This is a genomic window from Cryobacterium sp. Hh11, assembly GCF_004404045.1.
Taxonomy (GTDB): Bacteria; Actinomycetota; Actinomycetes; order Actinomycetales; family Microbacteriaceae; genus Cryobacterium; species Cryobacterium levicorallinum.
Genome location: NZ_SOHF01000011.1, coordinates 114,061 through 171,731 on the forward strand (window position 1 = coordinate 114,061; position 57,671 = coordinate 171,731).

45 protein-coding genes and 1 tRNA gene (2 of these 46 only partly in view) are annotated in these 57,671 nt (G+C 66.2%); 23 read left to right on the forward strand and 23 right to left on the reverse strand.

Annotated features, from left to right (window positions below; genetic code table 11):
• Positions 1–1,006: the 5' portion of a DEAD/DEAH box helicase gene (locus tag E3T46_RS04190; protein ID WP_134577571.1), read on the reverse strand. Its footprint begins 572 nt before the window's first position; the window shows 1,006 of its 1,578 coding nt (coding positions 1–1,006); it begins with the start codon at positions 1,004–1,006; its stop codon lies off the left edge, out of view.
• A 145-nt stretch (positions 1,007–1,151) separates the two neighbouring features.
• Between E3T46_RS04190 and E3T46_RS04195 the strand changes: the two genes are divergently transcribed.
• Positions 1,152–1,880, forward strand: a complete 729-nt coding sequence (locus E3T46_RS04195) for a ferritin-like fold-containing protein (RefSeq protein WP_134577572.1) — start codon at positions 1,152–1,154, stop codon at positions 1,878–1,880.
• 10 nt (positions 1,881–1,890) lie between these two features.
• Here the strand turns inward: E3T46_RS04195 and E3T46_RS04200 are convergent, their stop codons facing one another.
• Positions 1,891–2,190, reverse strand: a complete 300-nt coding sequence (locus E3T46_RS04200; protein WP_134577573.1) for a hypothetical protein — start codon at positions 2,188–2,190, stop codon at positions 1,891–1,893.
• A gap of 6 nt (positions 2,191–2,196) precedes the next feature.
• Positions 2,197–2,421: a DUF3107 domain-containing protein gene (locus E3T46_RS04205; protein WP_092108379.1), complete on the reverse strand. Its 225-nt coding sequence runs from the start codon at positions 2,419–2,421 to the stop codon at positions 2,197–2,199.
• A 95-nt stretch (positions 2,422–2,516) separates the two neighbouring features.
• Between E3T46_RS04205 and E3T46_RS04210 the strand changes: the two genes are divergently transcribed.
• Both E3T46_RS04210 and E3T46_RS04215 read left to right on the forward strand, forming a co-directional pair.
• The gene (locus tag E3T46_RS04210; RefSeq protein WP_134577574.1) at positions 2,517–5,825 is read left to right on the forward strand and encodes an ATP-dependent DNA helicase; all 3,309 of its coding nucleotides are present in this window, start codon (positions 2,517–2,519) and stop codon (positions 5,823–5,825) included.
• Positions 5,822–9,175 carry an ATP-dependent DNA helicase gene (locus E3T46_RS04215; RefSeq protein WP_134577575.1) on the forward strand — a complete coding sequence of 1,118 codons (3,354 nt, stop codon included), beginning with the start codon at positions 5,822–5,824 and terminating at the stop codon, positions 9,173–9,175. Before E3T46_RS04210 ends, E3T46_RS04215 begins: the two co-directional genes overlap by 4 nt.
• On the opposite strand, the gene E3T46_RS04220 is transcribed toward E3T46_RS04215, so the two are convergent.
• On the reverse strand, positions 9,070–10,206 hold the full coding sequence (locus tag E3T46_RS04220) for a phosphotransferase (protein ID WP_134441312.1): 1,137 nt from the start codon (positions 10,204–10,206) through the stop codon (positions 9,070–9,072). The two genes, E3T46_RS04215 and E3T46_RS04220, sit on opposite strands and share 106 nt — an antisense overlap.
• 83 nt (positions 10,207–10,289) lie before the next feature.
• On the opposite strand from E3T46_RS04220, the gene nudC reads away from it, so the two are divergent.
• Both nudC and E3T46_RS04230 read left to right on the forward strand, forming a co-directional pair.
• Positions 10,290–11,294 carry an NAD(+) diphosphatase gene (gene nudC, locus E3T46_RS04225; RefSeq protein ID WP_134577576.1) on the forward strand — a complete coding sequence of 335 codons (1,005 nt, stop codon included), beginning with the start codon at positions 10,290–10,292 and terminating at the stop codon, positions 11,292–11,294.
• Entirely contained in the window at positions 11,291–13,006 is a 1,716-nt protein-coding gene (locus E3T46_RS04230) for an ATP-dependent helicase (RefSeq protein ID WP_134577577.1), read from the forward strand. The genes nudC and E3T46_RS04230 overlap by 4 nt, the downstream gene beginning before the upstream one ends.
• Positions 13,007–13,859: 853 nt before the next feature.
• Here the strand turns inward: E3T46_RS04230 and adhP are convergent.
• Together adhP and E3T46_RS04240 are read right to left on the reverse strand one after the other, a co-directional pair.
• Positions 13,860–14,870, reverse strand: a complete 1,011-nt coding sequence (gene adhP, locus E3T46_RS04235) for an alcohol dehydrogenase AdhP (RefSeq protein WP_134577686.1) — start codon at positions 14,868–14,870, stop codon at positions 13,860–13,862.
• Positions 14,871–15,027: 157 nt separating this feature from the next.
• The gene (locus E3T46_RS04240) at positions 15,028–16,329 is read right to left on the reverse strand and encodes a zinc-dependent metalloprotease (RefSeq protein WP_134577687.1); all 1,302 of its coding nucleotides are present in this window, start codon (positions 16,327–16,329) and stop codon (positions 15,028–15,030) included.
• A 226-nt stretch (positions 16,330–16,555) separates the two neighbouring features.
• Between E3T46_RS04240 and E3T46_RS04245 the strand changes: the two genes are divergently transcribed.
• Both E3T46_RS04245 and E3T46_RS04250 read left to right on the forward strand, forming a co-directional pair.
• Entirely contained in the window at positions 16,556–17,656 is a 1,101-nt protein-coding gene (locus E3T46_RS04245; protein WP_134577578.1) for a S16 family serine protease, read from the forward strand.
• A 122-nt stretch (positions 17,657–17,778) separates the two neighbouring features.
• The gene (locus E3T46_RS04250) at positions 17,779–20,712 is read left to right on the forward strand and encodes a UPF0182 family protein (RefSeq protein ID WP_174845373.1); all 2,934 of its coding nucleotides are present in this window, start codon (positions 17,779–17,781) and stop codon (positions 20,710–20,712) included.
• Positions 20,713–21,034: 322 nt separating this feature from the next.
• Here the strand turns inward: E3T46_RS04250 and E3T46_RS04255 are convergent, their stop codons facing one another.
• Positions 21,035–22,885 carry an HNH endonuclease signature motif containing protein gene (locus E3T46_RS04255; protein WP_134577579.1) on the reverse strand — a complete coding sequence of 617 codons (1,851 nt, stop codon included), beginning with the start codon at positions 22,883–22,885 and terminating at the stop codon, positions 21,035–21,037.
• Between the two features lie 642 nt (positions 22,886–23,527).
• Here E3T46_RS04255 and E3T46_RS04260 point away from each other — a divergent pair.
• From E3T46_RS04260 to E3T46_RS04275, 4 genes are all read left to right on the forward strand, one after another.
• A tRNA-Met gene (locus E3T46_RS04260) sits at positions 23,528–23,601 on the forward strand.
• A gap of 229 nt (positions 23,602–23,830) precedes the next feature.
• Positions 23,831–24,790, forward strand: coding sequence for a sugar ABC transporter substrate-binding protein (locus tag E3T46_RS04265; protein ID WP_134577580.1), 960 nt, complete (start codon positions 23,831–23,833; stop codon positions 24,788–24,790).
• Positions 24,787–25,842: an ABC transporter permease gene (locus tag E3T46_RS04270; protein ID WP_198419101.1), complete on the forward strand. Its 1,056-nt coding sequence runs from the start codon at positions 24,787–24,789 to the stop codon at positions 25,840–25,842. The genes E3T46_RS04265 and E3T46_RS04270 overlap by 4 nt, the downstream gene beginning before the upstream one ends.
• Positions 25,839–26,636: an ATP-binding cassette domain-containing protein gene (locus tag E3T46_RS04275; RefSeq protein WP_134577581.1), complete on the forward strand. Its 798-nt coding sequence runs from the start codon at positions 25,839–25,841 to the stop codon at positions 26,634–26,636. Before E3T46_RS04270 ends, E3T46_RS04275 begins: the two co-directional genes overlap by 4 nt.
• 83 nt (positions 26,637–26,719) lie before the next feature.
• Here E3T46_RS04275 and E3T46_RS04280 read toward each other — a convergent pair whose 3' ends face one another.
• From E3T46_RS04280 to E3T46_RS04320, 9 genes are all read right to left on the reverse strand, one after another.
• The gene (locus E3T46_RS04280) at positions 26,720–27,484 is read right to left on the reverse strand and encodes a GntR family transcriptional regulator (RefSeq protein WP_134467458.1); all 765 of its coding nucleotides are present in this window, start codon (positions 27,482–27,484) and stop codon (positions 26,720–26,722) included.
• A gap of 70 nt (positions 27,485–27,554) precedes the next feature.
• Positions 27,555–28,619, reverse strand: coding sequence for a right-handed parallel beta-helix repeat-containing protein (locus tag E3T46_RS04285; protein WP_134577582.1), 1,065 nt, complete (start codon positions 28,617–28,619; stop codon positions 27,555–27,557).
• A gap of 45 nt (positions 28,620–28,664) precedes the next feature.
• The gene (locus E3T46_RS04290; protein ID WP_134577583.1) at positions 28,665–29,801 is read right to left on the reverse strand and encodes a cysteine desulfurase family protein; all 1,137 of its coding nucleotides are present in this window, start codon (positions 29,799–29,801) and stop codon (positions 28,665–28,667) included.
• Between the two features lie 4 nt (positions 29,802–29,805).
• Positions 29,806–30,684, reverse strand: coding sequence for a carboxylating nicotinate-nucleotide diphosphorylase (gene nadC / locus E3T46_RS04295; RefSeq protein WP_134577584.1), 879 nt, complete (start codon positions 30,682–30,684; stop codon positions 29,806–29,808).
• Positions 30,678–32,348 carry an L-aspartate oxidase gene (nadB, locus tag E3T46_RS04300; protein ID WP_134577585.1) on the reverse strand — a complete coding sequence of 557 codons (1,671 nt, stop codon included), beginning with the start codon at positions 32,346–32,348 and terminating at the stop codon, positions 30,678–30,680. Before nadB ends, nadC begins: the two co-directional genes overlap by 7 nt.
• 1 nt (position 32,349) lies before the next feature.
• Positions 32,350–33,693 (reverse strand): quinolinate synthase NadA, encoded by a 1,344-nt coding sequence (gene nadA, locus E3T46_RS04305; protein WP_134577586.1) that lies wholly within the window; start codon positions 33,691–33,693, stop codon positions 32,350–32,352.
• A gap of 40 nt (positions 33,694–33,733) precedes the next feature.
• Positions 33,734–34,393: an NUDIX domain-containing protein gene (locus E3T46_RS04310; RefSeq protein WP_241980462.1), complete on the reverse strand. Its 660-nt coding sequence runs from the start codon at positions 34,391–34,393 to the stop codon at positions 33,734–33,736.
• Positions 34,394–34,721: 328 nt separating this feature from the next.
• Entirely contained in the window at positions 34,722–35,489 is a 768-nt protein-coding gene (locus tag E3T46_RS04315) for a polyprenol monophosphomannose synthase (RefSeq protein WP_134442663.1), read from the reverse strand.
• Positions 35,490–35,493: 4 nt separating this feature from the next.
• Positions 35,494–37,062: a glycosyltransferase family 39 protein gene (locus E3T46_RS04320; protein WP_134577587.1), complete on the reverse strand. Its 1,569-nt coding sequence runs from the start codon at positions 37,060–37,062 to the stop codon at positions 35,494–35,496.
• A 116-nt stretch (positions 37,063–37,178) separates the two neighbouring features.
• On the opposite strand from E3T46_RS04320, the gene E3T46_RS04325 reads away from it, so the two are divergent.
• The gene (locus tag E3T46_RS04325) at positions 37,179–38,009 is read left to right on the forward strand and encodes a carbon-nitrogen hydrolase family protein (protein WP_134577588.1); all 831 of its coding nucleotides are present in this window, start codon (positions 37,179–37,181) and stop codon (positions 38,007–38,009) included.
• Positions 38,010–38,029: 20 nt separating this feature from the next.
• Here the strand turns inward: E3T46_RS04325 and E3T46_RS04330 are convergent, their stop codons facing one another.
• Together E3T46_RS04330 and E3T46_RS04335 are read right to left on the reverse strand one after the other, a co-directional pair.
• Complete coding sequence (locus tag E3T46_RS04330) at positions 38,030–38,422, reverse strand: ATP-dependent DNA ligase (RefSeq protein ID WP_241980446.1); 393 nt, start codon at positions 38,420–38,422, stop codon at positions 38,030–38,032.
• Between the two features lie 176 nt (positions 38,423–38,598).
• The gene (locus E3T46_RS04335) at positions 38,599–39,708 is read right to left on the reverse strand and encodes an alpha/beta hydrolase (RefSeq protein WP_166790168.1); all 1,110 of its coding nucleotides are present in this window, start codon (positions 39,706–39,708) and stop codon (positions 38,599–38,601) included.
• Positions 39,709–39,941: 233 nt separating this feature from the next.
• On the opposite strand from E3T46_RS04335, the gene E3T46_RS04340 reads away from it, so the two are divergent.
• Positions 39,942–41,033, forward strand: coding sequence for an alkene reductase (locus E3T46_RS04340; protein WP_134577590.1), 1,092 nt, complete (start codon positions 39,942–39,944; stop codon positions 41,031–41,033).
• 71 nt (positions 41,034–41,104) lie between these two features.
• Here E3T46_RS04340 and E3T46_RS04345 read toward each other — a convergent pair whose 3' ends face one another.
• Positions 41,105–42,334, reverse strand: coding sequence for an aminotransferase class I/II-fold pyridoxal phosphate-dependent enzyme (locus tag E3T46_RS04345; RefSeq protein ID WP_134577591.1), 1,230 nt, complete (start codon positions 42,332–42,334; stop codon positions 41,105–41,107).
• 117 nt (positions 42,335–42,451) lie between these two features.
• Here E3T46_RS04345 and E3T46_RS04350 point away from each other — a divergent pair, with 117 nt between their 5' ends.
• The 5 genes from E3T46_RS04350 (at position 42,452) to E3T46_RS04370 (ending at position 48,261) form a co-directional block, all read left to right on the forward strand.
• On the forward strand, positions 42,452–44,056 hold the full coding sequence (locus tag E3T46_RS04350; protein WP_134577592.1) for a trypsin-like peptidase domain-containing protein: 1,605 nt from the start codon (positions 42,452–42,454) through the stop codon (positions 44,054–44,056).
• 155 nt (positions 44,057–44,211) lie between these two features.
• The gene (locus tag E3T46_RS04355) at positions 44,212–45,255 is read left to right on the forward strand and encodes a glycosyltransferase family 2 protein (RefSeq protein ID WP_277870917.1); all 1,044 of its coding nucleotides are present in this window, start codon (positions 44,212–44,214) and stop codon (positions 45,253–45,255) included.
• A 4-nt stretch (positions 45,256–45,259) separates the two neighbouring features.
• Complete coding sequence (locus E3T46_RS04360; protein WP_134577593.1) at positions 45,260–46,084, forward strand: CDP-alcohol phosphatidyltransferase family protein; 825 nt, start codon at positions 45,260–45,262, stop codon at positions 46,082–46,084.
• The gene (locus E3T46_RS04365; protein ID WP_134577594.1) at positions 46,071–46,964 is read left to right on the forward strand and encodes a glycosyltransferase; all 894 of its coding nucleotides are present in this window, start codon (positions 46,071–46,073) and stop codon (positions 46,962–46,964) included. Before E3T46_RS04360 ends, E3T46_RS04365 begins: the two co-directional genes overlap by 14 nt.
• Before the next feature lie 19 nt (positions 46,965–46,983).
• Positions 46,984–48,261: a CDP-glycerol glycerophosphotransferase family protein gene (locus E3T46_RS04370; RefSeq protein WP_134577595.1), complete on the forward strand. Its 1,278-nt coding sequence runs from the start codon at positions 46,984–46,986 to the stop codon at positions 48,259–48,261.
• A gap of 147 nt (positions 48,262–48,408) precedes the next feature.
• On the opposite strand, the gene E3T46_RS04375 is transcribed toward E3T46_RS04370, so the two are convergent.
• Positions 48,409–49,263 (reverse strand): low temperature viability 1 family protein, encoded by an 855-nt coding sequence (locus E3T46_RS04375; protein WP_241980464.1) that lies wholly within the window; start codon positions 49,261–49,263, stop codon positions 48,409–48,411.
• A 174-nt stretch (positions 49,264–49,437) separates the two neighbouring features.
• Between E3T46_RS04375 and E3T46_RS04380 the strand changes: the two genes are divergently transcribed.
• The gene (locus tag E3T46_RS04380) at positions 49,438–49,716 is read left to right on the forward strand and encodes a helix-turn-helix transcriptional regulator (RefSeq protein WP_092450179.1); all 279 of its coding nucleotides are present in this window, start codon (positions 49,438–49,440) and stop codon (positions 49,714–49,716) included.
• Between the two features lie 12 nt (positions 49,717–49,728).
• Here the strand turns inward: E3T46_RS04380 and E3T46_RS04385 are convergent, their stop codons facing one another.
• Both E3T46_RS04385 and E3T46_RS04390 read right to left on the reverse strand, forming a co-directional pair.
• Positions 49,729–50,475, reverse strand: coding sequence for an ABC transporter ATP-binding protein (locus E3T46_RS04385; RefSeq protein WP_134442722.1), 747 nt, complete (start codon positions 50,473–50,475; stop codon positions 49,729–49,731).
• A 20-nt stretch (positions 50,476–50,495) separates the two neighbouring features.
• Positions 50,496–51,296 carry an ABC transporter permease gene (locus E3T46_RS04390; protein WP_241980447.1) on the reverse strand — a complete coding sequence of 267 codons (801 nt, stop codon included), beginning with the start codon at positions 51,294–51,296 and terminating at the stop codon, positions 50,496–50,498.
• A gap of 178 nt (positions 51,297–51,474) precedes the next feature.
• Between E3T46_RS04390 and E3T46_RS04395 the strand changes: the two genes are divergently transcribed.
• Complete coding sequence (locus E3T46_RS04395; protein ID WP_134577596.1) at positions 51,475–53,463, forward strand: aconitate hydratase; 1,989 nt, start codon at positions 51,475–51,477, stop codon at positions 53,461–53,463.
• Positions 53,464–53,505: 42 nt separating this feature from the next.
• Here E3T46_RS04395 and E3T46_RS04400 read toward each other — a convergent pair whose 3' ends face one another.
• Positions 53,506–54,978, reverse strand: a complete 1,473-nt coding sequence (locus E3T46_RS04400) for a hydroxymethylglutaryl-CoA synthase family protein (RefSeq protein WP_134577597.1) — start codon at positions 54,976–54,978, stop codon at positions 53,506–53,508.
• Between the two features lie 150 nt (positions 54,979–55,128).
• Here E3T46_RS04400 and mvaD point away from each other — a divergent pair, with 150 nt between their 5' ends.
• The 3 genes in view from mvaD to E3T46_RS18240 are tightly spaced (at most 7 nt apart) and all read left to right on the forward strand, a layout consistent with a single transcriptional unit that may run on beyond the window.
• Entirely contained in the window at positions 55,129–56,121 is a 993-nt protein-coding gene (mvaD, locus tag E3T46_RS04405; RefSeq protein ID WP_134577598.1) for a diphosphomevalonate decarboxylase, read from the forward strand.
• A gap of 7 nt (positions 56,122–56,128) precedes the next feature.
• Complete coding sequence (locus E3T46_RS04410; protein WP_166790169.1) at positions 56,129–57,118, forward strand: hypothetical protein; 990 nt, start codon at positions 56,129–56,131, stop codon at positions 57,116–57,118.
• On the forward strand, positions 57,115–57,671 hold the 5' portion of the coding sequence (locus E3T46_RS18240) for a hydroxymethylglutaryl-CoA reductase, degradative (RefSeq protein ID WP_198419103.1). It continues 1,822 nt past the right edge of the window; the window shows 557 of its 2,379 coding nt (coding positions 1–557); it begins with the start codon at positions 57,115–57,117; its stop codon lies beyond the right edge, outside the window. The genes E3T46_RS04410 and E3T46_RS18240 overlap by 4 nt, the downstream gene beginning before the upstream one ends.

Genomic DNA, 57,671 nt, shown 5'->3' on the forward strand with positions numbered 1-57,671 from the left:
CGCGACCCGTGCGGCCGACGCGGTGCAGGTACGCCTTCTCGTCTTCGGGGATGGTGTGGTTGATCACGTGGGTGACGTCTTCCACGTCGATGCCGCGAGCGGCGACATCCGTTGCGATCAGAATCTCTTTCTTGCCGCTCTTGAAGCTGGCCATGGCGCGTTCGCGCTGTTCCTGGTTCAGGTCGCCGTGCACGGCGGTGGCGTTGAAGCCACGGTCGCCGAGTTCTTCGACGAGCTTCGCGGCGGCACGCTTGGTGCGGGTGAAGATGATGGTCTTGCCACGGCCCTCAGCCATGAGGATGCGGCCGATGACCTCATCCTTGTCCATATTGTGCGCGCGGTAGACCAGGTGTTCGATGTTGGCCTGCATGAGGCCTTCGTCGGGGTCGGTCGCGCGAATATGAATCGGGCGGTTCATGAAGCGGCGGGCCAGGGCAACGATCGGTCCGGGCATCGTCGCCGAGAACAGCATGGTGTGGCGGGTCGCCGGGGTCTGCGCGAACAGCTTCTCGATGTCGGAGAGAAAACCGAGGTCGAGCATCTTGTCTGCTTCGTCGAGCACCATTTCGCGCACGTTGGCGAGAGTGAGCAGGCGCTGGCCGGCAAGGTCGAGCAGACGGCCGGGAGTTCCGACGACAATCTGAGCGCCGGCCTTGAGTTGTTCGATCTGGCCCTCGTAGGCCTTGCCACCGTAAATGGAGACGATCTTGGTGTTGCGGCCCGTCGCGGCGAGCTCGAGGTCTTCGGAGACCTGCACGCACAGTTCGCGCGTCGGAACGACGATGAGCGCCTGCACGCCGGGCTCCGGGTCGAGTCCGAGGCGCTGAATCACCGGAAGCCCGAAGCCGAAGGTCTTTCCGGTGCCGGTCTTGGCCTGGCCGATGATGTCCTGGCCGGCGAGAGCGAGCGGGATGGTCTGGGTTTGAATGGGGAACGGTTCGAGGATGCCCTTGGCAGCAAGGGAGTCGACCATGTCCTGGTCAATATTAAGTTCGGAGAAAGTCACGAATGTATGCCTGTCATTAACTGGAAGCGAAGTGCGCCCGTTTTTGCGTCTCGGGCAGCGGTCGCCGATCCTTGTCGGCGACGTAATTCCACCTTACTGCCCCGTCTGGACAGCGGCCACAGGCGCGCTGTTCTAAGCTAAGCCCGTGGTCACGTGGTTCGGTCGGCGCCCGCAGCGCAATGAAGCTCCGAGGCTTTCGGCCCGCGGGGCACCCCGGCCAACCGAAAAAGTAGACATCAGTTCGCTCGCGCCGGGCGTGCAGCATTTTCTTGGTCAGGCCGCGTATCGCGAGCTCGGCGAATTCGAAAGCCTGGCCCGTGCGGTGGCGACCGCACCGAACCTCGCCGTGAAAGAAGGCCTTAGCGCCGCTGCCGGTCGGGCGCTTAGCAAGCACCACGGACTGATCACCGAGATTCGTCGCCGCGGCCACGAGCCGGCCGTTGAGATGGCCCCGTTCGTCGTGAGCCTCGATGCGTTCCGCGCGAAGACCGCCGGTGTCAACTGGCACGAATTACTGCTGAGCTGCTACCTCGTCGGTGGCTTGCTCGATGACTTCTTCATTCGGCTGTCCGACGGCCTGCCGCGGGATATCGGGCCTCGCGTCGCGCAATTGCTCGGCGAGGATTCCGGTACCGACGTGCTCGTTCACGAGCTCCAGACCGCGATCGAAAACGACCAGGCGCTCGGCTCACAGCTGGCGATGTGGGGCCGTCGGCTCGTCGGTGACACCCTGCTCGTGGCACGGTCGGCCATGCCGGCGACGGATCCCACTAGCGATCGCGCGGGCAGCAATGAGTCACGCATCGAACCGGTCTTCACCGAACTCATCGCGGCGCACACCCGCCGCATGGACGGCCTCGGCCTCACGGCTTAAGAATGTGAGACTAGGCCGTGCCGGTTTTGGCCAGGGCCTGCAGCATCCGCTGATCGGCATGAATGCGTCGCCGGCTGATCATAAGATTCAGCACAACGGATGCAGCGACGGCGGCACCGAGAGACACCCACCAGATCCACCCCCCGGCCCAATTCCAGCCGAGCCAGGTCAGCCCGACCCAGACCAAGGATGCCGCGGCCGCTCCGATCGCGGGGACCAGCACCGAGCCCTGGGTTGAGCGTCCGGGCAGGAAGTACCGTGCGCCGAGGCCGATGAGCGTGCCGAACAGCGCGACGAACAACAGCTCCATGGCGTTTTAGGCGACGAAGCCGACGCGGCGCGATTCTTCGCTGCCGAGTTCGACGTAGGCGAGCCCCACGGTCGGAACGATGTAGACGCGACCCTTGCTGTCGCTGAGCTTCAGATAGCCGGTCTGACCGGAGAGGGCCGCCGCAACGGTCTCCTCAATCTCGGTCGCTGGCTGCGAAGTCTCAAAACCGATCTCACGGGGAGAGTTGAAAATACCAATGCGAATATCCACCGAACTGCCTTTCGTAGCCTTGCGCCCAGATTACGACAGAACGCGCCCTCGCCCTGACCGATTTCACTGTCGGCGCAACCCGTTACCGTTGAAATGTGACCAACCACGACCTCGACGCCGACCAGCAGGCTGTTCTCGATCTCCCCGACGCGGTGAGCGCCGCCGTTATCGGCGCGCCCGGCTCCGGCAAGACCAGCACGCTCGTTGAACTCGTCGCCGACCGGGTGTTGAACCGGGGGTATTCGCCGAGCGCGGTGCTGGTGTTGGTGCCGACGCGCGCCGGTGCCACCGCGCTGCGCGACCGGATCGCGCTGCGCCTGGCCGTGCCGACCAACGGGCCACTCGCTCGCAGCGCCAACTCCGTGGCCTTTCAGATCGTGCGCTCCGCGGTCGCCCAGGCCGGTGGGCCCACTCCGACCCTGCTCACCGGCGGCGAGCAGGACCAGATTATCGCCGAACTGCTGCAGGGCCACCTGGACGACGAGACGGCCGGAGCGCCGAGCGGCCCGGTCTGGCCAGACACCCTGGGCGCCGACGTACGCCAGTTGCGGGGATTTCGTACCGAACTGCGCGATCTCATGATGCGCGCCGTGGAATATGGCGTCACTCCGGACCAGCTGGAGCGTTTCGGCCTCGGGCGGCCGGAGTGGGTGGCCGCTGCCGAGTTCATTCGCGGTTACGAAGAGGCCAAGGACCAGGCCCGCCCCGGGCAGTATGACTCCACAGAGCTGGCCCGCTATGCCGCGGCGATCGTGGCCGGAGCCGAGGTGGGCCCGGCCGGGGCGGCGACGCTCGGTACCCTGGCCGGACTGCGCCTGATCGTGCTCGACGATGCCCAGGAAGTCACCCAGGCCACGCTCACCCTGCTGGCCCAGTTTCAGGCGCGCGGGGTCGCGATCATCGCCGTCGGCGACCCGGATATCAGCACCGGATCATTCCACGGTGCGCATCCGGATGCCCTCGGTCGCCTCGGTCAGTACCTCGGCTTGGGCCCGGTCGGGGCGCCGGTGGGGTCATCGGCCGGCCACGCGGCGGCTTCGCCGTCCGGCGGGATCGCACCGCCGATCGTACTCGGCACCGTCTACCGACACGGCGCGGGCATCCGTCAGGTGATTCAGCAGATCACGAGTCGCATCGGCGCGGCTGCGGCCGGCACCCAGCGTGCGGCGGGCAGCGTGCAGGCCGAACCCGACGCGGTGAGCGAGATTGCTGTCGACGGCTCCGATGATCCTGCGCTCTCGGCTCCGAGTGCCGTGACTGCGCCCGAGACGCTGACCACGCCGGACGCCGTCCCCGAACCGTCCGTGCACACCGTCATCGCGACCAGCCCGGCCGACCAGCTCGCGGTGATCGCTCGGCTGCTGCGCGAACGCCACGTGATCGACGAAACTCCGTGGTCGCGCATGGCCGTGATCGTGCGCACCGGTTCACTCGTTCCCTCGATCTCCAAGGGGCTCGCCGCGCTCGAAGTGCCGACCCAGGTGTCCACGGCGAGCACGGCCCTCCGCGACGAGTACGCGGTGAAAGCCTTCATTCTCGCCCTGGAGGTCACCCTCGGCCGCAAACCGCTCGACCCCGAGGCCGCAATCGAGTTGCTGCGCGGTCCGCTCGGCGGCCTCGACCCGATTACCCTGCGTCGGCTGCGCGCCGCGTTGCGTCAACAGGAGCTGGCCACCGACACCCCCACCCCGCGCAGCGCCGATGAACTCCTTGTCGCCGCCCTGCACGACCCTGAGCTGCTCGCCACCATCGACAACCGCACCGCCCGCCGTGCGGCCGGTTGCGGAGCGAGCCTGCGCCAGGCCGCCATCGAGTACGCGGCCGGCGCGACCATCGAAGAGCTGCTCTGGGGCCTCTGGCAGCGCAGCGGTCTCGACCGTGATTGGAAGGAGCAATCCACCGGCACCGGAATCGTCGCCGACGAGGCCAACCACAACCTCGATGCTGTCGTCGCTCTGTTCTCCGCGGCCCAGCGTTACGTCGAACGAACCCCGTCGGCCCCGCCGGTTTTGTTCCTCGAACACCTCGTCGACACCGACGTGCCCGAAGACACCCTGGCGCCGCGCGCCGTCGGCGCGGCCGTCACCGTGTCCACGCCGAGCGGCACCATCGGGCGCGACTTCGACATCGTCGTGCTGGCCGGTGTGCAGGCCAACGTCTGGCCCGACCTGCGCATTCGCGGCTCCCTGCTCGGCGCCGGCGACCTCGCCCTCATCGCCTCCGGGCAAGACGCATCCGGTACCGACGCCCGCACCGCGGTGCTGCACGACGAACTGCGCATGTTCGCTCAGGCGGCCAGCCGGGCCACGACCGAACTACTCGTCACCGCCGTCAATAACGAAGAGAACGAACCATCGGTGTTCTTTCGCCTGTTGCCGCAGCCTGCTCCCGCTCTGGGCGCCGACGACCCCGCCCACTACCCCGTGTCGCTTCGCGGTCTGACCGGAAGGCTGAGGCGCGACCTGACCCGCGCCATCCACTCGCCGGGTCGGGTCGACTCCGCCACCCGGGCAGCGGATGCCGCAGCCACGCTCGCCCGGCTCGCCGACGAAAACGTGCCAGGTGCCTCGCCCGACGAATGGTACGGCCTGGCCGACCCGAGCACCGTGCGCCCACTCAACGACCCGGAGGCCGGCGACCAACCGGTGCGGGTATCGCCGTCGCGCATGGCAGCCTTTGAAACCTGCCCGCTGCACTGGCTGATCGGTCAGGTCGGTGGCGGCGATTCCAACACCGCAGCCAACCTCGGCACGATCATCCACAAGGTCATGGAAGACGCCACCGATCGGCGCCCAGAAGCCCTGTGGCAGGGGGTGGAGGCCCGCTGGAACGAGCTCGACTTCGACGCCGACTGGCAGTCCCGGGTGCAGAAAGTTGCAGCCAGGGAGCTCACCGATCGGCTCGCCTCCTATCTGCTGGATTTCGAGAACGGCGGCGGAGAGCTGTTGAGCGCGGAGGGCACCTTTCAGCTCGAAGTGAGCGGTGCCGTGCTGTCGGGCACCATCGACCGGGTCGAACGCCAGGCCGACGGCCGGGCCGTGATCGTCGACCTCAAAACGGGCAAGGGCGATGCGACGAGCGATACCGGAGTCGCGGAGCATCCGCAGCTCGGCGCCTACCAGCTGGCCTTTCAAGAAGGCGCCATCGACGGTGTGTCCTCGGATATGGCCCTGGCCGGTGCACGATTGGTCATCGTCTCCTCGGGCACCGTCAAGCAGAACTATCGCAATCCCACCCAGCCCGCTTTCACTCCGGAGCAGCTCGAGGCCTTTCGCACCCGCGTCGGTGACGACGCTGCCGGCATGGGCGGCGCCACCTTCATCGCCGAAATCACCTCGCACTGTCTCGACCCCAGATCCCACGGGTCCTGCCGCATCCACGTCATCAAGCAGGTCAGCTCATGAGTCTTCTCAGCACCGCCACCACGGTCTCCGCCCTCGATATCGCGGCGGCGCTCAACATGTTTGCGCCGACGATCGAGCAGCAGGCGGTCATCGAAGCGCCGCTCACGCCGACCCTCGTCGTCGCCGGAGCCGGCAGCGGCAAGACCGAGACCATGGCCAACCGGGTGCTTTGGCTGCTCGCCAACGGCCACGCCCGCCCCGACCAGATTCTCGGACTCACCTTCACCCGCAAAGCCGCCGGCGAGCTCAGTGAGCGCATCAACAAACGCATCAGCGATCTCGAAACGGCCGGCCTCATGCCGATCGCCGCCGCCCCCGACTCCGCCCATGGCACGGTCGCCGAGTCGTCCGACCTGTTCAACACCCCGAGCGTGTCCACCTACAACTCCTTCGCCAGCCGCCTGTTCACCGACAACGCCCTGTTGCTCGGCCGCGAACCCGAGTCGGTGCTGCTGAGCGAAACCAGCGCCTGGCTCCTGGCCCGTCGCGTCGTCATCGACTTCGGCGACGGGCGGCTCGTGCCCTTCGGCAAAAGCCTCGACCTCGTCACCGATGCCGTGCTGCAGCTCAGCCGTGCCCTGGCCGAGAATCCGCCGGCCGTTCACCTTGGTCAGCCCGGAGCTCCCCACGACCTCAGGGCACTGGTCGACAGTTTCGGCTACCTGACCGATTTGCCCTACGGTAATCCGCGCAAGAAGACACCGTACGGGTCGGTCACTGATTCCCTGGCCGCGGTCGCCCCGCTTCCGGTGCTGGCAGAGTTGGCCGCCCGCTACAGCAGCGAGAAGCGTCGCCTAGGACTCATCGAGTTCTCCGATCAAGTAGCCCTGGCACTGCAGGTCTGCCAAAAGGTCGACGCCGTCGTCGACCGCTACCGTGACCAGTACCGCGTGGTGCTCCTCGACGAATACCAGGACACCTCGGTCCTGCAAACCGAGCTGTTGCACACCCTGTTTCGCAACCACCCGGTGATGGCCGTCGGTGATCCCCACCAATCCATCTACGGATGGCGCGGCGCCAGCAGTGCAAACCTGCTCGGCTTCGGCCGAGACTTCAACACCGGAGACTTCAGCCCAGCAGCAGCAGCCCCGACCATGTCGCTGTCCTTCACCTGGCGCAACCCGGCGCTCGTCCTCGACGCTGCCAACGCCCTCGTTGCCCCGCTGAGCGCCGCGCTTCGCGCAAAACCGGGCGGAATCCAGGTCGAAACGCTCAAGGTTCCCGCCGGCACCCGGCCCGGCGCGGTCGACGCGCTCATGGCTGAAACCATCGCTGAGGAGGCCGGAGCCATCGCCGACTGGTTCGCCACCCGTCTGGTCGGCGAACACAGCGGCGCGATGCTGTTTCGGGCCCGCCGCGAGATGGAATACTTCGCCGAGGTACTGCGGGCGCATGGCGTGCGTGCCCACGTGCTCGGACTCGGTGGGTTGCTCTCCACCCCCGAGGTCGCCGACGTTGTGAGCGTGCTGCGCGTGGTGCACGACCCCGCCGCCGGCAGCGAACTCGTGCGTCTGCTCAGCGGTGCCCGCTACCGGGTTGGTGCGCGCGACCTGCAAGCGCTCGCCGACGTGGCGCGCTGGCTGGCCGGGCATGACTGGGCCCAGAAAGCGATCTCGGCCGATCTGCGCGGCAAGCTGCGGGCATCCGTCGCCGGCGATGAGGGCAGTTCACTCGTGGATGCACTCGACTTTCTCGGGTCAGCGCCCGACTCGCACGGCCAGCTCGCCGGGTTCAGCGACCTCGGCCGGGCCCGGGTGCAGTCGGCCGGCCGTCAGCTGGCCTGGCTGCGCTCCCGCGCAGGCCTGCCTCTGCTCGACTTTGTACGCCTGATCGAGCAGGAATTTCGGCTCGACGTCGAGCTGATCGCGAACGAGGCCAACGACCTCGGCCTGGCCAACCTGTATTCCTTCCACGACACTGTCTCGGCCTTTCTCGACAGCGACGAGCAGGGCACACTGGCGAGCTTTCTGCGCTGGCTCAAACGGGCCGAACTACAGGACGATCTCGGCCCGCGCGCTGAACTGTCGGAGCAGGGCACCGTGCAGCTGCTGACCGTTCACGGCGCCAAGGGCCTCGAATGGGATTTCGTCGCCATTCCCAACCTGACCGAGAAGAGCCTGCCCGCCGCCTCTCGCGATACGAGCGGATGGCTGCGGTTCGGCGAACTGCCCTATGCGTTCCGCGGCGACCGGTCCGAGCTGCCCGATCTCGATATCGTCGGCCACGACACCCAGTTCGACTTCGACCTGGCGTTCCAGGCCTATAAGGCCGAGCTGGCCGACCGGCACGACGACGAGGAGCGCCGCCTCATCTACGTCGCGACCACCCGCGCCAAGCGCGAACTGCTGTTGACCGGCTCATTCTGGGGCCCCGGAGTCACCGCTCGCAAGCCCAGCCGTTACCTCACGGAACTCGCCCTGGCCGGGCTGATCGCTAAGATCCCCGACGCGCCCGCCGAGTCTGAGAAACCCGCCTCGGCGTCCAGTGGCACCGAACTGTGGCCGTTCGACCCACTCGGCGGCCGACGGGCGCTGGTCGAGGCTGCCGCAGCGAGGGTGAGCGCGAGCGAAGCGGATGTCCCCACTCGCTGGTCGCACGCCGTCACCCTGCTGCTTACGGAGCGAGCCCTGCGCCTGACCGGCGGCGAGGGTGCCCCGGTTCCCACCCGCATCCCGGCCTCCCGGTTCAAGGACTACGTCGACGATCCAGCCGGTGTCGCGGCGGAGCTGCGCCGCCCGATGCCGCAGCGTCCGTACCGGGCCACTCGGCTCGGCACGCTGTTCCATTCCTGGGTCGAGCGTCGGGCGGGAGGAGCCACCGGCACCGACCGCGTCGATGCCAGCCTGTTTGACCTCGATCTGGCAGACGAAGACCAGGGCACCGGCACACTCGAGCAGCTTGACGTGCCGGAGCAAGAGCAGTTCGCGGTTCTCCAGGCCACCTTCGAACGCTCCGAATGGGCCGAGCGCAAACCCGTCGACGTGGAGATTGAAATTCACCATGTGCTCGCCGGGCAGGTTTTCGTCTGCAAGCTCGACGCCGTCTACCGCACCGAAACCGGCTACCAGGTCGTCGACTGGAAAACCGGGCGGGCACCCAAGAGCGCTGCAGACCTGGAACTCAAGCAGACTCAGCTTGCGCTGTACCGGCTCGCCTACGCCCGCTGGAAGGGAATCGATCCGAGCATCGTCGACGCCGTCTTCTACTTCGTCGCCGACGACACCGTCGTCGCCCCCGAGCGGCTCTACTCGGAGGCTGACCTTTTGGCGGCCTGGTCCGGGGCGATAGCCCCGGTGCTGGAATCGTCAGAATCAGAATCAGAATCGACGGTCAGTCCCGAAAAGTTGTAGCTGTCGGTGTGCATCGCCGCGTGCTGGTCGTAATCGCGGGCGGCGCGCGGCATGTGGTCGAGCATATTCTCCACGTCGCCGACGCTCATGATCGGGCCGGTTTCGGGGGAGAGCGGCTGCTGGGTGTGGCTGTGCACCGTGTCGACCAGGCCGTCGAGCATGGCGACGGCGTCATCGACGATGGACTGGTCGTGGCTGCTGGAGCCGTGCAGCAGCCAGCGGGCCAGTTCCAGCTCGGCATAGAGCATGGCGCGCTGGGTGATGTGCGTGTCGCTGCCCTGGCGGGCGCTGGAATAGGCGTCGATGGCCAGTTCGGCGGCGTCACCGCGCGCGGCGAGTAGCCAGTGCAGGTCGCGCGCCGGGTCGCCGACGGCCAGCCCGGACCAGCCGAGAATCCCCGACACGGCGTCGTCGGTGATCAGAATGGAATCGGCCGACATCGACCCGTGCACCACGGCCGGCGCGAACTGCCACAGGGCCTCGTCGTCGGTGGCCTGCTCCCAGCGGCGCAGCAACGCGGCGGGCAGGTAGCCGGTGCCCGCGGCTCGATCGATCAGGTCGATGGCGTCCTTGCGGCACTGTTCGGCGCTCTGCTGCGGCAGCCCGGCGGTGCCGATGAAGGCGCTCGGCAACGAGTGGATGGCGGCGATCGCGCGCCCGATCGACCCGGCGACGCCCTCATGCCCGGTGAGGGCATCCGCATCAAAACTGTCACCAGCCAGCAGCTCATAGACCACAGCACGGGTGCCCTGAATCGGCGTCTGGCCGACATACTCGGGCACGTCGAACGGCAGCCGGCTGCGATTGCCAGTGGTGAGCGCGCGCAGCGCCACGAGGTCCGCGGACTGCTCGGTTTCGGCCGACTGACTGGTGGGAACGCGAATAATGAGCGCCCGACCGGCCTTGTCGATGACGAGCGCCGAGTCGAAGAGTCCGTGCGCGCCGGCACTGTGCTTGCGGGCGTAGGCCACGTCGAGCCCCGGAACAGCGGAGGTGGCTAACGCGGCTAGAGTGAGTTGAGTTCTGGCCATGCCTACTAGGTTAGATCGACTTGCGGTCTGGCGGTTATTCGCCACGCCTCCACCCACGTTCTTGCAGAGCTCGGAGATATACCATGTCGTTCACTTTCACGACGCGGTTGCCGCTGTCTCGCCAGGCGGTCGACCGTGACCACCTCACCCGCGGCCTGCCGGACCTGTTCGACCAGCTCTGGGCGGATGCCGCCACCCGCGTTCTGCCCGTCTGGCACGGCAAAATTCTGCTCGCGCCGCACGATGCGGCCAGCACCGACCCGGCCAGCATCGACCCGGCCAGCACCGGTGTGCACCTCGCCCTGCTGCCGCCCACGAGTCTGCACAATGCCGGCCTGCGGGTCTACCTCGGCCGGTCTCTGCCCGCCGACCTGCCCGAGACGGCCGGTACCCGCATCGTTGCCGTGCAGCTCGATGATGACGCTGCAGCCCGGCTGGAGCCCGACGAGAGTCGCTGGGTGGGCCTGCGCACCGTTGCGACCGTGCTCGATGACCGTGACGCCGGCCTGTTCACCGAGGCCCTCGGCGTGCTCAACTGGCACGCTTCGCACGGCCACTGCCCGCGCTGCGGCGCCGCCACCCTGGTCGAGGAAGGTGGCTGGGTACGCCGCTGCCCGGTCGACAACAGCCAGGTCTTTCCGCGCACAGACCCGGCCGTCATCGTGCTCATCACCGACTCCGACGACCGCATTCTGCTCGGCTCCAACGCCATGTGGGAGAACAATCGGTACTCGCTCCTGGCCGGATTCGTCGAGCCCGGCGAGGCCCTCGAAACGGCCGTGATCCGCGAAATGTTCGAAGAATCCGGCCTGCGCGTGACCGATCCGGCCTACGTCGGCTCCCAGCCGTGGCCGTTCCCGGCCTCGGTCATGTGTGGCTTCACCGCGCGCCTCGCCGACGACCAGGCGGCCCATGAGCTGCTGCCCGACGGCGCCGAGATTCTCGCGCTGCGCTGGTTCAGCCGAAAAGACCTGCTCGATGCCGGTGAGTGGATGCTGCTGCCCGGCCCGTCCTCCATCGCGCACGCCATGATCGAGCGTTGGCTTGGCGCGCCGTTGCCCGCCGCGACGGAATTGATTCGTCCGTGACGGCCACCGCCGACTCGCTGCTCCACGGCCTCGATGAACAGCAGCGCATTGCCGCCGAAGCGCTGATCGGCCCGGTCTGCATGCTTGCCGGCGCCGGAACCGGCAAGACGCGCGCCATTACCCACCGCATCGCGCTCGGCGTGCTGACCGGCGCCTACGCCCCCAACCGGGTCATGGCGCTGACCTTCACGAGCCGTTCGGCCGCGGAACTGCGCGGGCGCCTGCGTCAGCTCGGCGCCGGGGGAGTGGCTGCGCGCACCTTTCACGCCGCAGCGCTGTCCCAGCTGAACTACTTCTGGCCGCACGTCGTCGGCGGGCAGGCGCCGCGCATCCTCGACGGCAAGGGCCGCATTCTCGGGCACGCCGCCGAGGCTCTGCACCTCAAACTCGACACCGCCACACTGCGCGACCTCGCCGCCGAGGTGGAATGGCGCAAAACCAGCGGCCTGAGCATCGAGCAGTACGCGGCCGGCATAGCCCGCCGCAGCCTGCCGGGCCGACTCGACGTCGATCAGGTCGTCGCCCTGCAGCAGACCTACGAGAAGCTCAAAGACGATCGCAAGCAGATCGACTTCGAAGACGTCCTGCTCGCCATGGCCGGCATGATCGAGACCGAACCCTCCGTGGCCCTGCAGGTGCGCGAGCAGTACCGGTTCTTCGTCGTCGACGAATACCAGGACGTCTCGCCGCTGCAACACGACCTGCTCGCCCTCTGGCTTGGCGACCGCCGCGATCTCTGCGTCGTCGGCGACGCGAGCCAGACCATTTACTCCTTCGCCGGTGCTCGCAGCGACTACCTGCTGGACTTTCCGAAGCACTACGAAGACGCCACCGTGGTGCGGCTCGAACAGAACTATCGCTCGACCGCGCCGATCGTCGCCACCGCGAACCAGCTGATGCGTGGCCGGTCCGGCGCCCTGACCCTGCAGGCTGCCCAGACCGATAGCGGCCCCGACCCAACGGTGCGCGGCTACGCCTCCGACATGGCCGAGGCCCGCGGCGTGGCCGAGCAGATTCTGCAGCTCATCTCGGCTGGCACCAAACCCGAAGACGTGGCCATCTTGTTCCGAGTCAACGTGCAGGCCGCGCTGCTCGAAACGGCTCTGACCGAGGTGGGGGTGAGCTACCAGATTCGCGGTGCCAAACGGTTCTTCGACCTCCCAGAGGTGAAGCAGGCGGTGATGAGCCTGCGGGCGGCATCCGTTTCAATCATTGGGGAACCACTGTTCAAATCGGTCAGTGACGTGCTGCGGTCGCTGGGCTGGAGCCAGACCGCCCCGGAGACCCGCGGCGCCGTGCAGGCGCGGTGGGAATCGCTCAACGCACTGATGGGCCTGGTCGACCAGGCCGCTGCCGGAACCACGTTCCGACAGTTCACCGACGAGCTGATGGAACGTCAGGCCGGCCAGCACGAACCGACGGTGTCGGCCGTGACGCTCGCCACGATGCACTCCGCCAAGGGCCTTGAGTGGGACGCGGTGTACGTGGTCGGCCTGAGCGAGGGCCTGGTGCCGATCAGCTATGCGAGCACGTTCGAGCAGATCGACGAGGAACGCCGGCTGCTCTACGTCGGCATCACCCGCGCCCGGAAGCGACTCGCGCTGAGCTGGTCATCCTCTGGGGCACAGGCGCGGGCAGCTCGCGAACGCTCGCGTTTTCTGGAAGAGCTTGGCAGCCGCACCGCTCGTGCAGCCGGTGTACGGAGCCCGTGACCGCACCGCCCCGCGCGTCCAGGCGCAGTGACCGGGTGAACAACACCGATCGGCCTGTTTCCAGGCGATCCTGAACGAGTCCGGCCACCCGGGCGGCGAGCTCGAAGCTCAGCCGTGGAGTTTCGCTTGGGGCCTCGCGCAGCACGAGCTGACAGGCCATGGCGGGCCAGGACGGATCCGTGTCGACGTGGGCGAGCTCCAGACAGGTCAGGCAGGGTCCGCGGCCGGGTTCGACGAGCGGACCCACCCGCGCGGCGCTGTCGCTGAAGACCACCGGCAGGTGCGGAATGTCGCGGCGCAGCCAATGCCCGTGCCGTTCAGGCGCGAAGACGTACTGGCCGATCAACACGGCCAGCTCGGGGTCGTCTCCCGGAGCAGGCTCCTCGATTCCGAGGTTGGCCAGCAGCGCGCGCAGCCGGGTCGCGGTCGGTCCGTGGCCGTCAACCAGCACGGTGCGGGGCAGCGGGGTTACCGGTGCCGGCGCATCGTCTGGCACGTACAACAGTGCCGGTTCGAGCAGGTCGAGCAGATGCGTCACTTCGACAGCGGATGCCCCGGCGGCCGTTCCGAGCAGCATCGCGCCCGATCGATGCACCCCCGCAGAAAGCGCGGACAGCACAGCCTCATGAGCGGGCGTCAACCCGCCGATCGTGACAATGGCTTGGTCGATGCCGAGCTGCACGCAATTCGGTGTGCGCCACACGAGCGGATACCGCGGATTCAGTCTGAGGGCCATGCCGACATGATGACGCGTCTGGCGGTCGCGCGTAAAAGTTATCCACAGACGGGTGCGGGCCCGCTTGCACCGAATATTGGGATTCGGTGGTCACGCGGCCCGCACCGTCAGATTTCTTCAGTAGCGGATGACGACGCGACCGTCGATCTTGCCGTGCTTCATCTCGTCGAGCACCTCGTTGACCTCGTCGATGCGGCGCTCAGAGACCGTGGGGTGGATCTGGCCGCGCGCGTAGAACTGCAGGGCTTCCTCCATGTCCTGGCGGGTGCCCACGATGGAGCCGCGAATGGTGAGGCCCTTGAGCACGATGTCGAAGATCGGGGCGGGGAAGTCTCCCGGCGGCAGACCGTTGAAGACGATGGTGCCGCCACGGCGGGTCATGCCGATAGCCTGGCCGAATGCGGCCGGGTGTACAGCGGTCACGAGCACGCCGTGCACACCACCGGTGGCTTTTTGAATGGCGGCGACCGGGTCTTCGTCCAGCGCATTGATTACGAGCTCGGCGCCGTGTTTGCGGGCCAGGGCGAGCTTGTCGTCGGCGATATCGACGGCCGCGATGCGCAGCCCCATCGCCTTGGCGTATTGCACGGCGATGTGGCCGAGGCCGCCGATGCCGGAGATGACGACCCACTGGCCCGGGCGGGCCTCGGTCATTTTGAGGCCCTTGTAGACGGTGACGCCGGCGCACAGCACCGGGGCGATCTCGATCGGGTCGGCGCCGTGGGGAATGCGCACGGCGAAGCGGGCGTCGACGAGCATGTACTGCCCGAACGAACCGTCCACGCTGTAGCCGCCGTTCTGCTGCGCTTCGCACAGGGTTTCCCAGCCGGTGCGGCAATACTGGCAGCTGCCGCAGGCGCTCCAGAGCCAGGCGTTACCGACCAGGTCGCCGATTTCGAGGTCCTTGACGCCGTCACCGAGGGCGACGACTTTGCCGACCCCTTCGTGGCCCGGAATGAACGGTGGGCTCGGCTTAACCGGCCAGTCGCCTTCCACAGCGTGCAGATCGGTGTGGCAAACTCCGCTGCTGATCAGTTTGACCAGGGCCTGGCCGGGGCCGGGGGTCGGAACGGGCACTTCGTCAATGGTGAGGCCCTGGCCGAACTCGTGCACGACGGCCGCGTGCATGGTCGTTGGCAGCCGGGTGGATTCGTAGCGCGCCTTGGACTCGTCCGTCGCGCCGGTGGTGGTCTCGGTTATCGTCATTGCCAAACTCCTTCGTTTGGGACATTTCGTCCGTTGAACGACGGTAGATCGGCACAGGTTGCGGCAACGTTGCGCGCCGCTACTCCTCGTGCGGGCGCTCGGCTCCGTCGTCCCGCAGCAGGTCTTCGAGAGCCTGGTCGACGTCGTCGAGCACCGCGGGCCCCCCGCGGGCTGCGCTGGTCAGCCGAATGATCAGCGGCTGGGGATCGTCGATGTCTTCCGAAGTGGGCAACAGGTCGGGGTGCGACCAGAGCGCGTCGCGCGCCTCATTGCCAACGGCATCCGTCACGGCCTGCCACATCGCTGCGGCCTCCCGCAGCCGGCGGGGACGCAATTCGAGACCGACCAGGGTCGCGAAAGCGGACTCCGCCGGACCGCCTGAGGCCCGGCGGCGTTTGACCGTCTCGGCGATGGCATCCGCTTTGGGAAGTCGAATCGTGGCACGAGCGGTGACGACGTCGACCCAGCCCTCGACCAGGGCGAGCATCGTTTCTAGGCGGGACAGAGCAGCAAGCTGCGACTCGGACTTCTGCTGAATGAGCGAACCGTCGACCATCGCCTGGCGCAGGTCTTCGGGGTTGGATGGGTCGAAACTTCCGGCCAGGTCTTCGAGCCGGCTGGAGTCGATGCTGATGCCGCGTGCATAGGCGGTGACCGCGCTGGTCAGGTGCAGGCGCAGCCAGCGGGCGTGGCGGAACAGTCGCGCGTGGGCGATCTCGCGCACGGCGAGGTAGATCTGCACCTGGTCGGCCGGAACGTCGATGCCGGCTCCGAAGTCGGCAACGTTCTGGGGGAGCAGGGCGGCCTGCTGCTCACCGAGCAGCGGAATGCCGACATCGCCGCCGCTGACGACCTCGCTCGCCAGCTGGCCGACGACCTGGCCGAGTTGCATGGCGAACAGGGTGCCGCCGATGCTGCGCACGAGCTGGCTCGCGTTGGCGACCATGCCCTGCATCTCTTCGGGAACCTGTTCGGCGAAGACCCGGGTGAGGGAGTCGGAGATGCTCGTGGCGACGGGTTCGGCGAGCTGGGTCCAGAGCGGCATGGTCACGGTGACCCATTCGCGGCGGGTCATCAGGCGCGGTTCGACGGTGAGTTCGGCCACGGTAATGACGTCATCGAGCCAGAGGGCCGCAATGTGAAAGGCCTGGCGCAGCTGGGTCTGCTGTTCATCGGTCGCGCTGAGCTGACCGGTGGCTGCTCGCTGTTCACCCTGGGTGAGGGCGATCTTCCAGTCGACGCCGGTGCCCTGGGAGTTCATGGCGCCCTGCAGCTGCTGCATGAGCGCGGCGACGCTGGCCGGGTCGTTGGGCAGACCGGCAGCGCCGGCGAGCTGGCTCGGGTCGATGCCGCTCTTGCCGCTCAGAATGTCGCGCAGCATGTCACGAAACTCGTCGCTGGGTTCGCCGGGATTCTGATTGTTCGGGTTCTGATCGTTCGGGGGTAGGGAGTCGTCGGCCACTTCAGGCCCCTCTCAGTCGCATACTTCTACGCTAGTGCGAGTAGCCCGCTCGGGGCTGGGAAATATCCTAGGCTGAATGGCTTGCTGTGCGCCCGCCGCGAACACGACCCGCAACCTGGCACGAATCAACACTCAAAGGACCACGATGGCGCTCTTCACCAATGCACCGGCACCTCGACGTGCCGGACGCTCTGGCCCGTCCCTCGGTTGGACGGCACTGCTGATCGCCCTCGTCGCCGGAGTGATTCTCGGCATCATGCCGGCGCCCTACGTCATCGAGAAGCCGGGTCCGGTTTTCAACACCCTCGGCACCGCCACCTACGACGACGTCGAAACCGCTCTCATCACCATCCCCGACGAGACCGTCTACCCGACCGGCGGCACCCTCGATCTGCTCACCGTGTCGCTCTTCGGTAACCGGGAAGACCGGCCGAGCTGGCTCGCCGTGGCCGGCGCCTGGCTCGACCCGAGCGAGGCCGTCCTCCCCATTGACCAGGTTTTTCCCGACAATGTCAGCACCGAGCAGCGCGACGCTCGCAGCAGCGCCGACATGATTAATTCCCAACAGGATGCCATCGCCGCCGCACTCACCCACCTCGGCTACGACTACCCCACGACGGTGTCGGTGGTGAGCCTGCCCGACGGTTCTCCGGCCGCGGGCGTGATCGAACCCGACGATGAAGTGACCGCCGTCAATGGGACCCCGGTGGCCAATGTCGCCGAACTGCGCGCGGCCTTGCAGGTCAACGGTGCCGAGACCGCGGCGAGCGTCGACATTGTGCGGGGCGGCCTCGCCCGGATCGTCGAGGTCACCCCGATCGACAACAACGGCACGATCGTGGCCGGCGTCAACGTATCGGTCGCCTACGAATTTCCGTTCGAGGTGCAGATCCAGCTCGACAAGGTCGGCGGCCCGAGCGCCGGCATGATGTTCGCCCTCGGAATCATCGACAAGCTCACTCCCGGCGAGCTGCAGGGCGGCGAGAACGTGGCCGGCACCGGAACCATCGACCAATCCGGCGCGATCGGCCCGATCGGCGGCATCCAGCAGAAGCTCTATGGCGCGCTCGAGAGCGGCGCGACCTGGTTTCTCGCCCCCGCCGAGAATTGCGGCGAGGTAACCGGAAATATCCCCGACGGCCTGACCGTGTTCTCAGTCGCCACCCTCGACGAAGCGCTCGACGCGCTCGACGCGATCAAGACCGGTGCCGACACGAGCGACCTGCCGAGCTGCCCGGCCAGTTGATCCGTGGCGAACGAGCAGTAGTGATGACTCTCTCAGGGCCGCCAAAGTATGATGGTTACAGACCCTGATCCTGCAGCAAATGATCACCCTGTATCTAATAACTGAGCGCAAGAGGCCAATTCGTGACTTCATCATCAGCCGACAACGCCCCACGGCGTAGCCGAGCCCCGCTAGCAATTACCGCAGCCATTATCGCAGGGTTGGTGATCCTGTTCTTTATCTTCGCCGGACTGTATACCGATGTGCTGTGGTTCGACCAGCTGGGGTTCGTCAACGTTCTGACCACCCAGTGGATCGCCGGCACCGTGTTGTTTTTGATCGGCTTCGTCACGATGGCCGTTCCGGTCTGGGTGAGTATTCAGCTGGCCTACCGTCTGCGCCCGGTCTACGCGAAGCTCAACTCACAGCTTGATCGCTACCAGCAGGTCATCGAGCCGCTGCGTCGCCTCGCGATGTATGGCATCCCGGCCCTCCTCGGGCTGTTTGCCGGTGTGGCCGCTGCCACCCGCTGGCAGACCGTGCTCATGTGGCTCAACCGCACCGAAACCGGGCGGGTTGACCCGCAGTTCAACTTCGACATCTCCTTCTATCTGATGGACCTGCCGTTCTATCAGGCCGTGCTCGCCTTCGCATCCGCTGTTGTGCTGATTTCGGCGCTCGTCTCGGTCGCGACCAGCTACCTGTACGGATCCATTCGGGTGTCCGGGCGTGAAGTGCTCATCTCCAAGGCCGCGCGCGTGCAGATCGCCATCACCGCAGCCCTCTATCTGCTGCTGCAGGCCGTGAGTATCTGGTTCGACCAGTACTCCACCCTGACCAACAACAACGCCCTGATCACCGGTGCCGGCTACACCGACGTCAACGCGACCATTCCTGGCCGCGCGATCCTTGCCGGCATTGCCGCCGTCGTCGCCCTGCTCTTCATCCTGACGGCCATCATCGGCCGCTGGCGTCTGCCGGTCATCGGCACCGCGCTGCTTATCGTGTCGAGCCTGCTCATCGGTTCGCTGTACCCGTGGGTCGTGGAGCGCTTCCAGGTGGAGCCGAGCGCGAAGGCACTCGAGGCCGAATATATCGAACGCAATATCGACCTCACCCGGGATGCCTACGGCGTCGCGGACATCGAGGAAATTGCGTACGACGCGAAGACCACCGCCGAGCCGGGCGCGCTGCGCGCCGACGCCGCGACCACTGCCAACATTCGTATTCTTGACCCGGCCCTGGTCAGTGACTCCTTCGGCCAGCTCGAGCAGTTCCGCCAGTACTACCAGTTCCCGGACAACCTCGACGTTGACCGCTACGTGATCGACGGTACTTCGCAGGACACCGTCGTCGCCGTGCGTGACCTGAATATCGACGGCTTGAACACCGGTAACACCTGGGTCAACTCGAAGACCGTTTATACCCACGGCTATGGCATGGTCGCCGCATACGGCAACCAGCGCTCGGTCGACGGCCAGCCGGTGTTCCTGGAATCCGGCATTCCCACCAGTGGTGCGCTCGGCAAGTTCGAACCGCGCATCTACTTTGGTGAGACCTCGCCCGAATACTCCATCGTCGGTGACGAAGAGGGCGCCAACCCGATCGAGCTCGACTATCCGTCGGGTGAAGAGGGCGCTGGCCAGACCTACACGACGTTCTCCGGAGACGGCGGACCGAAACTGGACAATGCGTTCAAAAAGCTGATCTACGCGCTGAAGTTCCAGTCGGAGCAGATCTTCCTCGCCGCCTCGGTCAACGACAAGTCGGAGATTCTCTACGACCGTGACCCGGTCACCCGCGTGCAGAAGGTCGCGCCGTACCTGACGCTCGACTCCGACGCCTACCCCTCGGTCGTTGACGGTCGAGTTATGTGGATTGTTGACGGCTACACCACCTCGGCGGATTACCCCTATTCCACCCCGGTGAGCCTCAGTGAGGCCATCGCCGACACGCAGACACCGGCCCAGCCGTATGCGCTGGACAGCATCAACTACATGCGCAACTCGGTCAAGGCCACCGTCGACGCCTACAGCGGCGAGGTCACCCTCTACGCCTGGGACGACGAAGAGCCGCTGCTGCAGACCTGGCAGAAGATCTTCCCGTCGTCGCTCAAGCCGATGAGTGAGATGAGTGGCGACCTGATGAGCCACGTGCGCTACCCGGCTGATCTGTTCAAGGTGCAGCGTTCCATTCTTGGTCAGTACCACGTGACCGACCCCGGTTCGTTCTACTCGAAGGACGACGCCTGGATCTCGCCCAACGACCCTGACTCGCCGGCGACCAACCCGACGCTGCAGCCGCCGTACTACCTCACCATGCAGGTACCCGGCTCGGACCAGCCGTCGTTCTCGCTGTACTCCACTTTCCAGCCGGAAGCGACGGGTGAATCCAGCCGTAACGTGCTCTACGGTTACCTCGCTGTAGACGCAGACGCCGGATCGGTAGACGGCGTCAGAGCGGATGGCTATGGCCAGCTGAGGCTGCTCAACCTGCCCAAGGACGGCACGGTACCTGGACCCGGTCAGGTGCAGAACGTGTTCAACGCCGACCCGACAGTGTCGACCGAGCTCAACCTGCTGCGTCAGGGCTCGTCGACCGTGCTGAACGGTAACCTGCTGACCCTTCCGGTTGGTGGCGGACTGCTCTACGTGCAGCCGGTTTACGTGCAGTCCACGGGCGAGACCAGCTATCCGCTGCTGCAGAAGGTGCTTGTGGCTTTCGGTGACCAGATCGCGTTCGAGGACACCCTCGACGGCGCCCTCGATGTGCTGTTCGGCGGTGACTCTGGTGCCACCGCTGGTGATACCGACGTGCCCGAAGATGCGACCACGAATAACGGTGCCTCCACCGACCCGAGCACCGGCGGTTCGACCGGCGGCAGCACCGACGTACCGACCGGGTCGACCGGCGATGCCACAACGGATGCCGAGCTCAAGTCGCTGCTCGCCGTCGCCAAGACGGCGCTGGCAGAAAAGGCGGCCGCACTCGCCGCCGGTAACTTCGCCGACTATGGCACCGCCGACGCGAAGCTCGAAGACACGATCGCAAGCATGCTGGCCCTGCTCGGCGAGTAGCCAGACCGCACCACACAGGCCGCAAGCCTTCACTCTCTCGGGTGGGGGCTTGCGGCCTTTGGCATTGGAGGGCAGAGTGCGCCCGCCAGACGTGAGCGAGCGATGTGAGAAGCCGAAGATTCGGCCGGTCTCGACAACGGCGCCCTTCCACTCTCCGAGGCTGCCGAAACCGCCACAGTCACGAAACTTACCAATCTCGACAACGCCACCATTCCGTCGGTCGTCTCTCGACAAGCTCGACAACCGGGTCGAGACCTCAGCCCTGCGCTGGCTGTCTGCTCAGCCCGGCCATCCCGTTGGTCGAGCACGCGACCGCGCGGGCCTACTTTTCCCAGTTGGGTTTCTCGGCCGGGGTGGCGGCGCGGTTTTGTCCGGCGGGGCGCCAGGTGTGGGTGGGGTCGAAGATGAGGGGGCCGCGGACCCAGGGGCGTCCGTCTCGCATGTCGATGTCCCAGCCGGAGGTCTCGATGCTCGCATGCCCGGCGTTACAGATCAGTACGGCGTTGTCGATGTTGGTGAGGCCGCCCTTGCGCCAGGGCACGACGTGGTGCGCTTGGGTTAGCTGCGGTGGCACGGTGCAGCCGGGGATGACGCAGCCGCCGTCGCGGGCGGCCAATGCGCGGCGCTGACTAGCGGTGAAGAACCGGTTGCTGTCGCCGAGGTGAACAACCTGACCCTTGTGGCCGAACAACACGGGCTGATACCCGCCGGCGCAGAGCAGCTCATCGACTTGTTTCACGGTGAGGGGTCCGTCGATGCCGTCGATCCAGCCGGCGCCGCGGCCGGCGAGGAGGTCGTTGATAGTGATGTGCACGAGTACCGTCGGTGCCGCGCCGCCCATCGTTGGGGTGCCCGGCTGCCGGGCGGCCGCTTCGAACACCGCGCGGAGGATCCCGGCCTGCTTCTCACTGATCGAGCGGGTATCGGCGGGTTCCTGCGGGCAGGGGCTGAGGGCCTGGCCCGCGTTTGCTCCGGTCCGCTCGTCGTAGCCCTGGTCGTAGCCCTGGGCATGGCCGATCGGGCCGTTCTCGTCGTCGGCCTGCCCGTGCTGGCCCCCGGTCTGCTCGCCGCTTTCGCAGTGCTCGACCGGGACATCGTTCGAGGCCTGCGCGCTACGGTCATCGTTGGCGCAAATCGTGAGGACGTCACTGGCGCTGCTATCAGTGCTGGTGCTTGCTTTGCTGTCATTACCGTCGCTGTCCGTGATGCCGTCGGTTTCATCGTTGTGCGTGCTGTCCGCATCGGATAGTTCGCACGGTTCGGTCTCGTGGAAGGCGACCGTGGCTCGGGGAATCGCGCCGGGAACGGGGTTTACGGCAGCGGAGGAGAGGTAGGCGTCGAAGACGGTGCCGATGATGGCCCGGTCGAGGGTGGTCAGCCAGCCGTTCAGGCTGTAGCCGCCGTTATTCAGTCCACCGAAGGTGAACCAGCTGCGCCGTTCCGCCGTGGCCTCACCCGGAGCGCACCCGTCGGGCGCGAGGCGCGCCTGCCACGCGATGCCCTGCTGCCGGAGTAACTCCGGCGCAAATGCGATACCGGCACCGGGCAGCCCCTCGGTCTCCGGGGTAATGGCGCCGGACGCGCTCGCTACCAAGGAGCGCTCGACGCGGTCGAGGTCGTCCACCAGCACCGAGGCGCGCAGGCCGTCGAGCACGGACACGATGACGCGGGCTTGCTCCACTCCGAGCTCCCCGCCCTGCAACGCCTCACCCACCACGGGGTAGGTCGGTGCGAGGGGTCGGCCGAGCAGCATCCGCTCGCCGGCATTCTTGCCGAGCGACGCGCGCTGCCGCACCTCACTGCGCGACAACCGCGCCAGGGTGGACACCAGCACGAGGCCGCTGCGGCAGCCGAGCCGGCGGGCCAGAGACACCGCGCCAGCCGCTTCTATCTCGGTCTGATCGGCCGTCTTTGCCGCAGCAGTCTTAGCAACGGACGCATCAAGGTATTCGGAGCGGCGCAGCACATCCGTCGTGGACAGCACCCGGGCACCATCAACAACCCGGCCGACGCTCTCGAGGGCGAGCAATATGCTCAAGGATTCTTCATCTCCCAGCGACCCAAACGACACCGAACCCAACGCTTTCAGGAGAATCTCCCGAGCCTGCCCGACCGCCACAATGACAGCATTCGAACTGGCCTCACCGGTGTTTTCCATGAACATGGGCGCCATTGCCTCCTTCGCAACGATTCTACTCCGAATCGAACACAAAAGCGAGCGCAACTCATTTTTGATTTGTGCGGAGAAATTTCAAACTCCAGAGGTCTGATCCGCAGTTCTACGTGATTCACCTTTGAATGAGCAGGAGTTCACTGGCGGCCATCATCTGAGGCGGATGGTCAAGTTGATAGTAAATCGAATATATAAATGAAACTTTTACACTGTTTGTTTATTTGGCCAACACTGCGGAGTAATGTATTCCACGCGACACTTCGGGCGAGCCGCGATACCGGGCCGAGGATCGGACAGTGGACCCAGCCACCGCTGGGCCCGGAATAGAGCGTCTCTGAGACGCGGCGAGGCCGGGAGCGCTGAGACGCCCGGAAGTGGTGCACTGGAAACGCCGCAGACCCGTGGCGTGCAGCGGCAAGGTGGAAGGCCGTGGATCTTCCCGTGAATCGATTCCGACTTCACCGAGTTAGAGCAGCTGTCCATACCTGAACACCTGTTGGTGCGGAGAATGGCGATCCCTTGCGGCTGTCCTGCTTGATGGTGTTTGATGCCAGTAGAGGAACCAATTTTCGGTGCCCAATTGGCAATATCGCCACAAGTGGTCGACCGAACTTTCAGGGTGTGCTAAATTTGTACTTGTAGCGCGGGGTGGAGCAGTTCGGTAGCTCGCTGGGCTCATAACCCAGAGGTCGTAGGTTCAAATCCTGCCCCCGCAACAGATGCCCCCGGAACCCTTGGTTCCGGGGGCTTTTTTGTACCTTCCGCCCGCTGGGCGCCTGACTTTTGCTGATCGAAGTCTCGACAGGCTCGATCCAGGTCTTGGCGAGATCACTTTTGGGCAAGATGAGAAGGTCGGGAGCGAATCGGGCGCGTGACTGCGATTTGGATCGCGTACGTCGATTTCACGCTGGACAGGCGACAATTGATGCAACGAAGGTTGCAGACATGAAGAAGAACAGAAACTGGCTCGCCGCGCTCATCGTCATTCCCCTGGCGCTGGCAGGATGTACGGCCAATTCGGCAGACACGACGACCGCCGCATCCGCGGAGATTGTCATCGCCGTCGTCACGCACGGAACACCGGGCGACACCTTCTGGGACGTCGTCAAGAGCGGCGCGGAGCAGGCCGGCACCGACCTCGGGGTGACCGTCACGTACCAGGGCGATGGCGACCCGGTGAAGCAGAGCCAGTTGATCGCTGCAGCCATCGCCACGAATCCGGATGGCCTCATCGTCTCGATGGCCAACCCCGACGGCGTTCGGAATGCGGTTGAAAAGGCGGTCGCCGCTGGCATCCCGGTGATCACCATCAACTCCGGCCTTGATCAGTCCAAGGAATTCGGTGCCCAGACCCACATCGGTCAGAGTGAGTTCATCGCCGGCCAGGGCGCGGGCGAGCAGCTCGCCGAAGCTGGTGTCAGCAACGTCATCTGCGTCATTCACGAGGCCGGCAACACCGGGCTGGAAGAACGCTGCGATGGAGCAGCTGACACCCTCGGCGGCACGGTCACCAACGTTCAGGTTGACGTCGCGAACATCGCGGACGCTCAGAACACCATCAAGAGCAGCCTTCTGGCCGACTCGTCCATCGATGGCGTGCTCACCCTGAACCCGGGCATCGCCGTCGCGGCCAGCCAGGCCATCGAGGAAGCCGCCAGCACGGCGCAACTGGCGACCTTTGACGTGTCTTCCGACGTCACCCAGTTGATACTCGTCGACAAGATCCTGTTCGCCGTCGACCAGCAGCCCTACTCCCAGGGCTACCTCCCGGTGACCTTCCTCACCCTGCAGGCTCGCAACGGCGATGTTGTCGGCGGCGGTCTGCCGGTCTACTCCGGCCCCGGCTTCGTCACGAAAGACAACGCAGCCGAGGTCGCGAAGTTCGCGAAGAATGGAACGCGATGACCCGTACCGCACCCGCGGTGATTGATGAACGGATGATCGATGAAAGGCTCAAGCCAGCCGGTCTCATCATCACGCTGCTGCGCCGACCCGAGGTCGGCGCAGCGGTGGCCGCCCTCGCCATCTTTATCTTCTTCTCGGTCTCGACGCAGGCGTTTCTGACGCCTGCCGGCGTGGCCACCTGGCTCTACTCGGCATCGCTGTTCGGCATCATGGCCGTCGCGGTTGCCCTGCTCATGATCGGCGGGGAGTTCGACCTCTCCGCCGGCGCCATGGTCGGTACGACCGGACTGATCGTCGGAATCGTCACGACCGAGTGGGGCGTCACTATCTGGCTCGCCCTCGTGATTGCCCTGGCGATGGCCCTGGCCATCGGTGCGGCGAACGCCTTCGTGGTGATGAAGACCGGGCTGCCGAGCTTCATCGTCACCCTCGCCACCTTCTTTATTCTGCAGGGAGTGAACCTGGCGGTCACCAAGATCATCACCGGCACGGTGTCGATTCAGGGCATGAGCGCCGTTCCCGGCTTCGATGCTGTCAAGGTGTTCTTCGGCTCCTCGTTCGCATTATTCGGCATGGACGTGAAGATCTCCATCGTCTGGTGGATCGCGATAACCGCTCTCGCCACCTGGATTCTGCTGCGTACTCGCTCCGGAAACTGGATCTTCGCGGTTGGTGGCCAGATCGAAAGCTCACGCCAAGTGGGCGTGCCGGTCATGAAGGTCAAATTGGGCCTGTTCATGACCACCGCCGGTGCAGGCTGGCTCGTCGGAATGCTCCAGCTGTTCGACGTCTCGACGGTGCAGGCCACGACCGGAATCGGCCAGGAATTCATCTACATCATCTGCGCTGTGGTCGGCGGATGCCTGCTGACCGGCGGCTACGGATCGGCCATCGGTGCGGCCCTCGGCGCGCTCATCTACGGCATGACCCTGCAGGGCATCGTCTTCGCCCAGTGGGATAACAACTGGCTCAAGGCGTTCCTCGGTGGGATGCTGCTGCTGGCCGTGCTCGTCAACCTTTATGTACGCCGCCAGGCAGGAGTTCGCTCATGACGCGGGGAGACACATCCGCTGCCCCGCCCATTCTTGAGGTTAGGGATATCGGCAAGACGTATGGTTCGATTCTGGCGCTGCAGGGAGTATCGGCTTCGGTTGGGGCAGGTGAGGTGCTCTGTGTGTTGGGGGACAACGGTGCCGGCAAGTCGACCTTCATCAAGATTCTCTCCGGGGCGCACGCGCACACCCACGGCAAGCTTCTCGCCTACGGTGTCGAGCGCACCTTCGGCAGCCCGCGCGAGGCACTGGACCTGGGTATCGCCACGGTGTATCAGGACCTCGCCGTGGTTCCGCTGATGCCGGTCTGGCGCAACTTCTTTCTCGGCTCCGAATTGACGCGCGGGTTCGGCCCGTTCAGCCAGCTGGACGTCAAGGGGATGCGCCGGATCACCAAGGAAGAACTCGCCAAGATGGGCATCGACCTGCGCGATGTCGACCAGCCGATCGGCACCCTGTCGGGCGGTGAACGCCAGTCGGTGGCCATCGCCCGAGCCGTGTATTTCGGCGCGAAGGTTGTCATCCTCGACGAGCCGACCTCTGCTCTGGGAGTCAAGCAGGCCGGTGTCGTGCTGAAATACATCGCTCAGGCCCGCGATCGCGGCCTCGGCGTGGTCTTCATTACGCACAACCCGCACCACGCTTACCCGCTCGGCGACCGGTTTCTGCTGCTCAAGCGTGGAACCAGCCTCGGCGGTTTCAAGAAGAGCGAGATCACGATCGAAGAGATGACCAAGCTCATGGCCGGGGGAGCGGAACTCGACGCTCTCGCCCACGAACTCGCTCGCGCCTAACCCGCTGGATCTACAAAAAAGTCTGGCCATCTGACCCTTCGGGGTTAGGCGGCCAGACTTTTTTGATGCTTTTGGCAGGACTGCTACTTCTCAACCAGCGTCACTTCGAAGGAGTACAGGTCGGGGCGGTAGCAGTGCTGGCCGAACTCGACCGCGCGTCCGGAGTTGTCGAAGGCCGTGCGGTCCATCGTGAGCAGCGCCGCATTCTTCTCGATCTCCAGCAGCACGGACTCCTCGTTGGTGGATTTGCGTGCTCCGATGTGCTGGCGGGCGACCCGCATCGTCACACCGCGCGAACGCAGCACCTGGTAGAGCCCGTGCGCGACGAGATCGTTGGGTTCGATTCCGATGAATTCCTCGGGGAGCCAGTTTTCCATCACGGCGACCGGCACGTCATCGGCCAGGCGCACGCGCCGAATGTACAGGGTGGGACTGCCCTCGGCCACGCTGAGTCGCTCAGCCGTTTTCGCATCCGCTACCCGGGTTTCGAGAGCGAGAAGGTGCGTCGAGGGCACCTTATGCGTGTTGGTGAGGTCGTCGTAGAGGCTGGTCAGTTCGACCTTGCGCGTCACCTGGCCGTGCACGACCTGGGTTCCGATGCCGCGTCGGCGTACCAGCAGGCCCTTGTCGACGATTTCTTGGATGGCGCGGCGCACTGTTGGGCGGCTGAGGCCCAGGCGCTGGCCGAGGGCGACCTCGTTCTCCAAGCGTGATCCGGCCGGCAGCTCACCACTGAGAATGGCCTTCTCGATGCGCTGCGAGACTTGAAAATACAGCGGAATCGGGCCGGACCGTTCCAGATCCATGAACATTCCCATGGGGAGCGTGTTTTCTTCCTTCGCGCTCATGTGACCCCTTCACTGACATGCCAAGAGATTTAGCTGATTGTCATGACAATATCAGGTCATAGCAACGTTGTCAGGAGGCGCGGCAGGTCACATTCATGACGCCCTCCGCGGCGCCGGTGGCGGTGTTATTGCATTCAACAATGTTGCTGAGCTCCGGCGTCATCGAATAGCCAAAGCCCGGACCGTTCACGGCGGCGGTGTTATTGCGGAAGATATTGTCTGTGCCCCACCCGTCGAGGATCTCGTGGGTCTGAAAACCGTCACGGAGCGAATTCGTGCCGGTGTTCGAGTCGATGACCCAGCCGTTTCCCTTGATATCCACCCAGGAGTCGGCCTCGCTCAGCGCCGACCCGTCGAAGGTATTGTGGCTGACAATTCCGTTGCTCGTGCCCTCCTTTACATCGACGGCTTCCGAGGTCGTCTGCGAGAACGAGTTGCCCGTCACCGTGTTGCGATCGCTCCGGTCTGGCTGGCATCCGCTGATTTCGCACCAGTTGCTGTCGGCTGTGCCGATATAGACACCCTCGCCGAACTTCGGTTTGCGCAACCCGGTGTCGAAAACGGTGTTGTCGGCGACGGTGTTGTCGGTGCTGAACCGGCGCAGGTGGATGGCTTCGTCACCGATCGTAGAGACGGTCAGTGCGCGAATGGTGGACCCGACAGTACCGTCAGCCATGACACCTTTTTGCCCGTTGGTGACAGAAAACCCCACCAGATTCCAATACTGGGCGCCGTCGAGATGCATCACGTAGCCGTTCATCGGGTCGCCGCCGTCGAGCACACTGTCGGTTCCGCCGCACAGAGTGATCGGCTCGTCGACGGTGCCTGACGTCGTCGCGACGAAGTTGCCCTGATAGTTTCCGTCCGCCAGCCCGATGACGTCCCCGGGCGCGGCGTCGATGAGTGCCGAGGACAGCTCGTCAGCGGATGCCACGTTGATCGTCGCGCGCGGGCAACCTGCAACGTCGCGTGCCGTGGGCGCCTCGGCGAGTTGGGGGGTAGGTATCACTCGCGGTGTCGTCGACGACGATGGCGACCGGGGCAGGTTCAGGGGCGCACACGCAGTCACGCTCAGCATGAGCGTGAGGCCCAGGCTCACGAGTACCAGCGCACGCCCGACCTGAGATCTGCTCATAACGATGACTCTAGCGTTGGCCGCACCGTGCCGACTTGGTTCGCGTCAGGTGCCGAGACTGGCGACCGCAGCTACCGCCGCACGAACGGATGCCGCCGCCTCGGCAGCCTCCGCCGCCGACGTGCCAGCACCCAGCGTGAACCGAACAGCGGTCAACGCCACGTCGGCCGATAGGCCCATGGCAGTGAGCACATGCGAAGGCTCGCTGCTGCCGGCCGCGCAGGCGGACCCGCTCGAACAGACGATGCCGCGCGCTTCGAGCTCGAGCAACACCGCCTCGCCGCTGGTGCCCGGAAAGACGAACGATGCGGTGCCCGGCAGGCGGTCGGTCGGGTGCCCGGTGAGCCGGGCCGACGGCGTCTCGCGCAGCACCGTGCCGATGAACTCGTCGCGGAGGGCGCTGGTGCGCTGGGCAGTGAGAGCCCGTTCCTCGCCGGCCAGGCAGAGCGCCACGGCGAGGGCCACCGCACCGGCGACGTTCTCGGTGCCGCTGCGCTTGCCGCGCTCCTGGCCACCGCCGTGCAGCAGCGGCTCGATCACGAGGCGGCCACGCAGAAAGACGGCGCCGATGCCGGGGGGAGCACCGAGCTTGTGGCCGGAGAGGCTCAGTGCGTCCACGCCGAGGGCTTTTACGTTGAGGTCGAGCCAGCCACCGGCCTGCACCGCGTCGGTGTGAAAGGGGACACCCTGCGCGACAGCGGCCAGTTCAGCCAGGGGCTGCACGGTGCCGACCTCGTTGTTGGCGTAGTGCACCGAGACCAGGGTCGTGTCGGGGCGGAGCGCGTGGGCCAGGTCGGCGGGGTCGACGCGGCCGGCGGCATCCACTGGCAGCAGGGTGATCTCAAAACCGTGCAGTCGGCGCAGGTAATCGCAGGAATCGAGCACGGCCTCGTGTTCGATCGGAGTCGTGACGATGTGGCGGCCGCGCGGGGCGCCGAGGGCGACCCCCTTGACGGCGAGGTTGTCGCTTTCGGTGCCGCCGCTCGTGAACGTCACCTCGCCGGGGCGGCAGTCGAGCGACCGGGCGACGCTGCGCCGCGCCTCCCGCAGCGCGGCGGCGGCCGCCTCACCGACCTGGTGGTGACTCGACGGGTTACCGAAGCCGCTCGTGAGGTGCGGCCACATCGCCTCAAGCACTTCGCGGCGCACCGGGGTCGTTGCGGCGTTGTCCAGGTAGATCATGGAGTCAGAGTGCGAATCCGGCCGGCACGCTGACCCGAATGGCCACGTCGAGCCCGAGGTCGAGCGAGTGCACGCTGTGGGTGAGCGCACCGACCGAGATGACGTCGACACCGGATGCCGCGATGGCACGTACCGTGTCGAGCGAGACTCCGCCGCTGGCCTCGACGATGGCCCGACCGGCGATCTGCTGAACGCCTTTCAGCAGATCCTCCGAAGAGAAATTGTCGAGCATGATCGTGTCGATGCCGGCCGCAAGCACGTCGTCGATCTGGTCGAGCCGGTCGACCTCCACCTCGAAGTGGGTGGTGTGCGAAAGCTTCGCCCGCACTTCAAGCAGGGCCTCGGTCAGGCCGAGCGGGCCGGCCGCGAGGACGGCGAGGTGGTTGTCCTTGGCCATCACCGTGTCGGAGAGGCTGAACCGGTGGTTGTGGCCGCCGCCATCGCGCACGGCCTGGCGCTCCAGGGCGCGCAGCCCGGGCGTGGTCTTGCGGGTGTCGACGATGCGGGCCGTGGTGCCGGCCGTCTCGGCGACGTACCGGGCGGTCAGGGTGGCGATTCCGCTCATCCGCTGCACGAAGTTCAGCCCGATGCGCTCCGCCTGCAGGATGCCGCGGGCGGGGCCGGTCACCTCGGCCAGCGTGGCGCCGGTGTCGAACGAATCGCCGTCTTGGACGAAGGGACGCACCTCAATGCGCGGGTCGGTCAGTCGAAAGGCCGCCGCGAAGACGGCGGTGCCGCTGAATACGCCGGGTTCGCGCGCCTCGAGCCGGGCGATCGCGACGGCGTCTTCCGGAATGAGTACGGCCGAAGTGAGATCGCCCCAGGGCGCGTCCTCGTCGAGGGCGGCCTGCACGACAACGTCGATGGAGTGTGCGGTCAGCATGCGATGGCCTCCTTGGCCGGAATGAGTGAGCGGGATTGCGAGTAAGACATGGCGAGTTCGGGCCGGGTGTCGGTGAAGTCGGAGCGGTAGTGCGCGCCGCGTGACTCCTCGCGGGCCAGGGCTGCGCTCACGAGCAGGCGGGCCAGGTCGAGCAGGTTGCGGTCCTCGAGGGCGGTGACGTCGCGGCTGGTCGCTGGTGGCGAGACCCACTGGGTGAGGCTGTGAGCGGCGTGCCGGAGGCCGACGCCGGAGCGGTGTACTCCGGCGGAGTCCCAGAGGAGCTGCTGCAGCGTTTGGCGGTTGACCAGCGTGCCGAGACCGGCCGGTGGTGTTCTCGTGGCGGTCTCGGCAGGCTCGACCAGCGAGGGGGAGGTATCCGCAGGTTGGCTCGCGTTGGCCGGGTCGAACAGCGGGTGGGGGCGGTGTTCAGAGCGGGTCGCGTTGGCGAAGCTGGGGGAGAGCACTGTGAATGGGGACAGCGTCGTGCTCGCCCGCCAGGGCTCGCCGAGCGCGCGTACGGCTCGGTCCGCGAACACGGCTGCCTCGAGCAGGGAGTTGGAGGCGAGCCGGTTGGCGCCGTGCGCTCCGGTACGGGCGACCTCGCCGACGGCGAAGAGGCCGGGCAGGGTGGTTCGGCCCCAGGCATCCGTTTCCACGCCGCCCATCCAGTAGTGCGCGGCCGGGGCCACCGGAATCGGATCGACCGCCCAGTCCAAACCAGCAGCCCGGCAGGCCGCTGTGATCGTGGGAAACCGGGTTTCGAGCAGCTCGCGGCCCAGTGCGGTGGCGTCGAGCAGCACCGGCGTGCCGCCCTGCTGCTCCATCTGGCTGGCGATCGCCCGGGCGACGACGTCGCGCGGCGCGAGCTCGGCGTCGGCGTGCTGGGCGAGCATAAAACGATCGCCGAGTTGATCGCGCAGCACGGCGCCTTCACCGCGCACCGCCTCCGACACGAGCGGTGTGCCGGGCACGGCGAGTGCGGTCGGGTGAAACTGGTAAAACTCCAGATCGGTAACGGATGCTCCCGCTCGCCACGCCGCCGCCACCCCGTCCCCGGTTGCGACGGAGGGATTGGTGGTGTGCGTGTACAGCGCGCCGGCGCCGCCGGTGGCTAGGATCACGGCGTCAGCGGCCAGCGAAAGCTGCACGCCGTCCGGGCCGAGCACGCGGGCGCCGGTCACCCGGTCATCGTCCACGATCAGGTCGATCAGCATGGTGTGCTCCCGCACCTCGATCGTGGCGCGGCGTTGCACGGTCGCCACGAGCGCTGCCTCGACCGCGGCGCCGGTGGCGTCACCGCCGGCGTGCACGACGCGGGAGCGGGAGTGGGCGGCTTCGAGGCCGCGGGCCACGCCGGATTCATCCCGGTCGAAGTCCACGCCGAATCGAATCAGGTCGCGCACCCGCGCCGGACCCTCCTCACAGAGCACGCGCACGGCCGCCGGGTCGCACAGACCGGCGCCGGCGCGCAGCGTGTCGAGCACGTGGGCGTCCACCGAGTCGTCCCGAAACAGGGCGGCGGCGATTCCGCCCTGGGCATAGCGGGTATTACTCTCGGGCAGTACCGACTTGGTGACCAGCACCACCTGGTGGCCGGCATCCGCTGCTCGCACTGCGGCCAGCAGGCCGCCGAGGCCGCTGCCGATCACGAGGATCGCGGCCATGTCAGGCGCCGACCAGGTGTGAGTCCGGCAAAGCAGTGGGCGCAACGGATGCCGGCGGTCGGGCCGCCAGCATCCGCTCGAGGGCGACGCGCGCGTGTACGGCGACATCGGCCGACACCGTGATCTGGTTGAGGACCTGGCCCGGCGCCTCACCGCCCCCGACGAGCGCCTCGAGCACCCAGGCCAGGTAGCCGGCGTGGATGCGGTACATGGTCGAGCAGGGGCAGATCACCGGGTCGAGGCAGAATATCTTGTGCTCGGGGTGCTGGGCGGCGAGCCGGTTCACGAGGTTGATCTCGGTGCCGATGGCGAAGGTTGTACCGGCCGGAGCTGCGGCGATGGCCTTGGCGATGAAGTCGGTGGATCCGGCCGAGTCGGCGGCGTCGACGACCGCCATCGGGCATTCCGGGTGCACGATGACCTGCACACCGGGGTGCTCGGCGCGGGCGGCGTCGATCTGCGGCACGGTGAAGCGGCGGTGCACGCTGCAGAATCCGTGCCAGAGCACGACGCGGGCGGTGTCGAGTTGCTCGGCCGTGTTGCCGCCGAGCGGCTTGGTCGGGTTCCACATCGGCATTTGGTCGAGCGGCACCCCCATCGCCTTGGCGGTGTTGCGGCCGAGGTGCTGGTCGGGGAAGAACAATACGCGCTGGCCGCGTTCGAAGGCCCATTCGAGCACGGCCTTGGCGTTCGACGAGGTGCAGACGATGCCGCCGTGCTCGCCGCAGAAGCCCTTGAGTGCGGCGGAGGAATTCATGTAGGTGACCGGAATTACCGGAACCCGGCCGGAGGCATCCGCTTCGGTGCCGTAGAGGTCTTCGAGCTGTTCCCAACACTCGGTGACCGAGTCGATGTCGGCCATGTCGGCCATCGAGCAGCCGGCCGCGAGGTTCGGCAGAATCACGGCCTGGTCGGGCCCGGAGAGCAGGTCGGCGGTTTCGGCCATGAAGTGCACGCCACAGAACACGATAGCGGCGGCGTCGGGGCGGCTCTGGGTGGCCTGGGCGAGCTGAAAGCTGTCGCCGACGAAATCGGCGTGCCGCAGCACCTCATCGCGCTGGTAGAAGTGTCCGAGAATGACGACCGAGTCGCCGAGCACGTTCTTGGCCTCGACGATGCGGGCGCTGAGTTCCTCCGGCGAGGCAGTGCGGTAGCGCTCGGGCAGTGCGCCCTGGCGGGGAGAGCCGGCCGGAATAACGTCACCCATCGACGATCCGGGGCCGTAGCCCGGGGCTCGGGTATCGAATTCCCACGGATCTGTTGCCAGGTCGGGGCTGCACGTGCTGCCGGCGGCTTTGCCGGTGCCGATGAGACGAATAGTGGTCTCGACCGAGGGAATAGTCATGGTCGTGCTCCTAGGGAAGTGATGGGAAGTGAGAAGGAGGTTAGAGCGTCGGCCCCGGCGGGTCGTGCTCGCTGGCGCGACCGTCATAGCGGTAGAGCCGCGCTGGTCGATGTCGGGCACCGGCCACGTGCTGATCGGTGCTGATCAGGGTGCCGCTCGCCTCCATTGATCGCCGAAAATTGGCCGGGTCGAGTGCTTTCTGCAGCACGGCCTCGTGTACCTCGCGCAGCTGGGCGAGGGTGAACGTGTCACCGAGAAAGGCGTGCGCGATGCGGGCGTATTCGACCTTGGTGCGCAGCCGCCAGAGCGCGTATTCCACGATGCGGTTGTGGTCAAACGCCAGCGGCGGCAGTTGGTCGGCCGCAAACCAGCGCACGTTTTCACCAACGGATGCCCGTTCCGCGACCTCCGAGCGCACCAGCGCCCAGTACACGACGGAGACCACGCGCAGCCCGGGGGAGCGGTCGATATCGCCGAAGGTGTACAGCTGCTCGAGGTAGCGCGGCGACAGCTCCGTGGTCTCGCGCAGGGTGCGGGCTGCGGCTGCGGCAAGTTCTTCGTCGGCCGGCAGCCATCCGCCGGGCAGCGCCCAGAGGTCTCGGTGTGGGTCGCGGGTGCGCCGAACGAGGGGCAGCCACAGGGTCTTGAGCCCGGACTCGTCGTCGGGGCGCAGGGCGAAGATCACGGTCGACACGGCCAGGCTTGACCCCGCAGCGCTTGACCCCGCAGCGCTTGACCCCGCAGCGCTTGACCCCGCAGCGCCTGACCGCGCAGCGCTCGCCGGGGCGTCTCCGACGGCGAGCGGGCTCGGCTGCGCGATCGGGGGTGTCTGTACGGAATGTTCCAGCACGGGGATCCAGTCGTAAAGGTCTAATTGACTCTAACTGCTGGATCCATCATATAGTCAAACTGACTCAAACACCCGAATGTGACGAAAACCCGTCGTTGTCCGGCTGGCACAACTCTTCCACGGCGGTCGTCCGCTGTTGCTGTTGCGCACACAGGTCCGCAACGAAATTCGTTGGGAGTCAGGCTCCGCGGGCTGCGGCAGCTGCGCGCGCGCCAGCTCGGCTGATGCCCATGCCTGTCACACCCCAGAGCGTCACCCGGGCCATCGCCTCGATCGCGATGCGCGGGCTCATCTTCGACGACCCGCGTACCCGCTCGACGAAGGTGATTGGCACCTCGACGACGCGCAGGTCGGCGCGCACGGCGTGCAGCAGCATCTCGATCTGAAAGCAGTAGCCGAGGCTGTCGACGCTGGAGAGGTCCATGCGTGACAGGGCGCGGGCCGAATACACCCGGTAACCGCCGGTGGCGTCGCGTTGGGGCAGTCGCAGCAGTATCCGGGAGTAGAAGGACCCGCCGCGGGAGAGCGCGCGTCGATGCCAGGGCCAATTCTCGATGGCCCCACCCGGTACCCAGCGCGATCCCAGCACCACGTCGGCCGTTTCGGCCGCGGTCAGCAGACTGGCGAGTTGCTCCGGCCGGTGGGATCCATCGGCGTCGAGTTGCACAAGCTGGGTATAGCCGTGGCTGAGCGCCCAGCCGAAACCCTCGAGGTAGGCGGCGCCGAGGCCGGTCTTGTCGGTGCGATGCAGAACGTGTACGGCCGAATCCGAGACGGCAAGCTGATCGGCGAGGCTGCCGGTGCCGTCGGGGGAGGCGTCGTCGACGACCAAAATGTGCGCCGCGGGGACGCTCGAGCGAACGCGTCCAACAATGCTGGCCACGTTCTCGGCCTCGTTGTAGGTGGGAATGATGACCAGCGTGGTGGCTGCGGAGTTCAGGGGCACTGGCTTACCTCGTCATTTCAATAATGATGGTGCGGTTGACCAGCGTCGTCTCGTCGACGCGGAATCCTTGCAGTTGCAGCGTGCGGACATCCGTTTCTTGCCGCCAGTCCGCACTCCCCGAGTATTGCAGCAGCCAGACCGTGTTGAGGTTCGCTACGGCCGGAAGCGCGTCGGGCAGCGGGGCTACTTCGTCCCAGAGCCAGGCCGTGTCGCTGTAGGCGCGGGTCAATGTCACGTCGTGCAGGCCGGCGAACGCCTCGGGGTAGAGGTGCATGGCCAGCCGCGGAATGCGCGACGGGCGCACGCTCTGGTCGAAGACGACGCCGTCGCCGGGCAGCGCCTCGGCGGCCAGCACGGCCGCCGCCTGACGCCAGTCGCTGCCCTCGTTCTTGCCGAATTCACCGCGTTGCACGGTGTAGGCGGGCACGATGGTGGCCACGAGCAGGGCAACGCTTGCGGCGCGCAGCCAATTATTGGCCAGAGCGGCCAGCCCCACGGCGATCACGATGGCCACCGCCGGGGCACAGATCGACAGGTAGCGCGTCGAGTACATGGGGGTGACTAACTCGTTGCCGATCAAGAGGATGCCGCTCGGCAGCAGCATCCAGGCCAGGAAAATGCTCAGCGCACCGCGGCTGGGCAGACCAGCCTGATAGTGCGTGCCGCGGAGCCGAAAAAATACGGCCATTACGGCCACGATAATGAGCGCCCAGGCCATGATCGCGACCGGAACGGTGTCGAACCACTGCATGACCGCGGCTTCCGAGACGGTGACCCTTGGGCGGCGGCCGATGAACGCGATCTGCTCCCGCTGGGCTGAGCCCGCGAGCAGAATGGGCAGGGCCAGCAGCAGCCCGAGCAGGCTTGCCCCCAGCCAGAGTGCCAGGCTCCACCAGAGTCGGGCAGTGGGTCGGCGAAGCGGATGCCGGCGGGCCAGCGCCACGACCGCCACGGCATGTACCGGAAGCAGCAGGGCCAGGTAAAGGAAGACGTACATTCCCAATGCGAGCAGCAGGGAGTAGCCACCCCACAGGGCGATCTGCCGTCGGCGACTCGCGGTGCGGCTGCGCACCGCGAGCACCAGCAGCACGGTCAGCCACACGCCGATCGCCGTCGCGATCGCCGTCGATCGCGCCTCAGACCCCATGTAAGTCACCCGGGGCAGCACGGCGAAGATCAGGCCGGCGCCGATCGCGGCCGGGCGGGAGATGAATTTTTCGGCCAGAACGACGGTGCCGGCGGCGGCAGCGCCGATCGCGATCGCGCTCGGCAGCCGAGTGGAGAACTCGGAGGCGCCGAACAGGTCAATCCAGCCGTGTAGAAACAGGTAGTAGGCGCCGTGCACCGCATCGATGTTGCCGAGCATCAGAAACAGTGAGGGCAGTGAGCGCTCGGCGGACATCACACTGGCCGCTTCATCGCCCCAGTACGACGGCTGCCAGGACCAAGCGACCGACACGACGAAGGCGACGAGACCCACGAGAAAGGTTGACCATCCGGTTGACCGGAGGGTGAAATCGGGTCGGGCCAGCGCGCGAGAAGCCAGGGGATGAGGCGCGATAGCGGAGGTCACCCGGTCAACCTACCCAGCAATTGTTAACGGTAGCCATCGAAACGCCCCGAATTTGCCGCAAAGACCAATCCGTTTGCCCCACCGTGTCGGCATCGGCCGCCAGCTAGGCTTTTGCCATGAGCCCAACAGCGCAGCCAGACCAGCCAACCGCGGTGGGCGTTGCCGTCGCCCAGTTCGCGCCGGGGGCCGATAAAGCGCAGAACCGGGCCGTGATTCGCCAGCTGGCCACGACCGCAGCCCGGCGTGGTGCCCACCTGGTCGTGTTCCCGGAGTACTCGGCCTTCTTCGAGCCCAAACTCGGGCCGGCCTTCGTGGCCGCCGCGGAGCCTCTCGATGGCCCGTTCGGGACGGCGCTCGCCGCGCTCGCAGCCGAGCTGGGCATCCACGTTGTCGCCGGCATGCTCGAGACGACGGAGGACCCGGCCCGGTTTTCGAACACCCTCGTTGCCGTCGATCCGACCGGACGCCTCGTCGCGAGCTATCGCAAACTGCACCTGTACGACGCCTTCGGCGATCGCGAATCCGACTGGGTGCTGCCGGGGGACATCGACGATCCCGAGATCTTCGAGGTCGGTGGACTGCGGGTGGGCCTGCAGACCTGTTACGACGTTCGCTTTCCCGAAGTAACCCGTCGCCTCGTCGATGCCGGAGTGACCCTGGTGCTGGTGCCGGCCGAGTGGGTGCGCGGTCCCCTCAAGGAGCACCATTGGCGCACGCTGCTGACGGCCCGGGCGCTCGAGAACACCGTGTTCGTGGCCGCCGCCGATCACACGCCGCCGATCGGCGTGGGTACGAGCCTGATCATCGACCCGATGGGCGTTGCGTTGGTGAGTCTTGGTGAGGCAGCGGATGTCGCGATCGCCTTTCTGGAACCGGCCCGCGTTGCAACGGTGCGCGCGATCAACCCGGCCCTGGCGCTGCGCCGGTTCGCCGTAGTGCCGCGCTGATTCTGACGGCGCTGACCCGGCTAGCGTTCGCTGACGCTCGCCTTGGTCGCGCGGGTCTGGGCGGCCGCCCGAATGCCGATGGCCGGTTCAATCTTGGGTGTGTGGTTGGAGTCGACGGCCGCACTCTCTTCGGCGGTCACGACGAGCCCCTGGGAGCTGTTAGCCGAACGGGTGAGCTGAGCGACCCAGTTCGGATTGATGGTCGGGGCATGGCCACCGGCGAACTTGAAATAGAGCGGGATTGCCGGGTGCAGCCAAGCCGAACTCCGCCCGTCGCCAACCACTGCGGCGTCGCGCCAAGAGAGCAGAAAGCTCTCACCGCGGCGCAGTTTCTGAACGATCACGAGTTGCAGATGTGCCAACATTCGGTCTTCGAATTCCACGACGACGCGGTCATACGTGAGCGAGCCCATGAGTGCTACCTTCGGTCGGTCGTGCTGCCCGCAGCGAGAAGAGGAGGGTGTTGAAACATTGGCGCAGTAACGATTGAAAGCGAAGCCTGCACTTTAGCGTGGAGCCGGGTACTGCTAATCAGTGTCCTCCGTTTGGGGGACAAATACAAGCAGTTCAGCAAGTGCCCAGCGCATTGTCACGTCGTGGCGGGGTCGACCGGCAGCGGAGCGGCGAATTCGAGCCGGAGCAGCACTTCGAGCGGGCGTTCGATCTGACCGAAATGCCCGGCTCCCGCAATCGTGCTGATCACACACTGGGGCACAACCTCGCGCAGCTTCGCGTCGTCGGCCGCAGTGACGAACACGTCGTCGTCACCGTGCACGGCGCGCACCGGGCACACGATCTGAGCCCACCGCCGGGTTGCGTCGTAGGCGCCGGCGCGGACAGCGGCCAGCACGAACCCGGCTGGACGCAGTTCGGTTCCGATCGCGGCGACCACGGCCCCGTCGATGATTCCGGGGCGGCGAAACAGCGGCGCAACGAGGCCGCGCAGTAGATTCAGTCGGGCGAGGGCCGTGATCAGGCTACGGCTGGCGCTGCCGCCCAGCCGCAGCATCCGCATCGTCAGCAGCAGCGTGGTGAACGCCGGCAACACGAAGAAGTGGCGAATCGGGTGGCGCACGCTGTCCTGGATTGAAAACGACGTGGCCGAGACCAGACCGACGGAGGCTGTCGCCCGCGTCTCGCTCGCCGCCAGCTGCAACGCGATGAACCCTCCCATGGAATGACCCACGACGTTCCACCGCTCATAGCCGAGGGCGCGCGCCACCTCGGCGACTGTCTCGGCCATCGACTCGACGGTCAGGCTTGCTTCATCCGCGGGAAGCGGCGAGTCGCCCCATCCTGGCAGGTCGGGAATGATCAGATCGGGCAGATCACGTTCGGTGGCGTGGGCCGCCTGCAGCAGGGGCGTCCAGGTCGTCCAGGATCCGGCAGCACCGTGCAGCAGAATGGTCGCGGTCTGGCTGGTCGTGCGGCGCCCGTGCCGCACGACGACGGTGCCGCCGCGCAGTCGCATCGAACTGGTCGTCAGTCCAAAATGACGCGCATCCGGGTCGAGCGCGAAGGGGCTGTAGCCCAGCACGGTCGCCGGGGGTGCCGGTCGGGGCTGGGCGGCCGGCTTGGGGATCGGTGCCGGCACGGGTTGCGCCGGGCGCGGGCCGGGCTTCGGCCGCGGCACCGGAGTATCAAGGGCGGTCGCGACGGAGAGGCTTCTGCTCGTTGGTCGGGTCATCAAGATGCTCATGTGCATAGTTCGGTGCGCAGACCGCGCCGGATTGCTCCCAGCCCTGACAAAGATGGGGCACGAAATCTCAACGCGCAGGAAGCGCACGCGTTGAGCCAATTAACAGGCAGGAATATCGAGTGCGCCGCGGCCGTTGCCGCCTACGGGCGAAGAGCGACGACCGCTCGCCCGTCCTCCCTGGACCTGTCGATCTGACTGACCGGCTGACTCGTTATTTTCAGAAAGAAGTACCCGTGAACCTCTTTTCCCCGCTGACCCTCGGCGACCTGCAGCTGCCCAACCGCCTCGTGATGGCGCCGCTGACCCGCATCCGTTCTGGCCAGTCTGGGGTCCCCGGCGAGCTGGTGGCCCTGCACTACACGCAGCGAGCCACACTCGGCCTGATCGTGAGCGAGGGCACCTACCCGAGCCACGCCGGCCAGGGCTTTCCCGGCCAGCCCGGTCTGGTTGAACCGGAGCAGCTCGCAGGCTGGCAGGCCGTGACCGACTCCGTGCACGCCGCCGGCGGACGCATCGTCGCCCAGGTCATGCACGCCGGTCGGGTCACGCACGAAGCCACCACCGGCGGCTACCGCGTCGTTGGGCCCAGCGCGATCGCCATCACCGGAAGTACCCGCACCTACGACGGCAAGCAGGACTTTCCCGTGCCCCACGCACTGACCGCCGAGGAGTTGCCCGGCATTATCGAGGACTTCGTGCGCGCGTCGAAGAACGCCATCGCGGCCGGATTCGACGGCGTGGAGGTGCACGGCGCCAACGGCTACCTGTTGCACGAATTCCTCTCGCCGGCCTCCAACGTGCGGGGCGACTCCTTCGGCGGGTCGCCCGAGAATCGTGCCCGTTTCGTGATCGACGTTGTCACGGCGGTCGCCGCGGCGATCGGTGCCGGCAAGGTGGGCCTGCGCATCTCGCCCGAGCACAACATTCAGGATGCCCTCGAAACGGATGCCGACGACCTCGCGGCCACCTATGGCGCCCTCCTCGGCGGGATCGCCCCGCTGGGCCTGGCTTACCTGAGCGTGCTGCACGCCGACCCGGCCGGGGAGTTCGTGCAACACCTGCGGGCGCGCTTCGGTGGAAACTTCCTGGTGAACAGCGGATTCGGCGTGATCACCTCGCGCGACGAAGCCCTCGCCCTGGTTCGTGACGACGTCGCGGACGCCGTCGTGGTCGGTCGCGCGGCCATCGCAAACCCCGACCTGCTGCGTCGCTGGCAGGAGGACCTGCCGGTCAACGAGCCCAACCCGCTCACCTACTACGCCGACGGCGCCCGCGGCTACACCGACTACACCGACTACACCGACTACCCCGCCTTAGCTTCCTAACTACCCCGCGAGAGCGCAAAAAGTGCCCGATTGACACTCTCAATCGGGCACTTTTTGCGCTCTCGCGAAACTTAGCGTGGGTTAAATGCGGCCAACTGCGCCGAGGCTTGCTCGAGCAGACCGACCTTCTTGCAGTAGGCGAACCGCACGAGCGGCGCATATTCGGCCCGGTGCGTGGGGGAGCAGAACGCCGCAATCGGCACCGCGACCACCCCGGCCAGTTCGGGGAGCCGACGGCAGAGTTCGGCGCCGTCGGTGAAACCGAGCGGCGTCGCGTCCGCCACGATGAAATACGAGCCCTGCGGCACACTGATGCCGAATCCGGCCGCGCGAAGCCCCGTGGCCAGGACATCGCGCTTGCCCTTCATCTCGGCGGCGATGTGCGCAAAATACGCGTCCGGCAAGTCGAGCCCCACCGCGATGGCCGGCTGAAACGGCGCCGCGTTGACATAGGTGAGAAACTGCTTGACCGCGAGAATGGCGGTCACGATTTTGGCGGGTGCACTCAGCCACCCCACCTTCCAGCCGGTCAGGCTGAACGTCTTGCCTCCGGATGAAATGGTGACCGTGCGCTCCCACGCCCCCGGCAGCGTCGCGATCGGAATGTGTGGCGCCCCGAAAGTGAGGTGTTCGTACACCTCATCCGTGACGATCAACGCGTCGTGCTGGTGCGCGAGCTTGACAATCAGCTCCAAAGTCTCCCGGGGAAATATCGCGCCGGTCGGGTTGTGCGGATCGTTCACGATGATCAGTCGGGTGCGATCGGTCACGGCGGCGCGCAGGGCGTCGAGGTCGGGCTGGAAGTCGGGAGCACGCAGCGGAACCGTTCGATGGATGCCGCCACCCAGGCCGATCAGTCCGCCGTAGGCATCGTAGAACGGCTCGAAGGTCACGACCTCGTCACCCGGTTCGATCAGCGCCAGAATGGTTGCCGCAAGCGCCTCGGTTGCGCCGGCCGTGACCAGAATCTCACTGCCGGGGTCGAGCGTCAGCCCGTAGAACCGCTGCTGGTGCCGGGCAATCGCCTCGAGGAGGACTGGCTGGCCGCGCCCAGGCGGATATTGGTTCACCCCGTCGCTGATCGCCTGGCGGGCGGCCTCGAGAACCTCGGCCGGTCCGTCTTCATCCGGAAATCCCTGTCCGAGATTGATGGCACCGGTGCGCGCGGCGAGCGCGCTCATCTCGGCGAATATACTCGCTGCAACGCTGCCGTCTTCCGCGAGGAGCCCGGCCCCGCGGGCTGTGCGTCGCCAGGCACCCGAGACGATCGGGGTATGTTCTGTGTGGAAAGAGTCCTGCATGGGCTCCAAACTATCGCCTCGGCAAGGTCTCGGCTTGATCATTGAATGCTCTCAGGCCGTACATACCGAACGTTCAGGTTCGGGCGCAAAGCTGGCAACGCTTGGAAGGAGCACCCGATGACCGACAACAATAAAGATTCTGGCACCACCCCCGATCCGGCTGATGACGCAGCAGCCTTTGCCGTGAATGAGTCCGGCGAGGCTACTCCGCCCACGGTACCGCCGGTGCCACCCACCGAAGCGCCGGCCGCACCCTCGGCCCCGACCGCCCCGCCGACGAATTCCGAGCCCGCCGTGCCGGTCGTCAACGCACCGACCCAGCCTGCCGCGACTGAGACCGGCTACCCGGCCGCGAACCCGACCTCCACTTACCCGACGGATGCCTTCGGTCGCCCCGTCGAGACCGCCACGGCCTCTGCCTACGCCCCCAGCGTCGCCCCGCAGGACTACGCCACCGCTAATTCCTACCCCGGGCAGCCGTTCACGGCCGGCAAGACCAAGGAATCCGGTCGCCGCAAGGGCAGCGTCGCGCTCATCGCCGCCCTCGCCATCGGCGCCCTGGTCGGCGGATCTTCCGGTGCCGGCATCACCGCTCTGATGATGAGCAATCAGAGCAACGGAGTCCGGGTCAGCGAAGCCTCCGGCCCGAGCAACGTCGTGGTCAATGACTCCACGAGCGTCAATCAGATCACCGCTGTCGCAGCGAAGGCCTCGCCGAGCGTCGTGACCATCGATGTCGCCAATGGCTCCTCGGGCGGTACCGGCTCAGGGGTCATCCTCACCGAAGACGGCTACGTGCTCACCAACACCCATGTCGTCACGCTCGACGGGGCCGCCTCGGACGTCACGATCGAGGTCAAGAGCAACGACGGCAAGCTGTACACCGCTACGCTCGTCGGCACCGACCCCATCTCCGACCTCGCCGTCATCAAACTGACCGACGCCAGCGGCCTGACCCCGATCACCTGGGGTGACTCCTCTGAGCTCAACGTCGGCGATAGCGCCATCGCCATCGGCGCCCCCCTCGGCCTGTCCGGCACGGTCACTGACGGCATCGTCAGCGCCCTCAACCGCAGCATCACCGTCGCAAGCTCGGCCGCACCGAGCTCGCCCGACCAGACGGTACCCGACGAGGGCGACAGCCAGAACCCGTTCTTCTTCGACTTCCCCAACCAGAACGGCGAACAGTCGCAGGGCTCCCAGGGTGCCACCGCGAGCATCTCCCTCCCCGTGATTCAAACGGATGCCGCCATCAACCCCGGTAACTCCGGTGGCGCCCTGCTGAATGACGCCGGTGAGTTGATCGGCATCAACGTGGCCATCGCGAGCGCCGGCAGCACGACCGCGTCGTCGGCGGCCGGAAGCATCGGCGTGGGATTCTCGATCCCGTCGAACTTCGCCCAGCGCATCTCCGATGAGATCATCGCCAATGGAACGGCCACGCACGGCCTGCTCGGTGCGAGCGTCAGAGACGCGTCGAGCTCGACCAGCAGCACGGTGGGCGCCCTCATCGTCGAAGCCAGCTCCGGTGGTGCGGCCGAACAGGCCGGCCTGCAAGCCGACGACGTGATCACCAACTTCAACGGTGTGCCGATCACCGACGCGATCGACCTCACCGCCCAGGTGCGGGTACTCCCGGCCGGTGGAACCGCTGACCTCACCTATGTGCGAGACGGCAAGTCGTTCACCGTCTCGGTCACGGTCGGCGAGCTGACCAGCTAAGCCCCGCTCCTTCCTGCACTGCACATCGCGTCGCCGGCTCGCCGGCGACGCGATGTGTTCGTCTGCAGGCGGGTGACGGAACGTCGGTGCGTGGCGAATTGCCGGGCTGGTAGGCTCGATCGTCCTACCCCCTTATCGGAAAGCTGGCCAGCCAGGTGCACCAAGGTAGTACGGGATTTCTGCCCGGGGTCTCGTACGTGATGCCCGTGCTGAACGAGGCGACACACGTGCGAGCTGCAGTCGAGAGCCTGCTGGGGCAGGACTACCAGGGACCGTTCGAGGTCACCCTGGCACTCGGACCGAGCATCGACGGAACGACCGAACTGGTCGAGGAAATGGCCGCCGTAGATGCTCGCATTCGTGTCGTGGCCAACGACGTGGGGTCGACTCCGGCCGGCCTGAACACGGCCATTCGCGCGTCCCAATATGCGGTCGTCATTCGCGTGGACGCTCACTCGGTGTTGCCCCCCGAGTACGCCCGCGTCGCGGTTGAAACGCTCGAACGCACCGGCGCCGACAACGTCGGCGGCATCATGGATGCTCGCGGAATCAGCGCCTTTGAACGGGCCGTAGCCCGTGCCTACGGCACCCGCATCGGCCTCGGCGGCACACCGCACCACGTGGGCGGAGCGGAAGGGGCCGCCGAAACGGTCTACCTGGGCTGTTTTCGCACCCAGAGCATCCTCGACGTCGGTCTCTTCGACGAGGGTGTGAAACGCGGCCAGGACTGGGACCTCAACCGTCGGCTGCGCGAGGCCGGTGGCCTGGTCTGGTTCACGCCGAAGCTGCGGGTGCTCTACCGGCCCCGGCCGACCCTGGCCCAATTGGCGCGGCAGATGCTGTCGACCGGGCTGTGGCGCGGGGAACTCGCGCGGCGCTACCCGGCGGCCAACGGCATCCGTTATTTCGTGCCGCCGGCCATGGTGCTCGGTGTGACTCTCGGGGTGCTCCTCGGCCTCGGGGGGCTCCTGCAGCTGGCTCTCGGCGCAACGCCGTGGCTGCTCCTTGGCCTGATTGTTCCGGCCGGGTACCTGTTCATCGTCGTCGCCGCGACTCTTGCGGTGGCCCGACCAGACGGATTTCGTGCAGGACTGCATTTTCTCGTAGTCTTGCCGTGCATTCACTTCTGCTGGGGAATCGGCTTCGTCCTCGGATATCTCAAGCTCACCAGCAACATCACGGCACACACGGGAAGGTGAGCAGATGACCAGTTCGCCCCACATCTCGCCCAACCGGCCGGCCCGACCGGAGTCGATCGCCCAGCTCCGAGCCGTCGCCCAGCCGCCGGAGGTGCGCCTGCGTGCTAACGCTGAGCACTGGACCGCGAGCCTCTACCTGCGGGACCTGTCGCCGTACCTGACCTGGATGCTGCTGAAAACCCGCATCTCCGCCAACGGTGTGACCGCTCTGATGATCCTGGCTGGCTGGTCGACCGCCGCAGCGCTGCTGATTCCCGGAATCTGGGGCGCACTGCTGGCCCTCGCCCTCAGCCAGGTGCAAATGCTGATCGATTGCTGCGACGGTGAAGTCGCCCGCTGGCGCGGCACGTCCTCACCCGCGGGGGTGTTTCTCGACAAGGTCGGGCACTATTCCACCGAGTCGCTCATTCCCATTGCCCTCGGCTTTAGGGCAGCCGCGTACCCGTTCGAGTCGCCCGAGGAATTTCTCTGGACCAGCCTCGCGCTGCTGCTCGCCCTGATCATCGTGCTGAACAAAGCGCTCAACGACATGGTGCACGTCGCCCGCGCCAACGCCGGCCTGACCAAGCTCGCTGATACCCACGGTGAGAAGACGCCAACGTCGAGCCTGATCGCCCGGGTGCGCCGCTTGGCCCGCTTTGTGCCGTTCCACCGGCTGTACCACTCCGTCGAGTTGACCATGGTCATCTTCGCCGCGGCCGTCGTTGGGCTGGTGATCGGGCAGCCGATCGTCGACCGGGCCGTGCTGAGCATCCTGGTTCCGCTCGCATTTCTGTCGCTCATCGGTCATTTCGTGGCCATTATGGCGTCCAAGCGTGTCCGTTCCTAGCTTTGGCTCCGGTACCCCGACGGTCGGTGTCGTGGTGCTCACCCAGGGCACCCGGCCGGAGGACCTCGACCGCGGAATCCGCTCGGTGCTGGCCCAGCAGGGGGTTACCCTCGACGTAATCTGTGTCGGCAACGGCTGGCAGCCGACCGGCCTTCCCGTCGGCGTGCAATCGCTCGGGCTGCCGACGAACCTCGGCATTCCGGCCGGACGCAATCGCGGGGTGTCGCTCGTCACCGGGGACTACCTGTTCTTTCTCGACGACGATGCGAGCATTCCCGACCCGAACTTTCTGATCAACGCGATCGGCAAGCTGCGCGCCGACCCCACGATCGGCCTGCTGCAGCCGCGGGTCGAGGACCCGACCGGCGTCGAATCGCCCCGGCGGTGGATTCCGCGCATCCGCAAGGGAGAGGCCACCACGCCCGGACCGGTGTTCTCGGTCTGGGAGGGCGCCGTGTTGCTGCCGCGGGCCGTCTTCGACGCGACCGGCGGCTGGGCCGAGCCGTTCTTCTACGCCCACGAGGGCATCGAACTGGCCTGGCGGGTCTGGGACCAGGGCCGGGTCGCCTGGTATGCCGGCGACCTCGTGGCCAACCATCCGGTGATCCTGCAGACCCGGCACGCCGACTACTATCGCCTGAATGCCCGCAATCGGGTTTGGCTCGCCCGTCGCAACCTGCCAGCCCTGTTGGTGCCGCTCTATGTCGGCGCCTGGACGGCAATTCAGGTGCTGCGCTGGGCCCCGAACAACCGGCCGGCCCTGCGCGCCTGGTTCGGCGGCTGGCGCGAGGGCTGGCGCAGCGATCCGGGGCCGCGGCATCCGCTTCGAGCACGCACGATCTGGCGCATGACCGTCGCCGGGCGACCGCCGATTATCTGAGGGACGGTAAGCTGATTCGGTGGTAATTCGGAAAGATGTCAGGCGTGCCGTCAAGCTGGTCAAGGATGTTGTGGCATCCCGCAAGGCGCAACACGCGCTGCGCGGCCCGCTGAAATCGCGGGACATACGCGAGGACAACCACTTCAAGATCGCCGTCTACTTTGCTGACGGGCCGGTCAACATGTACCAGATGCGGCAGTGGTACCGGCCGCTCGCCACCCTCGCCAAGACCTGGCCGGTGCTTGTGCTCAGCCGCACCGGCGGCGGCACCCTCAAACTCATGGACGAGTCGCCGGTTCCGGTCGCCTACGCGCGCACGGTTCCGCAGCTCGAGCGGATCGTCGCCGAGCAGGACATCCGCATCGTGTTCTATGTCAACCAGAACCCGCGCAACTTTCAGATGATGCGCTACGGGCGCTGCTGGCACGTTTTCATCAACCACGGTGAGAGCGACAAGATGTATATGATCACCAACCAGTTCAAGGCCTACGACTACTCCTTCGTCGCCGGGGACGCCGCGCTGGCCCGACTGGACCGGGTGCTCTGGGACTACGACTTCGACAAGCGCGCCATCAAAATCGGGCGCCCGCAGGCCGACTATTTCAGCGGCGAACTGCCGTACACGCGCGACGAACGCCAGGTCGTGCTCTACGCCCCCACCTGGGAGGGCGATCGGGCCGCCGCCGCCTATGGCTCCGTAGCCACCCACGGGGTCGCGCTGGTCAGCGCTCTGCTGGCCACCGGAACGCATCGGGTCATCTATCGTCCGCACCCGCGCAGCGGCGTTGTCGACCACCTCTATGGTGCCGCCAATAAGACCATCATCAGCGCCATCGCCGCGGCGAACGCCCGCGATCCGCGCGCGCAGCACGTCTACGATTCCGGCCCAGACCTGGGCTGGCAGTTGGCCGCCGCTGACGTCGCCATCGTCGACATTTCGGCGATGGTGTACGACCGTCTTGCCACCGGCAAGCCGCTCATTATCACCCGCCCGGTAAACCCGACGGCCGTGATCGATACGAGCGGGTATCTCTCTGACTGTGAGTGGCTGCCCGCAGAGAAGGCCGGGGACATCGTGGCCGCCGTCGACCGGCTCACCCACGATGGCGCGGCGGTCGAACGACTGCAGGGCTGGGTGCAGCGCTATTTCGGCGACACCACCCCCGGCGTCGCAACGGAGCGCCTGCACACGGCCGTGCAGCACCTCATGGACGAATGGGATCGGTTCGCGGCCGTGCACGGCCACGATGCACCCATTGTGCCCGATCCCGCCACGATCCCCGACGACGAGCTATAGCGTCGGGTTCTGACTGGGTGTTGCGCCTCCCCGCGAGCCTTGCGCGCTGCTGTGCTGCACGGGCGCCCGATTGTGGCTCGCGCGCCGGGCCGGCCGCGCGCGCGAGCGGCTTGGGGTTGCGCGAGCAGCACCAGCACGACCGACGCGCTACTCCCGTGCGGGGTCGGGCGGCGATTCGAGCTGCTGCGGCTGCGCAGTCGGCCACGAAGCGGATGCCAAAGGCTCGGCCGGTCCGGCCGCCACCGGCTTGCCCCGGTGCGTTTCCCGCACTCGGATCTCCCGCAGTCGTGGGTCCAAATCCGGCTGAAACCCGGTGGGCGGCGGGCCGAACGCGAGTCGTGACGCGTGCATGACCTTATTGCCCAGAATGTGATTGCCGACACCGCCGATGACCGCTCCGATGCCAAACGGGAGGACTTTGCCGAGCAGGCTGGCGCTGCCACGGGTGGCGAACTGACGCAGAAAAGCGCTCTTGAGCCGGTCGGTCAGGGGGCCCAAAACCGCCCGGGGGAGGCTGTTCGTGATGAGTTCGCCCCAGTAGGTGGTGCGGGCCGTGCCCGAACCGGTGACCTGGCCAGCGAGCTGGCGCACCAGATCGCTGCCCTCCCGGCCCAGCATCATGGTCATGACCAGGGCGCGGGCTCGCTCCGGATCCTCCACGGCGATACCGTGTACCTCGCTGACTGACTGCGTGAACAGCGCCGTCGCCTCGAGAAAGCCGGCGGTCTCCAGGCCAGACAGGGCGATGGTCACGCCCGTGCCGACCCCGGGAATGACGGCGGTCGCGCCCACTGCTGCGCCCCCGGCGGTGACCGCCGCGAGATAGCGCTTCTCCAGGATGCGCACGATCTGCTCCGGCGAGGCGTGGGGATTGCGGCGACGGATGCTGCGGATGTGGGCCAGGACGACTGGCCGGTGAATGGCCAGAACCCGGTCGATTCCCTTCACAAACCCGGTCGGTAGGGCGCCGCCCTGCGGATTCCCGCCGGTCGACGACAGCATCGGTGTGCTTTTCCTGGCCATTGATCGCCTTCCCCTCGCCCGTCTCGTCGAGTGTACGTGGTGCGCCGGGGCACACGCTGTGCCGCGCGGCGACTCCGGCAAGACATCAAATACCACGTCTGGGCAATTGTCCAGCCGCTAGTCAAGACCGGGGCGGGCGGCTACAACTGAGGAATGCCCGAGCCGAAATCAGAAGCATCCAGACTGCTTGGCCGCCGTCTGCGCGAACGGCGCCTGACTCTTGGCTTCAATCAGGAGTCGGTGGCCCTGCTCGCCGGACTCAACGTGTCGAATTATGCCCGGATCGATCGGGGGTATGGAAACCCGACGATGTACACCCTCATTCGACTCGCCGCCGTACTGCAACTCGAACTCAGTGAGCTGGTGATCGGCCTGGAGGTCGAACAGCTTCCGCCCACCCGGGACGCCTACCTGGCCATCAACTTTCGCTGACGATGCTTCTGGTCAGGCCTTGGGCTTGACGGCGTAGTCCGCGTTGTAGCGCTCAAGCACGTCGGTGATCGGGGCATCGAGCACAAGATCGCCCCGGTCGAGGTAGAGGCCGCGGGTGCAGAACCGACGCAGGTCTCGCTCATTGTGCGACACGATGAACAGCGTTCGGCCGCCGGCGAGAAGCTCTTCGATGCGCTGATAGCACTTCTCCCGAAAGGCCTTATCTCCCACGGCCAGTACCTCGTCGACCAGCAGAATCGGTTCTTCCAACCGGGAGATCACGGCGAAAGCGATGCGCACCTTCATGCCGCTGGACAGATGTTTGTACGGCGTATCGATGAAATCGGCGATCTCGGCGAAGTCGATGATCTCGTCAAAGCGTTCGGCAATTTGCTTGCGGGTCATGCCGTGCAATCCCGCAGTGAGATAGACGTTGTCGCGTACGCTCAGGTCGTCGACGAATCCGCCGGTGATCTCGATCAGCGGTGCGACGCCCTCGGTCACGTGCACCGTTCCCGTATCGGGAAGTACGACTCCGGTGACGAGTTTGAGCAGGGTGGACTTGCCCTGGCCATTGCGGCCGACGACACCGATGGCTTCCCCCGGCTGCACGGTGAAGCTCACGTGCTGCAGGGCCCAGAATTCGCCCGGACGGCTGCGCCGGTTTCTGGCACCGAAGAGGTCCTTGAAATTGCGGCGACCGCGACGATTCCTGCGAAAGCGGATGCCGACATCCACTAGCGAAATCACCGGCAGCACCGCGGCTGTCTGGTTCACCACTAGATCTCCTTCAGAACGGCGCGCTCGGTGCGGCGGAAGACCAGCAGCCCCAGCCCGAGAAAGACCAGGGACATGACAACGCTGATCGCAACGGCGAACCAGTCGAGTTGCTCCGGAAAAAACGCTGCCCGGTAGAGGCTGAAGATGCCGGTCAGTGGGTTGAAAGTAGCCCAGAACTGCAGTTCGGGCGGAAGATCGGTGGTGCTGTAGATGATGGGGGAGGCGTAGAAGAGAAATCGAAGGATGAGTTTGACGGCCCGTTCCAGGTCCCGAAAGAACACGACGAGCGGTGCGACGAGCAGGCCGACGCCCGCGGTCAGCGCTGCCTGAATCACGATGGCGAGGGGAAAGAACAGCGCGTCGATGTGCACTTGCGCGCCGTACACAATGGCGAAGAGAACCAGTACCGGTATCGAAGCGAGAAACTCGATGCCCTTGGAGAGCACGAGGCGGTTCACCCAGATGGTGCGGGGAATGCGGGTGGAACGGATGAGCTTGGCCTCGCGCAGAAATGCCCTCGTGCAATCGGAGACAGCCCCGTTGAACCACATCCAGGGCAGCAGGGCGGCCAACAGGAACACGATATAGGGCTCGTTGCCGACGTTTTTGTCAAATACCTGGGTGAAGACGAACCAGTAGATTCCGGCCATCACGAGCGGATCGAGGATGGACCAGAAATAGCCGAGTACCGAGGTGGAGTAGCGCACGCGAAGATCGCGCTGCGTCAGCAGCCAAAGGGAATGCCGATATCGCGCGATCGGCGTGCGCTGTTCGGGGCGCACCAGGGCGTAACTACTCACGCCGTCTATCGTATGGGAGCCGGACTTGGTCTCGTGCCAGCCCACACCTACTGGGTTCTGGCCCAAACGCCCCCAAACAGTGGTCGTCAGCCTCGCAATCGCATAGGTTAAGGATCAGCGGGTTGCGTGGATTGGTGCTTGTCGACGCAGCCACCAGCACACAAGCAAGGGAGCCCGCATGGCCTACAACGTCGCCCAGAAATTAATCTCCTCGCACCTGATAGTCGGAAAGATGATCCCCGGCACCGAAATCGGCATCCGCATCGACCAGACCCTCACCCAGGATGCAACGGGCACCCTGGTCATGCTCGAGCTGGAAGCTCTCGGCCTGGATTACGCACGCACAGAGGTTTCCGTGCAGTATGTCGACCACAACCTGCTGCAGGCCGACAGCAAGAACGCCGAAGACCATGACTTTCTGCGTTCTGCCTGCCAACGCTTTGGCATCTGGTTTTCCAAGGCCGGCAACGGGGTATCGCACCCGACGCATATGCAGCGCTTCGGCATCCCGGGCAAGACCATGGTCGGCTCGGACAGCCACACCCCCGCGGCTGGCTCTCTCGGCATGCTCGCCATCGGCGTTGGCGGCACCGAGGTCGCGCTGGCGATCGCCGGCGAACCGCTCTACATTCGCATGCCCGAAATCTGGGGGGTTCGTCTCACCGGACAACTGCCGCCGTGGACGAGCGCCAAGGACGTCATCCTTGAAATGCTCCGTCGCCACGGTGTGAAGGGCGGTGTCAACCGGATCGTCGAGTACTACGGTCCGGGGCTGGCATCGCTGACCGCGATGGACCGGCACGTGATTGCCAATATGGGCGCAGAGCTCGGAGCAACGACTACGGTGTTCCCCGCCGATGATCAGGTTCGCACATTCTTGCGCGCCGAGGCGCGTCAGGACGACTTCGTCGAACTGCTCGCCGACGCTGATGCGACCTATGACGTGAACGAGGAGATCGATCTCGCGACGATCGTGCCGTTGATCGCGCTGCCGAGTTCTCCGGGCAATGTCGTTCCGGTAAGCGAGGTCGCCGGCCGGCCGGTCGAGCAGGTGGTGATCGGGTCATCCGCTAACCCTGGTCTGCGTGACTTCGCGATCGTCGCGGCGATCACCAAGGGACGTCAGTCCTTTCCCGGGCTGAGCCTTGACGTCAATCCGAGTTCACGCCAGATTCTGCAGGACCTGACCAAAATGGGCGCCACGCTGGATCTAATCGGCGCCGGCGCGCGGCTGCACCAGTCCGGCTGCATGGGCTGCATCGGCATGGGGCAGGCACCCGCCAACGGCAGCATCAGCCTGCGCACCATGCCGCGCAACTTTCCGGGTCGCTCGGGCACCCAGGAGGACTCGGTCTACCTCTGCTCGCCGGAAACCGGTGCTGCGGCCGCGTTGACCGGAAAAATCACCGATCCGCGCGACCTCGCCGACTTGTTCGGTATGGACTATCCCGAGATCGTCCTGCCCGAGTTCTCCAGTGTGAACCTGACCATGCTTGAGGCGCCGCTGCCGGCGGTGGAATCGCTCACCATCGCGCTGGTCAAGGGCGAGAATATTTCATCCCTGCCGGTCTTCGGCCCGCTCGCCGAGCGTATTGAGGCGCCCGTAGCGCTGATCGTAGGCGACGATATTTCAACGGATGAGATTCTTCCGGCCGGTGCGCGTGTCTTGCCGTTTCGCAGCAACGTGCCCAAACTTGCCGAATTCACCTTTGATCAGGTCGACCCGACCTACCCGACCCGCGCCGCGCTCAGCCGGGACACGACCGGCCATATGATTGTCGCCGGTGCCAACTACGGGCAGGGGTCATCCCGCGAGCACGCCGCGATCACGCCCCGATTCCTCGGCCTGCGGGTGGTGCTGGCGGTGTCATTCGCGCGCATCCACTGGCAGAACCTGGCGAACTTCGGCGCGCTCGCGCTGCAATTCACGGATGCCGCCGATCACGATCGCATCCAGCGTGACGACGTCCTGGTGCTCGATGGCATTCGGGAGGCGCTCGCCAACGGCACCGAGATTCTCGTTCGCAACACCACCCGCAACGAGACCTATGCGGTGCGGCACGAACTCTCCACCCGCCAGATTGAGATGCTGCTGGTCGGCGGTCTCATTCCGTGGCTGCGTGCCCGGCACGCGCAGGGCGAGCCCGAGATCGGCGCAGCCGAGTAGCGGTACAAAGAACGGGACCGGCTCCCGCCGGCCCCGTTCTGATTATTCGGTGCTGTCGACCACGTATCGGTAATACTCGACGCCCTCATCGAAGAAGTCGGGTCCGTTCGATGTTCCGACATGATCGACCACGAACTCGTCGTGGGCGGGCGCGGTGACGTCGATCAGGCGTCCCGCGTGCACGTCGATATATTGCGTTTCGTTCAGATCGACAGCTCCGAGCAGCGCACGGTCGAAATTGATTCGCGCCGCCGCGTCTTGCCACCCGGCCACAACCCGCAGCGGCAGGGCCTCCGCCGCGTCGCCACTGCCATAGCCGAGGGCCAGCCAGTCCTGATCGGCCAGATCCAGGCCGTCGGTCAGGGCCTGGTGCAGGCCAGCGGCGAGCCAGGCCGGCAGGGCAGCGGTGTAGAGATTACCGAGGTCGCGCATGGCTTCCGAGCCGAGTCCGAGCTTTTCCCGAACGAGGGTGTCCCAAAGCGGGGTTTTGCGCAGCTGGTTGCGCGCCCGGCGCGCCAGCGGAAAGGCATCGCCGGTGTTTTCGGCGAGCTGCGCACCGATGATGCCGAATGGTTTTGGAGCCAGCAGCTCAGCGCTCAGCCGATCGGCGTCGACGCCGGCTCCGGCGGCGAGTGCGCGCAGCTCGTCGTGACCGTCAGTATCGTGCGCGAGAGCGAACAGGTAGGCCATGACCCACCCGGTGGTGGGCATCTGGTGGTACGGGCGGTGCATGAACACCGCGTCGATGTCGTGAAAATAGTCGAGATTTCGGCCGGGGCGTTTGTCGAGCATCGCCGTCATCGCGTGGTGGGTGGCATCGATGTAGCAGCTGGTGGAGTAATGCCCGTTGAACATGGGCAGGTCCTGCAGCTGGCCGTCGTCGCGGTCGGGCTGATTGCGAAAACGTGTAAACGGCTTGCGAAAGTCGGCCACCCGGTAGTCGGAGTCGCTGCCAGCCCCGGCGAGGTCCACCTCCAGTAGCCGGGCGTCGCTCTCCAGCAACATGGCGACGGCCCCTGCTCCCTGGGTGGGCTCGCCGCTGCCACCGCGCGCGTACTCGGCGATGTCGGCGCAGACGACGATGGCCTGGCGACCGCGGCCATCCGTTGCCAGATAGCGCAGCGCAGCTTTCATGCCGTACACGCCGCCGAGGCAGGCCTGCTTGAATTCAGGCACTTCGCAGTCTCTGGCCAACAATGGCAGGCCGGCGGCGGCGAGGGCCTCATTGACCATGCCCTTCACGATGACAGCACCAGCCGAATTGTCGGTGCTTGATTCGGTTCCGAGGGCGAGCAGTCCGACCTGGGTCGGGTCGATGTCATAGTCCCTAATCAGCCGCCAGACCGCGGTAGCCGCGAAGGTATAGACACTCTGCCGGGGTGCGCGCATGCGAAAACTGCGTCCGACCACCGAACGGAATTTCTCCCACGGTTGGTCATTCCACTCGCACCACGATTCGAGCTGAACGCGATACGGCGGGAGATACAGGGAGAAACCACTAATTCCAGGAGCCAACTGTGTCCACTTAACTTTCAGGTGATTGCGGGGCCGCGACGGTCACGTTATTTTAGTCGGCCAAGCTGCGAGTCGGGGCGCGGGCCGGTTCGAACGGATAACGTCGGGGGGCCCGGCTAAAATGGAGGCAGAACCGATCGGAGCAGTCCTGTGTCACAGACCCTTGAGGCCGGCGCTACGGCCCGCGCCCGCGCACACAGCAATATTGCACTGGTCAAGTACTGGGGCAAGAACGATGCCGTTCTCAATACCCCGGCGGTCGGGTCGATCTCGATCACCCTCGACGCCCTCTACACCGACACCCGAGTGACCTTTCGCGCCGGGCTCGCGACCGATGAATTATGGCTCAATGGATGCCGGCACGACGCCACCAAGGCCAGTCGCGTTCTCGACCTGGTGCGTTATTCCCGAGGTGCCACCCTGTGCGCGATCGTGGAGTCCGCGAATAATTTCCCGACCGGAGCCGGGCTGGCCTCGTCGGCGTCCGGTTTCGCCGCTCTCGCCGTCGCCGCGACCGGCGCAGCCGGGCTCACGCCGACCGTGCGGGAGCTGTCCATCCTGGCCAGGCATGGCTCCGGTTCGGCCGCCCGTTCCATTTTCGGTGGTTTCGCCGAGATGCACGCCGGCAGTGCCGCCGACGGTTTGGACTCCTACGCCGAGCAGCTGCTGCCCGGCGCGGACTGGCCGCTCGCCATTTTGGTCGCTATCACCGAGCACGGGGCGAAGCCGATCAATTCGACCATCGGCATGGGCGCGACCGCGGTCAGTTCGCCGTTCTACCCGGCCTGGCTGGCGACGGCCCCGACTGATCTCGCCGATATGCGGGCCGCGATCGCCGCTTTCGACTTCGTGCGTGTCGGCGAACTCGCCGAGTACAACTGCCTCAAGCTGCACGCCCTGATGCTCACCACCCGGCCAGCGTTGATCTATTGGAACGCCGCGACGGTCGCCGTGATGCACGCCGTTCACGACCTGCGCGCGTCTGGCATTGCGGCCTACTTCACCATTGATGCCGGACCGCAGGTGAAGGTGCTCTGCCTGCCGACCGATGCGTCCCGGGTGCACGCCGCACTGTCGACCGTGGGCGGCGTGCTCGAGGTGCGCCAGAGCGCGCTCGGCCCCGACGCCTACCGGCTGGACTGACGTGACAGTGATAACGTCATCGGCCCCTGGAAAACTTTTTCTGCTCGGTGAATACGCGGTTTTGCACGGCGCACCGGCGCTGCTGGCGGCCGTCGATCGCCGAGTCACCATCACGGTCGCACCGGCCGGGTCCTGGCGGCTGCACGCCCAAAGCATTGGTATCCAGCACCTCGACCTCGACGATGAGGGGAAACTACCGGCCGCTCTCAACGCCCAGACCCGGTCGACCCTGCGCCTGTTTGATTCGGTGCGAGCGGCAGTGCGAGCCCGAGCCGGCGGCGGCCCGTTCGAGATCAGCATCGACAGCGCGGAACTCTCCCGCGATGGCCACAAGTTAGGGCTCGGCTCGAGCGCTGCGGTGGCCAGCGCGCTCACGGCCGCCCTGGCCGCGGCCTCGAGGCTGTACCTCGATCGCGCGGCGCTGTTCACGCTGGCCCAGTCGGCCCATCGGGCCGCCCAAAACGGCACGGGTAGCGGCGGAGATGTCGCCGCAAGCGTCTACGGCGGTCTGCTCTCCTATGCCGTCGGTGCGACGCCGGTGCCGCTGCAGTGGCCCACCGATCTCACCATGCAGGCCGTGGTCACCGGTGAAGGGTCGGTAACAACCGACCTGGTCGGTCGGGTGAACCACTTTGGTGCCGAGCATCCGCTGCAACACGCCCAGGACGTGGCGAGGCTGACCCGGCTTGCGCACACGGCACAATCAGCGCTCGCCGACCGCGCCGAATTTCTGCGCCTGATCGACGACTACTTCACCGCGCTGGCCCGGCTCGACAGCCACGCCGAGGCCGGCATCGTTACCGCGCGTCACCGGGAGCTGCGCGTCGTGGCCCAGCGGGCTGGTGGCGTATTCAAGACTTCCGGAGCTGGCGGCGGCGATGTCGGACTCGCCTTCAGCGCAAGCGGCTTGGCCGCCGAACGGCTCGCGGCAGCACTGACCGACGCCGGCGCATCCGTTGTACCGCTGGTCCTTGGCGCAGAGGGGACAAGGTCATGAGCGGCTCACGCATCGCGAAGTTCTATCGGATGTCGGTGCAGAAACGACTGGAGTTGCTACACGAACGCGGAACGTTGAACGATGCTGACTACGCCATGCTGCAGCCCGGTGCCGGCCTGCTGAACGCCGAAACCGCCGATCGTCTCACTGAAAACGTGATTGGCGTATTTTCGATGCCACTCGGGCTCGGACTGAATTTTCAGATCAACGGCCTGGACTATCTGGTTCCCATGGTGGTGGAGGAGCCGTCCGTCGTGGCTGCGGTCAGTTCCACCGCGCTTCTGGTGCGCCAGGCGGGTGGGTTCGCCAGCAGCTCCGACGAGCCGCTGCTGATCGGCCAGGTGCAGATCGTCGACGTTGCCGATCCGGCGCGTGCTCGCCAGGCTCTGCTTGCGCAATCCGAGCACATTCTGCAGCTGGCCAACAGCGGCCACGCGAACATGGTCGCCCGCGGCGGCGGCGCCCGCGGTATCGAGGTGCACCTGCGCGGAGCGACGGCGCAAAACGGCGAGCTGCTGGTGGTACATCTGCTCGTCGACACCCGCGATGCGAT

What these genes read in the sequence shown, in the direction of transcription:
- E3T46_RS04380 (WP_092450179.1), top strand. Translation starts at nt 49,438, where the DNA reads ATGCCCGAGCCGAAATCAGAAGCATCCAGACTGCTTGGCCGCCGTCTG.
- nudC (WP_134577576.1), top strand. Translation starts at nt 10,290, where the DNA reads ATGTCGTTCACTTTCACGACGCGGTTGCCGCTGTCTCGCCAGGCGGTC.
- E3T46_RS04285 (WP_134577582.1), bottom strand. Translation starts at nt 28,619, where the DNA reads ATGAGCAGATCTCAGGTCGGGCGTGCGCTGGTACTCGTGAGCCTGGGC.
- E3T46_RS04200 (WP_134577573.1), bottom strand. Translation starts at nt 2,190, where the DNA reads ATGGAGCTGTTGTTCGTCGCGCTGTTCGGCACGCTCATCGGCCTCGGC.
- E3T46_RS04280 (WP_134467458.1), bottom strand. Translation starts at nt 27,484, where the DNA reads ATGAGCGCGAAGGAAGAAAACACGCTCCCCATGGGAATGTTCATGGAT.
- nadC (WP_134577584.1), bottom strand. Translation starts at nt 30,684, where the DNA reads ATGCTGACCGCACACTCCATCGACGTTGTCGTGCAGGCCGCCCTCGAC.
- E3T46_RS04255 (WP_134577579.1), bottom strand. Translation starts at nt 22,885, where the DNA reads ATGGCGCCCATGTTCATGGAAAACACCGGTGAGGCCAGTTCGAATGCT.
- E3T46_RS04350 (WP_134577592.1), top strand. Translation starts at nt 42,452, where the DNA reads ATGACCGACAACAATAAAGATTCTGGCACCACCCCCGATCCGGCTGAT.
- E3T46_RS04330 (WP_241980446.1), bottom strand. Translation starts at nt 38,422, where the DNA reads ATGGGCTCGCTCACGTATGACCGCGTCGTCGTGGAATTCGAAGACCGA.
- E3T46_RS04265 (WP_134577580.1), top strand. Translation starts at nt 23,831, where the DNA reads ATGAAGAAGAACAGAAACTGGCTCGCCGCGCTCATCGTCATTCCCCTG.
- nadA (WP_134577586.1), bottom strand. Translation starts at nt 33,693, where the DNA reads ATGACTATTCCCTCGGTCGAGACCACTATTCGTCTCATCGGCACCGGC.
- E3T46_RS04215 (WP_134577575.1), top strand. Translation starts at nt 5,822, where the DNA reads ATGAGTCTTCTCAGCACCGCCACCACGGTCTCCGCCCTCGATATCGCG.
- E3T46_RS04220 (WP_134441312.1), bottom strand. Translation starts at nt 10,206, where the DNA reads ATGGCCAGAACTCAACTCACTCTAGCCGCGTTAGCCACCTCCGCTGTT.
- E3T46_RS04270 (WP_198419101.1), top strand. Translation starts at nt 24,787, where the DNA reads ATGACCCGTACCGCACCCGCGGTGATTGATGAACGGATGATCGATGAA.
- nadB (WP_134577585.1), bottom strand. Translation starts at nt 32,348, where the DNA reads ATGGCCGCGATCCTCGTGATCGGCAGCGGCCTCGGCGGCCTGCTGGCC.
- E3T46_RS04345 (WP_134577591.1), bottom strand. Translation starts at nt 42,334, where the DNA reads ATGCAGGACTCTTTCCACACAGAACATACCCCGATCGTCTCGGGTGCC.
- adhP (WP_134577686.1), bottom strand. Translation starts at nt 14,870, where the DNA reads ATGCACGCGGCCGTCGTGCACGAGTTCGGCCAGGGCCTCACCATTGAC.
- E3T46_RS04360 (WP_134577593.1), top strand. Translation starts at nt 45,260, where the DNA reads ATGACCAGTTCGCCCCACATCTCGCCCAACCGGCCGGCCCGACCGGAG.
- E3T46_RS04290 (WP_134577583.1), bottom strand. Translation starts at nt 29,801, where the DNA reads ATGATCTACCTGGACAACGCCGCAACGACCCCGGTGCGCCGCGAAGTG.
- E3T46_RS04375 (WP_241980464.1), bottom strand. Translation starts at nt 49,263, where the DNA reads ATGCTGTCGTCGACCGGCGGGAATCCGCAGGGCGGCGCCCTACCGACC.
- E3T46_RS04240 (WP_134577687.1), bottom strand. Translation starts at nt 16,329, where the DNA reads ATGCTGCGCGACATTCTGAGCGGCAAGAGCGGCATCGACCCGAGCCAG.
- E3T46_RS04275 (WP_134577581.1), top strand. Translation starts at nt 25,839, where the DNA reads ATGACGCGGGGAGACACATCCGCTGCCCCGCCCATTCTTGAGGTTAGG.
- E3T46_RS04395 (WP_134577596.1), top strand. Translation starts at nt 51,475, where the DNA reads ATGGCCTACAACGTCGCCCAGAAATTAATCTCCTCGCACCTGATAGTC.
- E3T46_RS04245 (WP_134577578.1), top strand. Translation starts at nt 16,556, where the DNA reads ATGGCGCTCTTCACCAATGCACCGGCACCTCGACGTGCCGGACGCTCT.
- E3T46_RS04335 (WP_166790168.1), bottom strand. Translation starts at nt 39,708, where the DNA reads ATGAGCATCTTGATGACCCGACCAACGAGCAGAAGCCTCTCCGTCGCG.
- E3T46_RS04325 (WP_134577588.1), top strand. Translation starts at nt 37,179, where the DNA reads ATGAGCCCAACAGCGCAGCCAGACCAGCCAACCGCGGTGGGCGTTGCC.